A 54,999-nucleotide genomic window follows, 5' to 3' on the forward strand; every position below is an offset into this window, starting at 1 on the left:
GAGTGGCAAGGGGAAGTCTCCGGCCTGGTGGTGACCCGCTACGAGCACGGCGCCCATTGCCAGAAGATCGAGGTGGTGGAAGCCGCCCACCCGGTGCCGGACGATGCCGGCGAACGGGTGGCCCGTCGCGTGCTGGAGCTGGTCAGCAACCTGCAAGAGTCCGACCGGGTGATCTTCCTGCTGTCCGGTGGCGGCTCCTCGCTGCTGGCCCTGCCGGCCGAGGGCATCACCCTGGCCGACAAGCAGGCGATCAACAAGGCGCTGCTCAAGTCCGGCGCGACCATTGGCGAGATGAACTGCGTGCGCAAGCACCTCTCGGCGGTCAAGGGCGGGCGCCTGGCCAAGGCCTGCTGGCCGGCCAGCGTGTACACCTATGCGATCTCCGACGTGCCGGGCGATGAAGCCACGGTGATCGCCTCCGGGCCGACCGTGGCCGACCCGACCACCTCGGTGCAGGCCCTGGCGATTCTCGCCCGCTACAGCATCGAGATCCCGGCCAACGTGCGCGCCTGGTTGCAGGACCCGCGTTCGGAGACGGTCAAGCCGGGCGACCCCTGCCTGAGCCGCAGCCACTTCCAGCTGATCGCCACGCCGCAGCAGGCGCTGGATGCCGCCGCCGCCAAGGCCGAGGCCGCCGGTCTGCCGACCCTGATTCTCGGCGACCTGGAGGGCGAGTCGCGCGAGGTGGCCAAGGTGCATGCCGGCATCGCCAAGCAGGTGCTGCAGCACGGCCAGCCGCTCAAGGCGCCGTGCGTGATCCTCTCCGGCGGCGAAACCACGGTCACCGTGCGCGGCAATGGCCGCGGCGGACGCAACGCCGAGTTCCTCCTCAGCCTGACCGACAGCCTCAAGGGCCTGCCCGGGGTCTACGCCCTGGCCGGTGACACCGACGGCATCGACGGCTCGGAAGACAACGCCGGCGCCATCATGACCCCGGACAGCCATGCCCGCGCCGCGGCGCTGGGCCTGAGCAGCAGCTTTGAGCTGGACAACAACAACGGCTATGGCTACTTCGCCGCCCTCGAGCAACTGATCGTCACCGGGCCGACCCGGACCAACGTCAACGATTTCCGCGCCATTTTGATCCTAAAGGACCCTGCCCAATGAACGCCGACAAGAAAGTAAAAATCCTCGCCACCCTCGGCCCGGCGATCAACGGCATCGAGGACATCCGCCAGCTGGTCGAGTCCGGGGTCAACCTGTTCCGCCTCAACTTCAGCCACGGCGAGCACGCCGACCACGCCCAGCGCTACCACTGGGTGCGCGAAGTGGAGCAGCGCCTGAACACGCCGATCGGCATCCTCATGGACCTGCAGGGACCGAAGCTGCGCGTCGGCCGGTTCAAAGACGGCAAGGTCAACCTGGAGCGCGGCCAGGCCTTGCGCCTGGACCTGGACCCCACTCCGGGCGACGCCCGCCGGGTTTGCCTGCCGCACCCGGAAATCATCGAAGCGCTGCAGCCGGGGATGAACCTGCTGCTCGACGACGGCCGCCTGCGCCTGCAGGTAACCGCCAAGCACAGCGACGCCATCGACACCCAGGTGATCGCCGGCGGCGAGCTGTCCGACCGCAAGGGCGTCAACGTGCCGGAGGCGGTGCTGCAACTCAGCCCGCTGACCGAGAAAGACCGCCGCGACCTGACCTTCGGCCTGGAACTGGGCGTGGACTGGGTGGCGCTGTCGTTCGTCCAGCGTCCCGAGGACATCCTCGAGGCGCGCGAGCTGATCCAGGGCAAGGCCTTCATCATGGCCAAGATCGAGAAACCCTCGGCGGTGCAGCAGATCGAAGCCATCGCCCAACTGTGCGACGCGATCATGGTCGCCCGTGGCGACCTCGGCGTGGAAGTGCCGGCGGAAAACGTGCCGCGCATCCAGAAGGACATCATCCGCACCTGCCGCCAGCTCGGTAAGCCGGTGGTGGTGGCCACGCAGATGCTCGAATCCATGCGCTTCTCCCCGGCGCCGACCCGCGCCGAAGTCACCGACGTGGCCAACGCCGTGGCCGAAGGCGCCGATGCAGTGATGCTGTCGGCCGAGACCGCCTCCGGCGACTACCCGCTGGAAGCGGTGCAGATGATGAGCAAGATCATCCGCCAGGTGGAAAGCGGCCCGGACTTCCAGGCCCAACTCGACGTCAGCCGCCCGCAGGCCGAAGCCACCGCCTCGGATGCGATCAGCTGCGCGATCCGCCGCATCAGCTCGATCCTGCCGGTGGCCGCGCTGGTCAACTACACCGAGTCCGGCGCCAGCAGCCTGCGCGCCTCGCGCGAGCGGCCGAAGACGCCGATCCTCAGCCTGACCCCGAACCTGCACACCGCACGGCGCCTGAGCGTCGCCTGGGGCATCTACTCGGTGGTCAACCCGCGCCTGCATGAGGTCGAGGAGGTCACCAGCACCGCCCTGAACATCGCCAAGGCCCAAGGCATGGCCCAGCCCGGCGACACCGTGGTGATCACCGCCGGCGTACCCTTCGGCCAACCGGGCAGTACCAACAGCCTGCGTATCGAAACGCTTTCTTAGGGCAGCGTTAAGTCCGACAGGCTCCTAGGTCCAGCCCTCCAGGCGCATGCTCGCGCGCACCAGGCGTTGTTCCTCCTGCTCGATCTCCTTGAGATTGTCGCGGATGCTGTGGATGTGCTCGCGGGCGGCGCGCTGCGCCTGTTCCGGCAGGCGCTCGATCACCGCGTGGTACAGCCGTGCGTGCTGGCGGTCGATCTGGCGTTTCTGCACGGGCCGGTGATAGAGGTTGTTGACCGAGGCGAACACCGTGCTGAGCATCAGGTCGGTCAGCGACTGCAGGGTGTGCAGCAGCACCGGGTTGTGTGAGGCCTCGCAGATCGCCAGGTGGAAGGCATGGTCGAGGCGCGCATGCTCGCGCGGTTCGACGGCATCCGCCTGGGCGTGGGCGGCGAGCATTTCCTCGTAGCGTCGGGTGAGCAGGACGAAATCCGCGTCGGTGCCGCGCAAGGCGGCCAGGCGTGCCGATTCGGCCTCCAGCAGGGCGCGCACTTCGAGCAGATCGAAGAGGGTGCGCGGCTGCGAGTTGAACAGGTGCATCAGCGGGCTGGCATCGCGCGGCCCGCTCAGCGTGGCGACCCGCGAGTCGCGGCCCTGGGCGGTCTCGATGATGCCGCGGCCGCGCAGCACCTTGAGTCCCTCGCGCAAGGCCGAGCGGGATATCCCCAGCTTCTCGCACAGGCGCCGTTCCGAAGGCAGCGCCTGGCCGACCTTGAGCACGCCATCGACGATCAATCGCTCGATCCGTTCGGCGACCACATCACTGACCTGACGACGAGTTTCAGGCGTTTCTTCGAGCATGTTTAAACCTCGAACAACTGGTAGGACCAGTTCAAATTGGTTAATCGAAGCGCTTTCACTATAGGCATCCGTCCCAGTAAATGTAAGGCATTAGATGGCAGGAGGCGGACTGTGCACTTGAAAAAACTGGTCGTACCAGTGTGCTTAGCGATGGACGCCGAACTCGCCGCGGCCTAAACATACTGGCCACAATAAGCAGCTCGGGTTCGCCGCCTGGCCTGCACAGAACAGCAACGTCATTCGAGTGAGCCTGCCATGAGCATTCTGTACGACGAGCGTGTCGATGGCCCGCTGCCCACAGTCGATAAGCTGGCCCTGCTGGCTGAGCTGCGCGCGCAGCTGCCAGACCTGGACGTGTTGCACGATCAGGAAGATCTCAAACCCTACGAATGCGACGGCCTCTCGGCCTACCGCGCCACCCCGATGCTGGTGGTGCTGCCCGAGCGCGTCGAACAGGTACAAGCCCTGCTCAAGCTGTGCCACCAGCGCGGCGTGCCGGTAGTGGCGCGCGGCGCCGGCACCGGTCTGTCCGGCGGCGCGTTGCCGCTGGAGCAGGGCATCCTGCTGGTGTTGGCGCGCTTCAACAAGATTCTCGAGGTCAACCCGGCCGGACGCTTCGCCCGAGTCCAGCCCGGCGTGCGCAACCTGGCGATCTCCCAGGCGGCGGCGCCGCATGAGTTGTATTACGCACCGGACCCGTCCTCGCAGATCGCCTGCTCGATTGGCGGCAACGTCGCCGAGAACGCCGGCGGCGTGCACTGCCTGAAGTACGGCCTGACCGTGCATAACCTGCTCAAGGTGGAGGTCCTCACGGTCGAGGGCGAGCGCATGACCCTGGGCAGCGATGCCCTGGATGCGCCCGGCTTCGACCTGTTGGCCTTGTTCACCGGCTCGGAAGGCATGCTCGGCATCATCACCGAGGTCACGGTCAAGCTGCTGCCCAAGCCGCAGGTGGCGCGGGTGCTGCTGGCCAGTTTCGATTCGGTGGAGAAGGCCGGTCGTGCGGTCGGCGACATCATCGCCGCCGGCATTATTCCCGGTGGCCTGGAGATGATGGACAACCTGGCCATCAGGGCGGTGGAAGACTTTATCCAGGCCGGTTACCCGGTCGAGGCCGAAGCCATCCTGCTGTGCGAACTGGATGGCGTCGAAGCCGATGTGCAGGACGACTGCGAACGGGTACGCGCGGTGCTGCAGCAGGCCGGCGCCACCGAGGTACGCCTGGCGCGCGACGAGGCCGAGCGGGTCAAGTTCTGGGCCGGGCGCAAGAACGCCTTCCCGGCGGTCGGGCGCATCTCGCCGGACTACTACTGCATGGACGGCACCATTCCGCGGCGCGAGCTGCCCGGTGTGCTCAGGGGCATCAGCGAGCTGTCCGCCGAGTGCGGCCTGCGCGTGGCCAACGTGTTTCACGCCGGTGACGGCAATATGCACCCGCTGATCCTCTTCGATGCCAACCAGCCCGGCGAACTGGAGCGCGCCGAAGCCCTAGGCGGCAAGATCCTCGAACTCTGCGTCAAGGTCGGCGGCAGCATCACCGGCGAACACGGCGTGGGCCGCGAGAAGATCAACCAGATGTGCGCCCAGTTCAACAGCGACGAGCTGACTCTGTTCCACGCGGTGAAAGCGGCCTTCGACCCCAGTGGCCTGCTCAACCCCGGCAAGAACATCCCGACCCTGCACCGCTGCGCCGAATTTGGCGCCATGCACGTGCACCACGGCCAGCTGCCTTTTCCCGAACTGGAGCGTTTCTAATGGTCATGCGTCACGATGCAGACGCCAGTGCGGCGCTGCTGGAACAGGTCAATCACGCGCTGAACAGCTCGACTGCGCTGCGCATTCAGGGCGGCAACAGCAAGGCCTTTCTCGGCCGTAACGTGGCTGGCGAGGTGCTCGACACCCGTGCCCATCGCGGCATCGTCAGCTACGACCCGACCGAGCTGGTGATCACCGTTCGCGCCGGCACGCCGCTGGTCGAGCTGGAGGCGGCGCTGGATGAGGCCGGGCAGATGCTCACCTGCGAAGCGCCGCATTTTGCTGAAGGCGCCACGGTCGGCGGCATGCTCGCGGCCGGGCTGTCCGGGCCGCGCCGGCCCTGGTCCGGGGCGGTGCGTGACCTGGTCCTGGGCACGCGGCTGATCACCGGTTTCGGCAAGCAGCTGCGTTTCGGCGGCGAGGTGATGAAGAACGTCGCCGGCTACGACCTGTCGCGCCTGCTGGCGGGCAGCTTCGGTTGCCTCGGGGTGATCACCGAAGTGTCGCTCAAGGTGCTGCCCAAACCGCGCCAGACCATCAGCCTGCGCCTGCAGATGGACGCCGCCTGCGCCCTGCAGAAACTCGCCGAGTGGGGCCAGCAGCCGATCCCGATCAGCGCCGCCAGCCATGACGGTCAGGCCTTGCACCTGCGTTTGGAGGGCGGTGAGGGCTCGGTGGCCGCGGCCCGCGAACGCCTCGGCGGCGAACTGCTGGATAGCGCCTACTGGGGCGAGCTGAACGAGCAGCGTCTGCCTTTCTTCGCCGCTGCGGCGCCGCTGTGGCGCCTGTCCGTGCCGAGCCACAGCGGCGTGCTGGCCCTGCCCGGCGAGCAGCTGATCGACTGGGGCGGCGCGCAGCGCTGGCTGAAGTCCGACGCCGATGCCGCGCTGATCCGCCAGGTCGCCACGGCAGTCGGTGGCCACGCCACCTGCTTCAGCGCCGGGCACTGTGACAACCCGTTGCAGCCGCTGGCCGCGCCCTTGCTGCGCTACCACCGCCAACTGAAAGCCCAGCTCGACCCCCAGGGGATTTTTAACCCCGGTCGCATGTACTCCGAGGTGTAAGCCGTGCAGACGAATCTGAGTGAGCAAGCCAAGCGTCTGCCGCGCGGCGAAGAGGCCGAAAGCATTCTGCGCAGCTGCGTGCACTGCGGCTTCTGCAACGCCACCTGCCCGACCTACCAACTGCTTGGCGACGAGCTGGACGGCCCCCGTGGGCGTATCTACCTGATCAAGCAGGTGCTCGAAGGCAACCAGGTCACCGCCAAGACCCAGCTGCACCTGGATCGCTGCCTGACCTGCCGCAACTGCGAAACCACCTGCCCGTCCGGTGTGGACTACCACAACCTGCTGGACATCGGCCGCGCCGTGGTCGAGGCGGCGGTGCCGCGCCCACTGGGTCAGCGCGTGCTGCGCCAAGGCCTGCGCGCCGTGGTGCCGAACGCGGCCCTGTTCAAGGGCCTGACCCAGGTCGGTCAGGCCCTGCGCCCGCTGCTGCCAGCGGCGCTCAAGGCCAAGTTGCCGCGCGCCGCAGGTGCGGCCAAGCCGCGTCCCGCCCCGCGCCATGCACGCCGCGTGCTGCTGCTCGAAGGCTGCGTGCAGCCGGGGCTGTCGCCCAACACCAATGCCGCCACCGCGCGGGTGCTCGATCGCCTTGGCATCAGTGTCACGCCGATCCGCGAGGCCGGCTGCTGCGGTGCGGTGGACTACCACCTCGATGCCCAGGCAGCGGGTCTGCAGCGTGCCCGACGCAACATCGACGCCTGGTGGCCGGCCATCGAGCAGGGCGCCGAGGCCATCGTGCAGACCGCCAGCGGCTGCGGCGCCTTCGTCAAGGACTACGGTCACCTGCTCGAGCAGGACCCGGCCTACGCCGAGAAAGCCAAGCGGGTCAGCGCCTTGGCCAAGGACCTGGTGGAAGTGTTGCGCGAAGAGCCCTTGGAGGGTCTCGGCGTGCGCAGTGAGCTGCGCCTGGCCTTCCATTGCCCCTGCACCCTGCAGCACGCGCAGAAACTCGGGGGCGCGGTGGAGGAGGTGCTCGCCCGCCTCGGTTTCGGCCTCACCGCCGTGGCGGACAGCCACCTGTGCTGCGGGTCGGCCGGCACCTATTCGCTGACCCAGCCGGAACTGTCGAAACAGCTGCGCGACAACAAGCTGAACGCTCTGGAAAGCGGCAAGCCGCAGGTGATAGTCACCGCCAACATCGGCTGTCAGACCCACCTCGACGGCGCCGGGCGTACCCCGGTGCGGCATTGGATCGAGCTGGTCGAAGAGGCCATGAACTGACACCACCCCTGTAGGAGCCAGCTTGCTGGCGATCCGCTTCGCAGCGATCGCCAGCAAACTGGCTCCTACGCAACGCCGGCTACGAGCCGGCCATACGCATTCATTGAGAGGAATCACAGATGCAAAGCAAAGCCGTACTGGGTCAAGCCGAAGTCGCCCGCATTCTTGCCGCTGCGCGCGCCGAAGCGCAGCAGCACAGCTGGGCCGTGGCCATTGCCGTGGTCGACGACGGCGGCCACCCGCTGGCCCTGGAACGCCTCGACGGTTGTGCGGCGGTCGCTGCCTACATCGCCACCGAGAAAGCGCGCAGCGCGGCGCTCGGTCGCCGTGAAACCAAGGGCTACGAGGACATGGTCAACGGCGGCCGCAGCGCCTTTCTCTCCGCCCCGCTGATCACGTCCCTGGAAGGCGGCGTACCGGTGATGGTCGACGGCCAGGTGGTCGGCGCGGTGGGTGTCTCCGGGGTCAAGGCCGAGCAGGACGCCCAAGTGGCCAAGGCCGGCATCGCCACCCTGGGCTGAATTGACTACTGACAGGGCTCCCGTGGGAGCCCCTGCCGGCGCTTTGCGCCGCACCTGCACAGTTTGATGGAGAGTGGAAAATGTCCGATCGCGTGAACTGCCAGCGCCTGCAAGTGGCCGCCAAGCTGCAACGTTTCGTCGACGAGGAGGTGCTGCCGGGCAGCGGCATCGAGCGCGAGGCCTTCTGGAGTGGATTCGACGCCCTGGTGCATGACCTGGCGCCGCACAATCGCGCCCTGCTGGCCGAGCGTGAGCGTCTGCAGGTCGAACTGGATGCCTGGCACCGCGCCCATCCGGGCCCGGTGACCGACATGCCGGCCTACCGCGCCTTCCTCGAGTCCATCGGTTACCTGTTGCCGCAGCCGGACAGCGTGCAGGCCAGCACCGCCAGCGTCGACAGCGAAATTACCAGCCAGGCCGGCCCGCAACTGGTGGTGCCGGTGATGAACGCGCGTTACGCGCTGAACGCCGCCAACGCCCGCTGGGGCTCGTTGTACGACGCCCTGTACGGCACCGACGCCATCTCCGAGGACGGTGGCGCCGAAAAGGGCCCGGGCTACAACCAGACCCGTGGCGCCAGGGTCATCGCCTTCGCTCGCGCCTTCCTCGACCAGGCTGCGCCGCTGGCCACTGGCTCCCACGCCGACGCGGTCAGCTACCGGGTGGTCGACGGCCAGCTCCAGGTGACCCTGGAAGACGGCAGTCAGAGCGGCCTGGCTCAGACCGAGAAGTTCGTCGGCTATCAGGGCGAGGCCACTGCGCCCAAGGCCGTGCTGCTGAAGAACCACGGCCTGCACCTGGAAATCCAGATCGACCCGCACAGCCAGGTCGGCGCCACCGACGCCGCCGGGGTCAAGGACCTGCTGATCGAAGCCGCGCTGTCGACCATTCTCGATTGCGAGGACTCGGTGGCCGCGGTCGACGCCGACGACAAACTGCTGATCTATCGCAACTGGCTCGGCCTGATGAAGGGCGACCTGACTGAAGAACTGGAGAAGGGCGGCCAGCGCCTCGTCCGCCGCCTCAATCCGGACCGCCAGTACGTGGCTGCCGCCGGTGGCGAGCTGAAGCTGCACGGCCGCTCGCTGCTGTTCGTGCGCAACGTCGGCCACCTGATGAGCAACCCGGCGATCCTCGACGGCGAAGGTAATGAGATCCCCGAGGGCATCCTCGACGGCGTGATGACCAGCCTGATCGCCCTGCACGACCTCAAGCGGCGCGGCAACTCGCGCAGCGGCAGTGTCTACATCGTCAAACCGAAGATGCATGGCCCGGCCGAAGTGGCCTTCGCCGACCAGCTGTTCGGCCGTATCGAAGACCTGCTGCAACTGCCACGGCATACCCTGAAGATCGGCATCATGGACGAGGAGCGGCGCACCAGCGTCAACCTCAAGGCCTGCATCGCCGCCGCCAGTGCGCGGGTGGCCTTCATCAACACCGGCTTCCTCGACCGCACCGGCGACGAGATGCACAGCGCCATGCAAGCCGGCGCCATGCTGCGCAAGGGCGACATGAAGAGCAGTGCCTGGATCCAGGCCTACGAGCGCAACAACGTGCTGGTCGGCCTCAACTGCGGCCTGCGTGGTCGCGTGCAGATCGGCAAGGGCATGTGGGCCATGCCGGACCTGATGGCGGCCATGCTCGAGCAGAAGATCGCGCACCCGCTGGCCGGCGCCAACACCGCCTGGGTGCCGTCGCCGACCGCCGCCGTGCTGCATGCGCTGCACTACCACCAGGTCGACGTGGCGGCGCTGCAGCGCGAGCTGGAACGCAGCGACCTCGACGCCCAGCGCGACAGCCTGTTGCACGACCTGTTGAGCGTGCCGGTGGCCGCCGAGCGCAACTGGAGCGCTGCGGACATCCAGCAGGAACTGGACAACAACTGCCAGGGCATCCTCGGTTACGTGGTGCGCTGGGTCGAGCAGGGCGTCGGCTGCTCCAAGGTGCCGGACATTCACAACGTCGGCCTGATGGAAGACCGCGCGACCCTGCGTATCTCCAGTCAGCACATCGCCAACTGGCTGTACCACGGCGTGGTCGCCGAGGCGCAGGTGCGCGAGACCCTCGAGCGCATGGCCAAGGTGGTCGACGCACAGAACGCCGGCGATCTGCAGTACCGGCCGATGGCGGCGAACTACGCGCAGTCGGCGGCCTTTCAGGCGGCCAGCGATCTGGTGTTCAAGGGCCGCGAGCAGCCCAGCGGTTATACCGAGCCGCTGTTGCACGCCTGGCGCCTGCGCTTCAAACAGCAGGCCTGAGCGACAGCAACATGATCGTGGGAGGGGCTTTAGCCGCGACTGGCGGCTAGCGGTCGCGGCTAAAGCCCCTCCCACACAAGCAGCAGCCCAGCCGATACGGGTGTCGGCTGGGGGAGGAGTACAAGCGGTCCCGACAGCCTCTGGCTGGCGGGGCTTTCGAGCATGGACACCGGCCGGACGATCCTCGGCCGGTGTCCTGGGGCCGGCAAGGTCCAGATGCGTGGCACCGGGTACCCCCGGAACACTGTGGTTCACAATAACAAATAGGAACCAACTCATGAGTCAAACACTGCTGTCGATCCTGGCCTTCGTGCCGCTGGTGCTGGCGGGTGTGCTGCTGATCGGCTTTCGCTGGCCGGCCAAGTACGCCATGCCTGTGGTCTTCGTCCTCACCGCAATCATTGGCCTGACGGCCTGGGACATGACCCTCAATCGGGTTATCGCCTCCAGCTTGCAAGGGCTGATTCTCACCGCGGCGATCCTCTGGATCATCTTCGGCGCCATCCTGCTGCTCAATACCCTCAAGCACTCCGGCGGCATCAGCGCGATTCGCCGGGGCTTCTCCGCCATCAGTCCGGATCGCCGGGTACAGGCACTGATCGTCGCCTGGTTGTTCGGTTGCTTTATCGAAGGTGCTTCCGGTTTCGGTACCCCGGCTGCAGTCGCCGCGCCGTTGCTGGTGGCCCTGGGCTTCCCGGCATTGGCCGCGGTGGTGCTGGGCATGATGGTGCAATCCACGCCGGTGTCGTTCGGCGCGGTCGGTACGCCGATGCTGGTGGGGGTCACAGGTGGCCTGGATCAATCCGGGATGAGCGCACAGCTGCTGGCGCTCAATAGCAACTGGGACATCTTCTTTCAACTGATCTACTCGCGGGTGGCCATCACCCATGGCCTGATTGGCATCCTCATGCCGCTGATCATGCTGATGATCATGACCCGCTTCTTCGGCAAGAATCAGTCCTGGAAAGAAGGCTTGATGGTGGCGCCGTTTGCCATCTTCACCGGTCTCGCCTTCGTCCTGCCGTACATGGCGGCGGGGGTGTTCCTCGGCCCTGAATTCCCTTCGATGATCGGTGCCATGGTCGGTCTGGCCATAGTGATTCCAGCCGCTAAAGCAGGCTTTCTGCTGCCGAAGGAAACCTGGGATTTCGCCGACGCGAAAGACTGGCCAGCCGAATGGATGGGCAAGATCGAGTTGAAAATCGAGGACATCGCCGGCAAGACACCGATTTCCGTACGCATGGCTTGGGCTCCGTACCTGCTGCTGGCGGTATTTTTGGTGGCATCGCGGATATTCCCCGAGCTGAAAGCCGCGTTGATGGCGGTCAGCTTTGGCTGGACCGACATCCTCGGTGAAACCGGTGTTTCCGGCACCTTGCAACCGCTGTATCTGCCGGGTGGCATCCTGTGCATGGTGGTGCTGGTGACCTGCTTCCTGCACCGCATGCGCCTGGCCGAACTGGGTGCGGCAGTCAGCGAGTCGAGCCGTACCTTGCTCGGTGCCGGCTTCGTGCTGATCTTCACCATTCCGATGGTGCGTATCCTGATCAACTCCGGGGTCAATGCATCCGACCTGATCTCGATGCCGGTGGCCATGGCCACGTTGGTAGCGGACAGCGTGGGCGGCATTTATCCGTTGTTCTCGCCGGCTGTCGGTGCCCTGGGGGCCTTTATCGCCGGTTCCAACACCGTGTCGAACCTGATGCTCTCGCAGTTCCAGTTCAACACCGCCGGCTTGCTCGGCGTCTCCGGGGCGATGATGGTGGCCGCGCAGTCGGTCGGCGCCGCCGCCGGCAACATGATCGCCATCCACAACGTGGTCGCGGCTTCGGCCACCGTGGGCCTGCTCGGGCGTGAAGGCATCACCCTGCGCAAGACCATGTTGCCGACCCTCTACTACCTCCTGGCGGCCGGTGGCCTGACCATGATCGCCATGTACGGCATGGCGATTACCGACCCGCTGCAGGTCGTGCTGTAAGCGACCCGTCGGGCGGCATTCGTCGCCCGGCGGCTTGGCGCCTGCGTGCATTTGCGGTAGCGTGCCTCGCGCACTACCGTGAAAGTTACAGAGGTCGTTATGAAGAAGTGGCAATGTGTGGTCTGTGGGCTGATCTACGACGAAAGCCAAGGTTGGCCCGATGAAGGCATCGTTGCCGGCACCCCGTGGCAAGACGTCCCGGAAGATTGGTTGTGCCCGGACTGCGGCGTGAGCAAGATGGATTTCGAGATGATCGAAATCGCCTGATCCCAGAATTGACTACGGCGGCCCAGCGGGCCGCCGTTTTTATTGGGCGGGCTAAAACGCGTAGATCTGCTGGGGGGTGTCTGTTTCGGTTTGCCGCCGGGCAGCTGAGTGGACTGGGGTTGGCAACAGTTGCCGTATCGCGGAGGCAGTATGGGCAAGTGGCAATGCGTGGTCTGCGGCTTTATCTACGACGAAGCGGCTGGTCTGCCGGAAGAGGGGATTGCCCCCGGAACCCGCTGGGAAGACATTCCCGCCGACTGGATCTGCCCGGATTGCGGCGCGGGCAAGATGGATTTCGAGATGATCGAACTCGCCTGAGTCAGCAACGCCGCGTATTGGCCGGCAGCGTCCCGAGTGAGCCATGATTTCGCGGCGGCCTAGTGGCCTGTACGGTTAGTTGGCTAACTCAAGTTTGGATGGTTGAGGTTCCTAGACCAGGCGCTGCGACGAATCATAGCGGGCTATGGCGACGAGCGGCAACGCAGTATCGGGGCCTCAAGCGCCGAAATTGACTAATTGAACTAGCCACACAGGCCACTGGGGGCCGTCGCGGCGTTTTCACGAGTGAGGAATGGACAATGAGTGCACCTGTGGTGATCGTCGGCACCGGCCTGGCCGGCTATAACCTGGCGCGGGAGTTTCGCAAGCTGGACAGTCAGACGCCGTTGCTGCTGATCACCGCCGATGACGGTCGCTCTTATTCCAAACCTATGCTGTCCACCGGCTTCGGCAAGCACAAGGACGCCGATGGCCTGAGCATGGCCGAGCCGGGCGCCATGGCCGAGCAGCTGAACGCCGAGGTGCGCACCCATACGCGGATTACCGGTATCGATGCCGGGCACCAGCGCCTGTGGATCGGTGAGGAAGCCGTGCCGTACCGTGACCTGGTGCTGGCCTGGGGCGCCGAGGTGATCCGCGTTCCGGTCGAGGGCGACGCGCAGGATGCGCTGTTCCCGATCAATGATCTGGAAGACTACGCGCGCTTTCGCCTCGCGGCGGCCGGCAAACGCCGCGTGTTGCTGCTCGGTGCCGGCTTGATCGGCTGTGAGTTCGCCAATGACCTGAGTCTCGGCGGCTATCAGGTCGAGTTGGTCGCGCCCTGTGAACAGGTGATGCCCGGGCTGCTGCATCCGGCCGCGGCCGCGGCGGTGCAGGCGGGGCTGGAAAGCCTCGGCGCGCGCTTTCACCTCGGTCCGGTATTGATCAGCCTCAATCATGCGGCAGAGGGCTTACTCGCGCGCCTGTCCGACGGTACGCAGATCGCCTGTGACCTGGTGGTATCGGCGGTCGGCCTGCGTCCACGCATCGACCTGGCCGCTGCGGCCGGCCTGGGAGTCAATCGCGGGGTGATGGTCGATCGCCAGCTGCGCACCTCCCACGCCAATATCTATGCCTTGGGCGACTGCGCCGAGGTCGATGGCCTCAACCTGCTCTACGTGATGCCGCTGATGACCTGTGCCCGTGCCCTGGCGCAGACCCTGGCCGGTCAACCAACCGCAGTCCGCTATGGCGCCATGCCGGTCACGGTGAAAACCCCGGTGTGCCCGCTGGTGGTCTCGCCGCCACCGCGTGGCCTGCAGGGCGAATGGACGGTGGAGGGTAGCGGCAGCGACATCAAGGCCTTGTGTCGCGACGCGTCTGGCGCCTTGCTTGGTTATGCCCTGACCGGCGCGGCCGTGCAGGAAAAATTGGCGCTGAATAAGCTGCTGCCGGCGCTTCTGGCGTGAATGTCAGGGGTTCTGTCGGGTATGTCGTAAAAACCCCGGATTAAACTGTCGGACAAGACTGGCGCAGGTCCAAATGGCGTGCCATTCTCCCTCAGTCTGCCGCAGCACAGAGCTGTTGCGGCGCTTTGAGCGCTGTTCTGACGAACAGCACGGACACAACAACAACAAACCGTCAAAGAGGCATTTTATGCGTAAACCGGAACTCGCCGCCGCCATTGCCGATAAGGCAGATCTGACCAAGGATCAGGCCAATCGTGTACTCAACGCCGTGCTCGAAGAAATCACCGGCGCGCTGAACCGCAAGGACAGTGTGACCCTGGTTGGGTTTGGCACCTTCCTGCAGCGTCATCGTGGTGCGCGCACTGGCAAAAACCCACAAACCGGCCAGCCGGTGCAGATCAAGGCCAGCAATACCGTTGCCTTCAAACCGGGCAAGTCCCTGAAAGACGCGGTCAACTGAGCTTCCCCAGCCCGGAGCTAAGCGGCTCCGGGTGCCTTTCTCCTGCCCTCCACCCCGTCTACACCAGGCTTTAGGTCGGCTGTAGTCCTCGCCAAACCGCTACACTGCGCGCCGTTTCTTTTCCCCGTCGAGGCCGTGCGCATGAAATTCCGTTTTCTCCTGTGGATGCTGGGTCGCCTGATGAGCAAGGCCAGCCGCGACAATCCGGCTTTCCAGCAGCAACTGGTCGACCGCGACATGGTGTTCCAGTTGCACACCCTGGATGGCAAGATCGCTCGTCACTTCATCGTCAAAGACCAGCGCATCAGCAGCAAGCGCGGCCCCGCGCTCAAACCGGCTTTCGCCCTGGGTTTCAAGGACGGTGCCTATGGCTTCGCCACCATGAGCGCGAAGAACAAGCAACTGGCCTTTATGCAGGGCATTCAGAACAAGGACATCCAGATCCAGGGCAACCCGGCGCTGGTGCTGTGGTTCCAGGGGCTGACCAAATACCTGGTGGCGAAGAAAAAACCGACCGAGAAAAAAGCCGCCTGACGCTCAACCTCGCGCGCCACTGCTGGTCGGCGCGTGCTCCATTGGTTAGGCTGGCCGGAGTCACTGCGGAAGCCTGCCAATGCGTTTTATCATCCTTTGTCTGTTGTCCGTCGCCAGCCTGGCGCACGCGGCGCCACCGAAAGCCGAAGCCTTCGCCCCGTTGTTCGAACTGGCCGGGATTCGCCTGCTCTGCGAGCAGAGTGCGCCGCTGCTGCAGCGTGGGCTGAGCGAGGCGCGGCAGGTCGAGCTGGGTCGGCTGTTTGCCGCCGATGCCCTGTGCCGGGACTTGGCCAAGCGCCTGGTCGGCAGGTTCGACCAGGCTCAGCTGCAGCAGGCGCAACGCTTGCTCGACAGTCCCCTGGCGCGGCGCTTCACCGCCGCCGAGCGCGCCGTCGGCGAAGACGGCGCCGAGGCGCTGACCAGCTACCGTGCACAGCTGGCAGCGCGACCGCCGCTGCAAGCACGCCTGGCGTTGGTACAACGCCTCGATGTCGCGGCGCACACTACCGCCCTGGCCGCGCTGCTGCGTTATGAGGTGGGCAAGACTCAGGCGCTGCTGGCGCTCAAGGCGCGTGGTGAAACCCTCGATGAGCGCGCCCTGAGCAAGCAAACTGCGGCCCAGGCGCAAGCGCTGCGTGCCTCCAGTGCCCAAGGGGTGGAGTCGTTCATGTTGTACGCCTATCGGCAGATGCCCAGCGAACAACTCGACGAGTATGCGGCTATGTATGAGCAGGCGGCGCTCCGGCTATTGCTGGAAAGCAGCGAGCAGGCACTGCCGGCGCTGTTCGCCGAGCGCCGGGCGCAACTGAAATGATTCGGCGTAGCCACTGAACGATCACCCAGCGCATAAGAAAGGAGCCTGAGTCGGCCCCTTAATTCTGTGCGTATGCGATCCGCCTGCGCCGTGCAAGACGGCCCTGCTCCGCTTATTGCGGCGAGTGGAATTGCGCGGCCAGCTCACGCAGCGCGACTTCGGCCGCGAGCACCTTGTCGACGGCCTCATCGGCCTTTTCGCGGCTCAGGCCCAGGCCGTCGAGCAGGCTCTGCGGGATTTCGCCTTGCGGGCCGGCGCCAATGCCGCGGTTGCGCAGCAAACTGACCGCCAGGCACACCAGGTTCGGGTAGACCGCATGCGGGCCGGCATAGTCGGGGTCATGTTGGAAGCGCAGGGCGCTGGCCAGCTCTTCCGGCATGTCCCAGTAACGCATCAGCCAGGCGCCAATCTGCTCGCGGCTAATGCCCAGCAGGTGCTGCTCGACATAGCTATGGGAGAGGTGCGGGTTGACCTCCAGGTGACGGCAGATCAGCGAGAAGTGTGGCGGGAAGACATGCGCCAGCAGCAGATAGCCGAAGTTGTGCAGCAGGCCGGCGAGGTAGGTCAGGCCGGCTTCCGGGCGCTGGGTGCGCGGCATGGCGCGGGTCAGTCCCTCGATCACCGCTGCGGTGTAGATGGCCTGCTGCCAATAGGGTGTAGCCTGCTGCGGATGGTCCTTGGGCAGGCTCAACGTCTTGCCCAGGGCCAGGCCGAGGGCCAGGTTGATCACCAGGTCGAAACCCAGCACGCGGACAATCGCGTCTTCCACCGAGCGGATCTTGCCGGGTGCGGCGTAGTAGGGCGAGGCCGCCCAGCTGACCACTTGAGCGGCCAGCGCCGGGTCGGTTTCCACCACGCCGGTGATGTCGTCCACCGTGGCGTCCGGGTCGACCCGCAGCTTGACGATCTTCTGCGCGGTTTCCGGCAGCGGCGGGATCTCGATGGTTTCTTCCAGGCGTTGCTGGATACGCCGCGCGGTGAAGGCCTGCACCGCTTGGCTGATCTCGGCGCGGTCATCGTCCGGGCGGTCGAGGTTCAGCTGGATAGTGCTCAGCGGCTCGCCGAAACGCGCCGCGCTGGCCTTGCTCAGCAGGCTCTTGAAGGCCTCGCTGGACATCTCCAGAAGTACGCCGGGCTGGCCGGACTCAATCAGCAGGCCCGGCACCTGAAGCAGGCGCTCATCGTACAGACAGGGTGAGCTGGTCAGCGGCGGCAGGCCGGGCAGCGTGCTCAGGCTGTGCTTGCCGAGCATGCGCTCCAGGCGCTCCGGTTTGACCGCGGTGAGTTTGCGCCCGGTCAGCTCGGCCAGGCGATTGAGGTCGAGTAGCTGGCTCTGCGGGTAGAGCACCAGCAAGGCGCCAACCGCATCTTCGAGCAACACCGCCTGCAGGCGCTGGGCGGCCGCTAGGCCTGAATGTTCGCTGCGCACCCGGTAGGCTAGGTCGAGCTTATCCAGCAGTTGCAGAATCACCGCCGGTGGTCGCAGCGTGGTGTCGGGGGCGAGGGCTACTTCGGTCATAACGAAATCCGGCTGAGGTGCAGTGAGCAGAAGTATAAACAGCAGTCCAGCCAAGCAACGGCTGAGGCGACGGCTGCACTGTGCGCTGGATCACACTTGGCCGTATTGCTGGCCATGGCGCAACCAGCGTTCCAGCAGCGGGCTGACATGTTGCGGCCAGTGGGCCAACAGGGCTTGGGCGGCGTCGCGCACCGCCGGCAACAGGTCGGCATCGCGCATCAGGTCGGCGACCTTGAATTGCAGCAGGCCAGTCTGGCGGATACCGAGCATTTCCCCTGGGCCGCGCAGCTCCAGGTCTTTTTCGGCGATGACGAAACCATCGCAGGTCTCGCGCATGATGCCCAGGCGTTGCCGACCCAGTTGCGACAGCGGCGGGTGATAGAGCAGCACGCAGTGGCTGGCGGCGCTGCCGCGACCGACCCGGCCACGCAGTTGGTGCAGCTGGGCCAGGCCCAGGCGCTCCGGATTTTCGATGATCATCAGGCTGGCATTTGGCACGTCGACACCGACCTCGATCACCGTGGTGGCGACCAGCAGTTGCAGTTGGCCCTGCTTGAACCGATCCATTACTGCGGCTTTTTCCGCGGGCTTCATGCGCCCGTGGATCAGCCCGACGTGCAGGCCACCGAGGGCGGCCGAGAGGTCTTCGAAGGTGGTCTCGGCGGCCTGGCAGGTCAGCTCTTCGGATTCTTCGATCAGGGTGCAGACCCAGTACGCCTGGCGGCCCTCATGGCAGGCCGAGCGCACCCGTTCGATCACCTCCAGGCGGCGGCTGTCGGCGACCAGGACGGTGTTCACCGGGGTACGGCCGGGCGGTAGTTCGTCGAGGATCGAGGTGTCCAGATCGGCGTAGGCGCTCATCGCCAGGGTGCGCGGGATGGGCGTCGCGGTCATGATCAGCTGGTGTGGACACAGGCGCCCGCCGACGCCTTTCTGGCGTAGCGCCAGGCGCTGCTGCACGCCGAAGCGATGTTGTTCGTCGATGATCACCAGGGCCAGGCGTTTGAACTCCACCTCGTCCTGGAACAGCGCGTGGGTGCCGACCACCATGGGCGTACCGTCGGCGATCTGCTGCAGGGCGGCGGCGCGCGCCTTGCCCTTGAGTTTGCCGGCCAGCCAGGCGACGTCGAGGCCGAGCGGCGCCAGCCATTTGCTGAAGTTGAGAAAGTGCTGTTCGGCGAGAATCTCGGTTGGCGCCATCAACGCGACCTGGTAACCGGCCTCCAACGCTTGCAGCGCGGCGAAGGCAGCGACAACGGTCTTGCCGGCGCCGACATCGCCCTGAATCAGGCGCAGCATGGGTTCGTCCTGGCTCAGGTCGTAGGCGATCTCGGCGCCCACGCGGGTCTGCGCGCCGGTCGGTGGGAAGCCCAGGTTACTGAGGAACTGCTGCGGCAGCTGCTTGGCGATGGGCAGGCGCGGCGCCTGTTGGGCGCGCAGGCTTTCACGCAGGCGTTGCAGTGACAGCTGGTGGGTCAGCAGCTCTTCGAAGGCCAGGCGGTGCTGGGCCCAGTGGCGACCCTCGGCCAGTTCTTCCAGGTCGGCATCCGCCGGTGGCCGGTGCAGGTAACGGATGGCCTGGTCCAGTGGGCTGAGTTGATAGTCGCGGGCCAGCTCGCGGGGTAGCCAGTCCGGCAGGCTGTGCGGGCCGAGTCGCGCCAGCGCCTGTTCGCTCAAGCTGCGCAGGCGCTGCTGGGTCAGGCCTTCGGTGGTCGGGTAGATCGGCGTCAGGGTCTGTTCCACGGCAATCGGTTCGCTGCCAGACAACGCACGGTATTCCGGGTGGTAGATCTCCAGGCCGGAGGAGCCGGGGCGCACCTCGCCGTAGCAACGCACCTGGGTGCCACGTTTCAGGCCCTCTTTTTGCGCCTGGCTGAAATGGTAGAAGCGCAGGCTGAGGGTGCCGCTGCCGTCTTGCAGGCGCACCAGCAGGCTGCGCCTACGGCCCATGACCACGTCAGCGCCGGCGACTATGCCCTCGACCACCGCATCCTGTCCGGGCCGCAGTGCACCAATCGGCACGATGCGGGTGCGGTCCTGGTAGCGCAACGGCAGGTGGAACAGCACGTCCTGCAAGTTTTCCAGACCGACCTTGGCGAGTTTCTCGGCCAGGGCGGCGCCGACGCCTTTGAGCGCCGTAACGGAAACCGCGGCCAGTTCGCTCATGCGCGGCTTAGGCCTTTTGCGCCTGGGGGCGGGCGACCGAGCACAGACGGATCGAGTCGCCCAGCATTTCAATGGCTTTCGGTCGCGGGAAGCTGGCACGCCAGGCGATGGCCACGGTGCGGAACGGCACCGGTGCGCTCAGCGGACGCACGTCGATGATGCCGGGCGCGTAATGGTGACTGTCCACGGCGGAGAGCGGCAGAATCGACACGCCGAGGCCGGAGGCGACCATGTGGCGGATGGTTTCCAATGAGCTGGACTCCACCGTGGTGTGCTTGGCGTGTTCTTCGCTGCCCTTGCGCAGGGTCGGGCAGGCTTCCAGGACCTGATCGCGGAAGCAGTGACCCTCGCCGAGCAGCAGCAGGCTCTTGTCGTTGAGCAGCTTGCTGTCGATGCTGTCCAGCGCCGCCCAGGGGTGGCCGGCCGGCATCAGGGCGTAGAAGGGTTCGTCATACAGCTGCATGGTCAGCACATCGGCTTCCTGGAACGGCAGGGCGATGATGATCGCGTCCAGCTCGCCGGTGCGCAGCTTGTCGCGCAGCACGTGGGTGAAGTTTTCCTCGATGTACAGCGGCATCTGCGGCGCCACCCGGTGCAGCTGCGGAATCAGGTGAGGGAACAGGTAGGGGCCGACGGTGTAGATGGCGCCGATCTTCAGCGGCGCGGTCAGCTGGTTCTTGCCGGCCTGGGCCAGTTCGCGGATGCCCTGGGCCTGTTCCAGCACTTTCTGCGCCTGGGTGACGATGCCCTCGCCGACCGGAGTCAGGCGCACCGCGCTCTTGCTGCGCTCGAAGATCAGCACACCGAGCTCGTCCTCGAGCTTCTTCACCCCCACCGACAGGGTCGGCTGGCTGACATGGCAGCGCTCGGCGGCGTGGCCGAAGTGTTGCTCCTGAGCGAGGGTGACGATGTAGCGCAGTTCGGTGAGGGTCATAGGGTTTATCCATTAAGTTACCGCTTAGCATAGCCTTTGCATTGCAATGAACCAACCGGGCTACACTGCGCCTCACGGATATTCTGGAGGCGATTGTGATGGATGCAGCGAGGCTGTTGATTGCCGGTTGCGGGGATGTCGGTAGCCGCCTGGGGCTGCGCCTGACCGATGCCGGCTGGACGGTGCATGGCCTGCGCCGCACGACAGCGGCGCTGCCAGCGCAGATTTTGCCGGTGGCTGGCGACCTGCAAGCCGATAGCTGTCCGGCCCAGTGGCCCACCGGCACGCTGGACTACCTGGTGTATTGCGCGGCGGCCAGTCAATACGACGAGCCGGGATATCGCGCCGCCTATGTCGAGGGTTTGCGTCGGGTGCTGAGTTGGTTGGCGCTACATGGGCAACGGCCGCGGCGTCTGCTGTTCGTCTCCAGTAGCGGGGTCTATGGCCAACAGCAGGGCGAGTGGATAGATGAGCTGTCGCCGGCCGCCGCAGAGGGCTTCTCCGGCCGGGTGATGCGCGAAGCCGAGCAGCTCGCGCTGCACAGCGATATCCCGGCGAGCGTGGTGCGCCTGAGCGGACTGTACGGGCCGGGCCGGCAGCGGCTGATCAATCAGGTGCAGCAAGGTTATCGGGTGGCGGCTGAGCCGCCGCTGTACGGCAATCGCATCCATGTCGAGGATGCCGCGGGTCTGTTGGCGTTCCTGCTGCAGGCCGATGCCCGTGGCGTGGCGTTGCAGGATTGCTATATCGGCGTCGATGACGAGCCGGCCGCGCTGCACGAAGTGGTGGCCTGGTTACGCCAGCAGTTGGGTGTCAGCCACTGGGCCGAGGAGTCGACGCTGGGCCGTGTCGGCAGCAAGCGTTGCAGCAATGCCCGCGCGCGGGCGCTGGGCTGGGCTCCGCAGTATCCGAGCTATCGCGAGGGTTATGCGGCGGTGCTGGCGAGCCTGACTGGGCAGTGAGCAGTGGGCTGGCGCCGCCGAGGCGCGCTGCGCTGAGCCGTAGTGTGGCGCAAGGATGCTGCGCTGGGCCCACAAAAGTGGCGGGGTGGCGAACCCCGCCGGGGTACTTAGTCGAGTACCAGAATAGCGTCCATTTCCACTGCGGCGCCGCGTGGCAGAGCGGCCACGCCGATGGCAGCACGAGCCGGGTAGGGTTGCTCGAAATAGCGCCCCATCACCTCGTTGACCTTGGCGAAGTGCGACAGATCGGTGAGGAAGATGTTCAGCTTGACGATGTCCTTGAACGAGCCACCGGCGGCCTCGGCCACGGCCTTGAGGTTTTCGAAGACCTGCACGGTCTGCGCCTCGAAGCCTTCGACCAGCTCCATGGTCTGCGGGTCCAGCGGGATCTGCCCGGACACATACACGGTGTTGCCGGCCTTGATCGCCTGGGAATAGGTGCCGATGGCGGCCGGGGCTTTGTCGCTATTGATAACGCTCTTGCTCATGAAATTCTCCTGGTGAGGGTAGGGGGCGTAGCCCGCCAAAGGATTTAGCGAGGGCGGTGGGCTCAAGCCCACTCTAATGGGAATGAGTTTTGGGCATGTGCTTAGGCGCGCACCCGGGTGATGCGAATGACCCCGGCGAGCGCGCGCAGCTTCTTGATCACGCGGGCCAGGTGCACGCGGTCGTGCACGCTGACTACCAGCTGCACGACGCTGATGCGACCATCGCGTTCGTCCATGCTGATCTTCTCGATATTGCCGTCGGCGGCGTTGACGCTGCCGGCCAGCAGGGCGATCAGGCCGCGCTGGTGTTCCAGTTCGATGCGCAGTTCGACATTGAATTCGCCGACCACATCCTTGGCCCAGGACAGCTGGATGCATTTTTCCGGGTTATGCCGGATTTCGCCGATATTGCGGCAGGTTTCCAGGTGCACCACCATGCCTTTGCCCGCCGACAGGTGACCGACGATGGGGTCGCCGGGGATCGGCGTGCAGCATTTCGCGTAGCTCAGCACCAGGCCTTCGGTGCCGCGGATCGCCAGCGGGCCCTCGGCGCTCGGCAGTTCCTCGCCGTCGCTGGCCAGTAGGCGGCGGGCCACCACGTAGGCCATGCGATTGCCCAGGCCGATGTCTTCCAGCAGGTCTTCGATGACTTCCAGGCGATACTCGGCGAGCACCGCTTGCACCCGTTCGTGGGTGAGTTTGTCCAGATGGCTGTTGAAACCGGCCAGCACCTTGTTCAGCAGGCGCTCGCCGAGGCTGATCGACTCGGAGCGGCGTTGCAGTTTCAGGGCGTGGCGAATGTGCGTGCGGGCCTTGCCGGTAACCACGAAATTCAGCCAGGCCGGATTCGGCCGGGCGCCGGGGGCGCTGACGATTTCCACCGTCGAACCGCTTTCCAGGGCTTGCGACAGCGGCGCCAGGCGGCGGTTGATGCGGCAGGCGATGCAGGTGTTGCCGACGTCGGTGTGCACCGCGTAGGCGAAGTCGACCGCGGTGGAGCCTTTCGGTAGCTCCATGATGCGGCCTTTGGGGGTGAACACGTAGACCTCGTCGGGGAACAGGTCGATCTTCACGCTCTCGATGAATTCCAGCGAGTTGCCGGCGCGCTGCTGCATTTCCAGCACGCCTTTGACCCATTGCCGGGCGCGGGCGTGGGTGCCCTTGGGCTGATCTTCTTCGTTGGACTTGTACAGCCAGTGTGCGGCAATGCCGTTGTTGGCCATCTCCTCCATCTCGCGGGTGCGGATCTGGATTTCGATGGGCACGCCGTGCATGCCGAACAGCGTGGTGTGCAGCGACTGGTAACCGTTGGCCTTGGGAATCGCGATGTAGTCCTTGAAGCGTCCGGGCAAGGGTTTATACAAGTTGTGCACGGCGCCGAGTACCCGGTAGCAGGTGTCGACCTTGTCGACCACGATGCGGAAGGCGTAGACGTCCATGATCTCGTTGAACGCCCGACGCTTGCCGCGCATCTTCTGGTAGATGCCGTAGAGGTGCTTCTCGCGGCCGAGCACATCGCCTTCCAGCCCTTCGCGGGCGAGGCAGTGGGTCAGCGATTCTTCGATCTTGTTGACGATTTCCTTGCGGTTGCCGCGGGCACGGCGTACGGCGATGCGGATGCGCTCGGAGCGCATCGGGTGCATGGCCTTGAACCCGAGGTCCTCGAACTCCACCCGCATGCTGTGCATGCCCAGACGATTGGCGATCGGCGCGTAGATCTCCAGGGTCTCCTTGGCGATGCGCCGGCGTTTCTCGCCGGACAGCACTTCCAGGGTGCGCATGTTGTGCAGGCGGTCGGCCAGTTTGACCAGGATCACGCGGATATCGCGGGCCATGGCCATGGCCATCTTCTGGAAGTTCTCGGCCTGTGCCTCGGCCTTGGTCTCGAAGTTCATCTGAGTCAGCTTGCTGACCCCGTCGACCAGCTCGGCCACGGTTTCGCCGAATTGCGCATGCAGCGCTTCCTTGGCGATACCGGTGTCTTCGATTACGTCATGCAGCATCGCGGCCATCAGGCTCTGATGGTCCATGTGCATGTCGGCAAGAATATTCGCCACCGCCAGGGGATGGGTGACGTAGGCTTCGCCGCTACGCCGGCGTTGGCCGTCGTGGGCTTGTTCGGCGTAGAAGTAGGCGCGCCGGACCAGATTGACCTGGTCGCTGCCGAGGTAGGTCGAAAGTCGATCGGCGAGGGCGTCTATGCTCGGCATGGATGTTCTCCGTACCGATTGTTATGACCCTGCGCCGTATGACGTCGACCCGGCATAAATTTACTGAGGCTCGTTGGCCTCTTCCTCGAATGCCGCAAACAGCGGTTCTTCTTCGACGATTTCGTCTTGCGCGATCACGTCGTAGTCGACCAGACCGGCGGCGATTTCACGCAGGGCGACCACGGTCGGCTTGTCATTTTCCCAGGCCAGCTTCGGCTCTTTGCCGCCGGTGGCGAGTTGGCGCGAACGCTTGGTGGCAAGCATGACCAGCTCGAAGCGGTTTTCAACGTTGTCCAGGCAGTCTTCGACGGTTACGCGAGCCATGGTGTTCCTCGTAGCAAAATGCAGATAAAGCTGGGCCCGAATGGGCGAGCGGACTAAAGAGTTTAAAAAAACCCCCGCATTAAGGGAAGCACTGATTTATCCGGGGGCAGCGGCTGCTCAGGCCAGCAGCTCGCTGAGCAGGCCAGTATGACGTTGCTGCTGCGAACTCTGCAGCAACTGGTTGGCGCGGAAGATGGCTTTCAGGTCGCTGAGCGCGTGGGCGAAGTCGTCGTTGATCAGCAGGTAGTCGTATTCGACGTAGTGGCTCATCTCGCTGACGGCTTCACGCATGCGTTGTTCGATGATTTCCCCGCTGTCCTGGCCGCGATTGGTCAGGCGATGGCGCAGGGCCTCCTGGGTCGGTGGCAGAATGAAGATCGATTTGGCCTGAGGCATCAGGCGACGTACCTGTTGCGCGCCCTGCCAGTCGATTTCCAGAATCAGGTCGAAACCTTCGCTCAGGGTTTGCTCGACCCACTTTTGCGAGGTGCCGTAGAGGTTGCCGAATACTTCGGCATGCTCGAGGAACTCGTTGTTGTCGAGCATGCCGTGGAACTGCTCGCGACTGGTGAAGTGGTAGTTCACCCCCTCCACTTCGCCCGGGCGCATAGCGCGGGTGGTGTGCGACACCGAGACGCGAATCAGCGCCTCGCTGTCGAGCAGCGCCTTGACCAGGCTGGTCTTGCCGGCGCCGGAGGGTGCGGAAATGATGTAGAGGGTGCCGGTGGTGAGGGTCATAGCAATTCTCGGGTCGGATCTGATTTACTCGCGTCGCTCGCTCGGCGGGTCAGCCTTCGGCTGTTACTCCGCTTCGCTCCAGGCCACGCGACATAGCCTAGCGCAGTCGTTTTATTCGATGTTCTGTACTTGTTCGCGCATCTGTTCGATCAGCACCTTGAGGTTGACCGCGGCCTGGGTGCTGCGTGGGTCGAAGGCCTTGGAGCCGAGGGTGTTGGCCTCGCGGTTGAGCTCCTGCATCAGGAAGTCCAGGCGTCGACCCGCGGCGCCAGCACTTTTCAGTACACGGCGTACTTCACTGGCATGGGTGGCCAGGCGGTCCAGTTCTTCGGCCACATCGCTTTTCTGCGCGAGCATCACCAGCTCTTGTTCCAGGCGTTGTGGATCGAGCTCGGCCTGCATCTCGCTGCAGCGGTCGAGGATCTTCTGCCGCTGCGTGGCGAGCATCTGCGGCACCAGTTCGCGCAGGGCGGCGACTTCAGCGGTGATGCTGTCCAGGCGTTCGTTGAGCAGTTTGGCCAGCTCGGCGCCTTCGCGGCCGCGGGCGCTCTTTAGTTGCTCCAGTGCCTGAGTGAACAGCGTCAGGGCGGCCTTATTGAGCGCCTGCGGGTCGGCGGCATCGGCCACCAGCACGCCAGGCCAGCCGAGCACCTCGAGCGGGTTGAGGGGCGCCGGTTGCTTGATCAGGCTGGCCACGCTCTCCGCGGCGGCAATCAGTTGCGCCGCGCGCTCGCGATCGACTTGCAGGGCCTTGCCGGCGCTGTCTTCGGCGAAGCGCAGGGTGCATTCGACTTTGCCCCGCGATAACCCTTGGCGCAGCAATTCGCGTGCGGAGCCTTCCAGGTCACGGAAGGCATCCGGCAGGCGCAGGTGCGCCTCCAGGTAACGGTGGTTGACCGAGCGCAGCTCCCAGCTCAGGGTGCCGTGGGCCGTTGCTTGTTCGGCGCGGGCGAAGGCCGTCATGCTGTGGATCATGGGGTAGACCTCTCGGTAAGTGGGGGCGAAAAACGCCGGATTGTAGCGCAGTGCGTCGGTCGCTCCCAATTCGACATGTTGTCGGCGCCTTACGCGCCCTATAATGCCGAACAGATTTCACTCCAGAGCAGGTATTCCTCGATGAAACGTCCCAGTGGCCGCGCCGCCGACCAGTTGCGCTCGATCCGCATCACCCGTAATTACACCAAGCATGCCGAAGGTTCGGTGCTGGTGGAGTTCGGTGATACCAAAGTGATCTGCACGGTCAGCGTCGAGTCTGGCGTACCGCGCTTTCTCAAGGGCCAGGGCCAGGGCTGGTTGACCGCCGAGTACGGCATGCTGCCGCGCGCCACCGGCTCGCGCAACCAACGCGAGGCGAGCCGCGGCAAGCAGGGCGGGCGCACCCTGGAAATCCAGCGGTTGATCGGCCGTTCGCTGCGCGCCGCGCTGGACATGTCCAAGCTGGGCGAGAACACCCTGTACGTCGACTGTGATGTGATTCAGGCCGACGGCGGCACCCGTACCGCATCGATCACCGGTGCCATGGTCGCGCTGGTCGATGCATTGCGACTGATCAAGAAGCGCGGCGGCCTTAAGGGTGGTGACCCGCTCAAGCAGATGATCGCCGCGGTATCGGTGGGCATGTACCAGGGCGAGCCGGTGCTCGACCTGGACTACCTGGAAGACTCCGCTGCCGAGACCGACCTCAACGTGGTGATGACCAGCAGTGGCGGTTTCATCGAAGTACAGGGCACCGCCGAGGGCGCGCCGTTCCAGCCGGAAGAGTTGAACGCCATGCTGGCCTTGGCGCACAAAGGCATGAGCGAGCTGTTCGAATTGCAGCAGGCGGCGCTGGCCGACTGATACGCGGTCAAGCATAAGGAGCGTGACGATGGGCGAGAACGAGCAAACGCCGGTGCCAATACCGAGTCAGGAAGCCCGGCAGTGGGCGATGTTCTGCCACTTCTCGGCCTTCCTCGGGTTCGTTTTCCCCTTCGGCAGTCTGATCGGCCCGCTGATCGTCTGGCAGCTGAAGAAGGATCTCGACCCCTTTGTCGACGGGCAGGGTAAAGAGGCGCTGAACTTTCAGATCAGTGTGGCCATTGCCTTCATGATCAGCGTGTTGCTGATGCTGGTGGTCGTGGGCTTCCTGTTGGCCAGCCTGATTGCCATAGGCGCCCTGGTCATGACGATCATTGCCGGGATCAAGGCCAACGAGGGGCAGGCCTATCGCTATCCATTCTGCTGGCGGCTGATCAAGTAGCTTGCTCCCCAGCCAACAAAAAGCCGGCATCGCGCCGGCTTTTTGTTGGCTGGGTATTGCTCACACGCTGAGCGTCCAGTCGTAGTCGACGGTCAGCGGTGAGTGCTGCGAGAACCGCGGCTGCCGCGGCAGCCGCGCGCTGCGCACGCTGCGGCGCATGCCGGGCGTGAGCAGCTGGTAGTCGAAGCGATAACCCAGATTGAGCAGCTCGGCCTGTTCGTTGTCCGGCCACCAGCTGAACTGGTCGCCCTCGCGGCTGACTTCGCGCAAGGCATCGACATAGCCCATGCTGCCGGTTACTTCATCCAGCCAGGAGCGTTCCGGTGCGAGGAAGCCGGGCGATTGCTGGCAGTCGCGCCAGTTCTTCACGTCGAGCTTCTGATGCGCTACGTAGAACGAGCCGCAGTAGATGTATTCGCGGCGCTTGCGGCGCTGCTTGTCGAGATAATGGGTGAAGTCGTCCATGAACTTGAATTTCTGGTTCAAATCCTCGTCGCCGTTCTGCCCGGATGGCAGCAACAGCGTGGCGATACTCACTTTGTCGAAATCAGCCTGCAGGTAACGCCCGTAGCGGTCGGCCATTTCAAAGCCGAGGCCGCTGATTACCGCCTTGGGTTGCAACCGCGAATAGAGTGCCACGCCACCTTGGCTTGGCACTTCAGCATCGCAGGCATAGAGGAAATAGCCATCCAGTTGGAGGGCTTGGTCGTCCAGTTCAAAGGCGGAGGCGCGGGTGTCCTGCAGGCAGATCACGTCGGCATTCTGTGCTTGCAGCCAGCTGAGCAAACCACGCTCGACTGCAGCATGAATACCATTCACGTTCACACTGATGATCCGCATAAATGGCCCCCAAAAACACGTGCGTGTATGATACCCGAGCTCGTCTCCATTAGGTGAGTTCCTAGCTAAATCCGTGCCGTCCGGGGCTTTTCATGCAAGCGTATCAGCGCGACTTCATTCGTTTTGCCATCGAGCGCGGAGTATTGCGTTTCGGTGAGTTCACTCTCAAGTCTGGGCGTACCAGCCCGTATTTCTTCAATGCCGGGCTATTCGACAGTGGGCTGGCGCTGGCCCGGTTGGGGCGTTTTTACGCCGCCGCGGTGGTCAATAGCGGATTGTCCTTCGATGTGTTGTTTGGCCCGGCCTATAAAGGCATTCCGCTGGCGGCAACCACCGCGGTGGCGCTGGCCGAGCATCACCAGCGTGACCTGCCCTGGTGCTTCAACCGCAAGGAAGCCAAGGCGCATGGCGAGGGTGGCACCCTGGTCGGTGCACCTCTGGCGGGTAGAGTACTGATCATCGACGACGTGATCACTGCCGGTACGGCTATCCGTGAGGTGATGCAGATCATCCAGGCACAGGGCGCGCAAGCCGCGGGCGTGCTGATTGCGCTGAACCGCCAGGAGCGTGGCCAGGGTGAGCTGTCGGCGATCCAGGAGGTCGAGCGCGACTTCGGCATGCCGGTAGTGAGCATCGTGTCACTCGAGCAGGTGCTTGAATACCTGGCAGACAATGCCGAACTCCAGCAATATTTGCCTGCGGTGCAAGCCTATCGCGCCGAGTACGGAATCTAACTCTTCGATACAAGGTATGACTCCGATGCCCAAACCGGCTCTGCTGCGGTGTTCGCTGTTGCTCGGTTTACTGTTGCCGCTCGTGGCGCAAGCCACCGAGTTGTATCGCTATGTCGATGATCATGGCGTCACCGTGCTCAGTCGCCAGGGCGTTCCACCGGAGTTCATCGGCAAGGGCTACGAGGTGCTGAATGATCAGGGTCGTGTGGTCAAGGTGATCGCGCCCGCGCCGACTGCCGAAGAACGGCAACGCCTGCTGGCGGAGAAGGCGCGCGCGCGCGCGGATGCGCAGTTGTTGCGCCTGTATTCCAATCCCGCCGATGTCGACCGAGCGCGTGCGCGCAAGCTGGCCGAGCTGGATGGCCTGATCAGCGTGGCACGGGGTAACTTGCAGTCGGCGCGCAGTCAGCAGGCCAATTTGCAGAGCCAGGCGGCCGAGCATGAACGGGCCGGGCGCAAGGTGCCGTCGACTCTGTTGACGCAAATCGATGTGCAGAAGGCCGAGCAGCGGCGCCTGCAAAACGACCTCAATCGCTATCAGGCCAGCCGCCAACAGGCCGAGGCCAGCTTCGCTGCCGATCATGCGCGGCTCAGCGAGTTGCGTGGTCAGCGCCGCTAAGCGCGGATTGCTGCTGTGCGTGGGTCGCCTAGCCACTTGCATTGCTCGGGCAATCACAGCGGCCCTGACCGATTGTGTGAGGCGCATGCGCATGACGGGCCGCGCTCACTCGCTCAGGAATACCTGAATATCCGGGCGTTCTCGCTGGTGTTACTCGCAGGGTAACGGATCAGGCGGCTCGATTATTCGGCGCGACCGATCCGTTCGCGGCTCAAGGTCCGCCTCAGGCGCGTTTGCGGTTGCAGATCAGGGTGCCGACGCCGCTGTCGGTAAAAATCTCCAACAGCACCGCATTGGGCACTCGGCCATCGATGATGTGCGCGCTGATCACTCCGCCCTGCACCGCCTCCAGGGCGCAGCGGATCTTCGGCAGCATGCCGCCGTAGATAGTGCCATCGGCGATCAGGCCGTCGACCTGTTCGGTGGTCAGGCCGGTGAGGACTTCGCCCTGCTTGTCCATCAGGCCGGCGATGTTGGTCAGCAGCATCAGCTTCTCGGCCTTCAGTGCTTCGGCGACCTTGCCGGCGACCAGGTCGGCGTTGATGTTGTAGGACTCGCCGTCCGGGCCGACGCCGATCGGCGCGATCACCGGGATGAAGTCGCCCTTGACCAGCATGTTCAGCAGGTCGGTATTGATCCCGGTGACTTCGCCGACATGGCCGATGTCGATGATCTCCGGCTGGGTCATCTCCGGGGTCTGGCGGCTCACCTTGAGTTTCTTCGCGCGGATCAATTCGGCGTCTTTGCCGGTCAGGCCGATGGCACTGCCGCCGTGGCGATTGATCAGGTTGACGATGTCCTTGTTGACCTGGCCGCCGAGGACCATCTCCACCACATCCATGGTCTGCGCGTCGGTCACGCGCATGCCGTCGACGAAGTGGCTCTCGATCGACAGGCGCTTGAGCAGGTCGCCGATCTGCGGGCCGCCGCCATGCACCACCACCGGGTTGATGCCGACGGCCTTCATCAGCACGATGTCGCGGGCGAAGCTGGTCTTCAGCTCGTCGCTTTCCATGGCGTTGCCGCCGTATTTGACCACCAGGGTCTTGCCGACGAAGCGACGGATATACGGCAGGGCTTCGGATAGAACCTTGGCCACTTGGGTGGCGGCATCACGTTCGAGGGTCATGCGGGACTCCAATACTAATTCGGCAGATCAAAACGGCAGATTAAGGTCGGCTGCAACGCCCTGCAGCTGGGTGCGGAATACCTGTTTGATCCGCTCCAGCTCGTCATCGCTCTCGGCTTCGAAGCGCAGCACCAGCACCGGCGTGGTGTTGGAGGCGCGAACCAGGCCCCAGCCCTTGGGGTAATCGACGCGCACGCCATCCAGGGTGGTGATGTTGGCCTCGCCCCAGGTGCCGTCGCGTTGCAGGGCATCGATGATGCTGAATTTGCTCTGTTCGGTGACCTGGATATTGATCTCCGGGGTGGAAATATCGCTAGGGAAGGCGGCGAACACCTGTTCGGCGTCGCGTTTTTCCTGGCTGAGAATCTCCAGCAGGCGGGCGGCGGCATAGATGCCGTCGTCGAAGCCGAACCAGCGTTCCTTGAAGAAGATGTGCCCGCTCATTTCGCCGGCCAGCAGGGCGCCGGTTTCCTTCATCTTCTTCTTGATCAGCGAGTGGCCGGTTTTCCACATCACCGGACGGCCACCGTAGCCACTGATCAGCGGGGTCAGGCGGCGGGTGCATTTGACGTCGAAGATGATGTCGGCACCCGGGTTGCGCGACACCACGTCCTTGGCGAACAGCATCAGCAGGCGATCTGGGTAGACCATGTTGCCGGTATTGGTCACCACGCCGACGCGATCGCCGTCGCCGTCGAAGGCCAGGCCGAGATCGGCCTTCTCGGCTTTCACCTTGGCGATCAGGTCGACCAGGTTCTCCGGCTTGCCCGGGTCCGGGTGATGGTTGGGGAAGTTGCCATCGACGTCGCAAAACAGCGGAATCACCGTGCAGCCCAGTGCCTCGATCAGCTGCGGGGCGATTACCCCGGCGGCGCCGTTACCGCAATCGACCACCACTTTCATTGGTTTGGCCAGGGCGATGTCGTCGCGGATCTGCTTGAAGTAGCGTTCCAGCACGTCGACCTGTTCGACACTGCCAACACCGCTGGCGAGGTCGTTGTTATCGATGCGGGTCTTCAGTGCCTGGATCTGTTCATTGGCCAGGGTGTCGCCGGCGATGACGATCTTGAAGCCGTTGTAGTCCGGTGGATTGTGGCTACCGGTGAGCATCACCGCAGACTTGCCGCTGAGGATGTTGGCGGCATAGTAGACCACCGGGGTCGGCACCATGCCGACGTCGCTGACCGTGCAGCCGCAGTCGAGCAGGCCTTGTATCAGCTGCTGCACCAGCTCGGGACCAGACAGCCGGCCGTCGCGGCCCACCGCAACGTTCGGTTCGCCCTGGGCCAAGCTTTCCGAGCCGATTGCGCGACCGACCCAGTAGGCGGTTTCCGCAGTCAGGCTGGTGCCGACCACGCCGCGGATGTCGTAAGCGCGGAAGATATCGGCAGGCAGTTTTGGCGCGAGGTGCGGGGTATTCATAACGGGGGTTTGCTCCAGTCCCAGGCGATCCTGGTCTTCGTCGAGAAAATCGATATCGAGGATATCGGCGTCTTGAAACAGTGGGTCGACCAAGTCGGTCGGTTGACTCGGCGCGGCGGCGGTCGCTTGGCTGGCGCCGCTGCCCGGGTGGTCCGTGGACGCGTTGGCCGCTGTGGCGTAGGCGCGGCGCGGCAGACGTACCAAGGCCTGAGCCAGGCTATCGAGCGCCGGCAGGCCCAGGCTGAAGACTTTGACGGACTTGCCCGTGGAGAGTTCATTGAGCAGTTGGCCGAGTTGTCGTACGTCATCGCGCAGGCGCCGTTGTAGGTCGCTATGCACCAAGTACAGGCCGAGCAGAACGCCGGCCAGGGCAAGCGACAGGACCAGGCCGAGCAGGGGCAGGGAGAAGGCTGATTCGGTCAAGGCGGGTCCGGGGGTAAAGCTCAGCGTCCAGTTGGGGTTGCCGCTGCTGAAACGCTGGGCCTCGCCCTGCGCCTGACCGCGTTGCGTCAGCAGCTGGGGGGCGGTGTTGCCAAACTGCTGCAGGAGTTGCACCTGCCCCACCTCGGCCGGCAGCGGGGGGATGCTGGCCAGCAGGCGCTCGAGCTCGACCGCCAGCAGCAGGGTGCCTTGCTGCGGCTGGTCATCGCTCAGGCGTACGGGGGCGGCGCTATAGACCAACCAGCGCTGGTCGACTTTGTAGGCTTCGACGGCGGGCGTCTGGCCATTTTCCACACGGCGCAGCATGTCCAGTGCGGCGAAATTCATCGGCGCGCGGCGGCTCATATCCTGCACCGCCTGGCCGGGTGCATTGAGGTGCGCGTCGACTACGCCATGCCAGTAGCTGAGGTTGCGCTCGGCGCTGCGAATCGCCTCGATTTCCTGGCCTTGCAGGGCTTCCAACAGCTGCGGGTTGTGTGCGGCGGCTTGGGTGTCGGCGGCCAGCTGTTTCAGTGCCTGTTGCAGGGCCGCTGCTTGTCCGCCCCCCCAGGCTTGGCTGAGCTGCGCTTGTTGCTGCTGGTGAATGCCGTCGAATACCGCAAACCAGAGCAGCCCCGCCGCGAGCGCCAGGCCAGCGCCGGCGGCCAGCAAGCCCGGCAGCCAGGTCTTGACGGCGGGTTTGTTCGGGCTTGGGGCGGCATTCGCCGCGCCGCTGCTCGGGGAGCCGGGCGCGGCATCCGTGGCGGTGCGCTTGAAGCCTCTCATCGAACCTCTCCTCGGCCTTTCATCCTGAAGTAGTGAACGTCGCTCAATGGCTGCCGGAGTGCCCGAAACCACCCGCGCCGCGCTGGCTTTCGTCGAACTGCTCGACCAGTTCGAAGTGCGCCTGGACCACCGGCACCAGGATCAACTGGGCGATGCGCTCGCCAATGGCCACGGTGAAGGCGCTCTGTCCGCGGTTCCAGCAGGAAACCATCAGCTCGCCCTGGTAATCCGAGTCGATCAGGCCGACCAGGTTGCCGAGCACGATGCCGTGCTTATGGCCGAGCCCCGAGCGCGGCAGGATCATCGCGGCCAGACCGGGGTCGCCGATATAGATCGACAGGCCGGTGGGGATCAGCACGGTTTGTCCAGGCTCGAGGGTCAGGTCGCTCTCGAGCATGGCGCGCAGGTCGAGTCCGGCGGAACCGGGGGTGGCGTAGTGCGGCAGGGGGAATTCGTGGCCCAGGCGCGGGTCGAGGATCTTGGCTTGTAAAGCGTGCATGTCAGGCTCTGTAGTCGATGAATGAGCGCATCAGGTGCGCGGCAGGCGCGCGGCGATAAAGTCTACCAAGCGGCGGGCGATCTTGCTTTTGCTGGTCTGGGCGAAGCTGTTGGGCTGCAATTCGCGGTCGATGATGGTGATGGCGTTGTCCTCGCTATTGAAGCCGATGCTGGGGTTGGCCACATCGTTGGCGACGATCAGGTCGAGGTTCTTATCCTTCAGCTTGCGTGAAGCGTACTCCAGCAGGTTCTCGGTCTCGGCGGCGAAGCCGACGCTGAACGGGCGGTCGCTGCGGCTGGCCAGGGTGGCGAGGATATCCGGGTTGCGCACCATTTGCAGGAGCAGGCCGTCGCCGCTGCTGGGGTCTTTCTTCAATTTGTGCTGGGCGACCACTTCCGGGCGGTAATCGGCGACGGCAGCGGCGGCGATCAGCACATCGCAGGGCATTGCCGCTTCGCAGGCGGCCAGCATGTCGCGGGCGCTGATCACGTCGATGCGGTTGACTCGATCGGGGGTCGGCAAGTGCACCGGGCCGCTGATCAGGGTGACCTGGGCGCCGGCTTCGGCGGCGGCTTCGGCGAGGGCAAAGCCCATTTTGCCGGAGCTGTGGTTGGTGATGTAGCGCACCGGGTCGATGTTTTCCTGGGTCGGTCCAGCGGTGATCAGCACATGCTTGCCGGTGAGCACCTTGCGTTCGAAGCAGTCGGCGGCGCGCTGCGCCAGTTCCTCTGCCTCGAGCATGCGACCCAGGCCGACGTCGCCACAGGCCTGGCTGCCGGCAGCGGGGCCGAACAGGCGCAGACCGCGCTCGGCCAGCAGCAGGGCGTTGCTCTGGGTGGCCGGGTCGCGCCACATCGCCTGGTTCATCGCCGGCGCCAAGGCCACCGGGGCATCGGTGGCCAGCACCAGGGTGGTCAGCAGGTCGTCGGCGACGCCCTGGGCCAGGCGTGCCATCAGGTCGGCGGTGGCCGGTGCTATCAGTACCAGATCGGCCCAGCGGGCCAGCTCGATATGGCCCATCGCGGCTTCGGCGGCGGGGTCGAGCAGATCCAGGTGCACCGGTTGGCCGGACAGCGCTTGCAGGGTCAGCGGCGTGATGAATTCGCAGCCTCCACGGGTCATCACGACCCGCACGTCGGCGCCTTGATCCTTGAGTCGGCGGACCAGTTCGGCGCTCTTGTAGGCGGCAATGCCGCCACCTACGCCGAGGATGATGCGTTTCCGATACAGCCGCTGCATAGGCCTGCCTTTAGTCAAGGTGGATGTGCGCCGCGGCGATGACGCCTCCCCAGGCCAATCGCCGCGCGAAAAGATGGGCTACGATAGCACAGCGCCCGCACTGGAACAGCGGGGCCCAGCAGGCCGGATGACCGAGTGCAGTAGTTTGCATGCGGCCTGCATCGCTCGACACGGAGGTTTTATGAGCATTCGCGATTGGCCCGCGGCGGAACGCCCGCGGGAGAAACTTCTGGTCCAGGGGGCCGGCACCCTGACCGATGCCGAACTGTTGGCGATCTTCCTGCGCACCGGGGTCGCCGGGCAGAGTGCGGTGGATCTGGCGCGCCATCTGCTGACCGACTTTGGTGGTTTGCGGGCCTTGTTGCAGGCCGATTTGCCGTCCTTCTGCGAACGCCTGGGCCTGGGTCCGGCTAAGTTTGCTCAGCTGCAAGCGGTGCTGGAGATGGGCCGTAGGCACTTGGCCGAACAGTTGCGCCGCGACTCGGCGCTGGAAAGCCCGCAGGCGGTACGCGATTACCTGAAAGCCCTGTTGCGCCACGAGCCGCATGAGGTGTTCGGCTGTTTGTTTCTCGATGCCAAGCATCGGGTGTTGGCCTTCGAGGCGCTGTTCCACGGCTCCATCGACAGCGCCAGCGTCTATCCTCGGCAGGTGGTCAAGCGGGCGCTGGCGCACAACGCGGCGGCGTTGATTCTGACCCATAACCATCCATCGGGCGTGGCCGAGCCGAGTCAGGCGGATCAGGTGCTGACGCGGCGCTTGAAGGAGGCCCTGGAGCTGGTCGATGTGCGGGTGCTCGATCACTTTATCGTCGGCGATGGCGAGCCGCTGTCGATGGCCGAGTATGGCTGGCTGTAACGGGCAGGGCTGGTTGTCGCTGCGGGAACGGACTGGTCCGCTCCCGCAGCGACCGCATCATGGGGTGAGGCGCACCTTGGCGAAATCCTGGCGGCCGAACGGACTGACTCGGTAGCCCGAGACTTCTTTGCGTGTCAGCGCATAGGCGGTGGGGTGGGCCAAAGGCAACCACAACGCCTGTTCCTGGATGATGCGTTGCGCCTGCTGATACAGCTGACTGCGTTGCTGCCGATCGCTGGTGGTCTTGCCCGCGGCGATCAGCTTGTCCAGTTGGAGGTCGCAGTAACGCGCGAAGTTCAGTCCAGACTCAAGCGAGGCGCAGGAGAACTGCGGGGTGAGGAAGTTGTCCGGATCACCGTTGTCGCCGGCCCAGCCCATGAACAGCAGGTCATGCTCGCCGGCCTTGGCGCGGCGGATCAACTCGCCCCACTCGACCACGCGGATCTCGGCCTGGATGCCGACCTTGGCCAGGTCCGCCTGCAGCAACTGGGCGCCGAGGCTCGGGTTGGGGTTCAGCAGGCTGCCCGATGGGCGTGTCCAGATCGTCGTATGGAAGCCATCGGCCAGGCCGGCCTCGGCCAGCAGCGCACGTGCCTTGGCGGGGTCGTAGGCGTAGCCCGGCAGGTCTTTGGCGTAGCTCCAGGTGTTCGCTGGGTAGGGGCCGTTGGCGGGCTCGGCGCTGTCCTCGAACACCGCTTTCAGGTAATTGCTTTTGTCGAAGGCCAGGTTGATCGCCTGGCGCACTGCGGGCTTATCCAGTGGCGGGTGCTGAGTATTGAGGGCGACGAAGGCGGTCATGAACGCCTCGGTTTTGACGCTGTTGAGCGCCGGGTCCTGCGCCGCGCTGTGCACGTCCTGGGGTTTCGGCGACAGGGCGATCTGGCATTCGCCACGGCGCAGCTTCTGCAGGCGCACGTTGGCGTCCGGGGTGATGGCGAAGACCAGGTCATCGACAGCCGGTTTGCCGTCAAAATACTCGGGGTTGGCGGCGTAGCGCACCACGGCGTCCTTCTGGAAGCGCTTGAACACGAAGGGACCGGTGCCGATCGGCTGGCGGTTGAGCCTGTCCGGCGTGCCGGCCTTGAGCAGTTGCTCGGCGTACTCGGCGGAATAGATCGAGGCGAAGCCCATGCTCAGGGTGGCCAGGAAGGTCGCGTCGGGACGATTGAGGGTGAAGCGCACGCGCTGCGCGTCGAGTTTGTCGATGCGCTTGATCAGGCCTGGCAGTTGCATCGATTGGGCGTGCGGATAGCCGCTTGGCGCGACCTTATACCAAGGGTGCGCAGGGTCGAGCATGCGTTGGAAGCTGAACAGCACATCGTCGGCGCTCAGTGCGCGACTGGGGGTGAAATAGTCGGTGCTGTGGAACTTGGCATCCTGACGCAGCTGAAAGCTGTAACTCAGGCCGTCTTCGCTCACCTGCCAGCTCTGCGCCAGGCTGGGTAGCAGCTTGCCGCTGCTCGCGTCGAACTCCACCAGACGGTTCATCAGTACATCGGCGGAGGCGTTGGTGGTGGTCAGGGAGTTGTACTGCACCACATCGAAGCCATCCGGGCTGGCCTCGGTACAGACACTGAGGGTGGCCGCCTGCGCGAGCAAGGGGGCACAGAGCAGTGAGAGGGCGATAAGGCGCATGGCAAGCTCCTGAGCAGCGCGGCACGCGTCCGCGAAAGACTTACCCTAGACCATAAGATGGCGGCAGAACAATGAGCTTTGGCGACGAGCGGTCGTTTGTCGCTACATAGCCATGTAGGGCGGTCTCCGCGCAGCAACGGCCGAGTGCTGGCAGTGGGCGAAAGTGCACTCGTCCTTGTTGCTCGGCAGGCTTTCTGGTATAAAGCAGCGCTCTTTTCTAGGGGCCCGGTTCTTGCGCTTTCAGGTGTGACCGGTAAGACCCTCGAGAAACGCGGCGCAGAGCGCCATTGAGATTAAGTTTAAGCGGCCAACCCATGCCGGGTTGGGCATGTGGTTTTAGAGGGCTGAGGCATGTCGAGAGTCTGTCAAGTTACCGGTAAGGGTCCGGTAACCGGGAACAACGTTTCCCACGCACACAACAAAACCCGTCGTCGTTTCCTGCCGAACCTGCAGCATCACCGCTTCTGGGTTGAGTCTGAGAATCGCTTCGTACGTCTGCGCGTATCTGCCAAAGGCATGCGTTGCATCGACAAGCGTGGCATTGACGTAGTGCTGTCCGAGCTGCGTGCGCGCGGCGAAAAGGTTTAAGGAGTAAGTCATGCGCGAACTGATCCGTTTGATCTCGAGTGCCGGTACTGGTCATTTCTACACTACCGACAAGAACAAGCGCACCACTCCGGACAAAATCGAAATTAAAAAATTCGATCCGGTTGTGCGTAAGCACGTGATCTACAAGGAAGGCAAGATCAAGTAATTGATCGGGCTCCTTGCCGAAAAAGCCCGCCTCGATGGCGGGCTTTTTCTTGCCTGGAGTTTTTGCGCGCGCATCCCCGGGATGCACGCTCTGCTGCCGGAATGGCCCTGGCTGCCCTGGGCTCAGGGCGTATCGCTGATGAACTGCACCACGACGTCGGCGAGTTTTTCGCCCTGGTCCTCCTGCAGGAAGTGGCCGCCATTGACGATGGTGGTGTGGGCCTGGCCGCGGGTGCCCGGAATCAACTTCTGCATCAGTTTGTCGCCGCCGGCGGTGATCGGGTCTGTGTCACTGAAGGCGGTGAGAAACGGCTTCTGCCATTGCCCGAGCAGGGTCCAGGCCACGCGGTTCTTTGCTGCCGCGGGGTCATCCGGGGTGATGGGCACCAGCAGCGGGAACTGGCGGGCGCCTGCCTTGTATTTCTCTTCGGGGAAGGGCGCGTTGTAGGCGTCTATCACCGCCTGGGATAGCGGCGTGGTGGTCGCGCCCTTGATAATGCCGCCGGCGGGAAACTCGGGCACCTCCTGGGAGAATTTCTGCCAGCTCCTGAAGGCCGCGCCAGGATCGTGATCGCCGGTCGGCAACATGGTATTGGCGGCGACTACCCGGGCGAAGCGCGCGGGGTTTTCCGCCACCAGGCGCAGGCCGATCAAACCGCCCCAGTCCTGGCAGACCAGGGTGATGTCGTCGAGCTTGAGTTGCTCGAGCAGGGACTGCATCCAGTCGACGTGGCGTTGGTAGGTGTAGTCGTCACGGCGGCTGGGTTTATCGGAGCGGCCGAAGCCCACCAGGTCGGGGGCAATCACCCGGTGCCCGGCGGCAACCAGGATCGGCACCATCTTGCGGTAGAGATAGCTCCAGGACGGTTCGCCGTGCATCAACAGCACAGGGGCTGCCTCGGCCGGGCCCTCATCCAGGTAGTGCACCCGCAGCTGGCCACCCTCGGTGTCATCCACCATCAGGTAGTGCGGCGCAAAATCGTAATCTGGAAGGTTGGCAAAGCAAGCATCTGGCGTGCGCAAAAACTCCATGAATCTATCCTCGCAGATGTTGGAGTCACCATTCTGGTCTACCCCTGAGTCGCTGGGCAGTTAGTTAAGCACGCCGAATGCAGCGTCATCACATGCGCGGTTGCATCGGCTGTGCGCTGCCGACGCCTTACGCCGGGCCACTTTTCGCGTCGGCATAAAAAAGCCCGCTCAGCGCGGGCTAAAGGGTGACGCATGAAAGAGTGGGCAATCAGCGCGCGGCTTGCTCGAAGATCACGTAGACCTTGCGGCAGGCTTCCAGCACCTCCCAGGTGCCGCAGAAGCCGGCCGGGATGACGAAGCGGTCGCCGGCGCGTACGGTCTTGGCGTTGCCGTCCTGGTCGCGCAGCACGGAGACACCCTGGAGGATCTCGCAGTACTCGTGTTCGCTGTAGTTCACCGTCCACTGGCCGATCGCGCCCTCCCAGATGCCGGCGTTGAACTGGCCGCAGGGGCTGCCGTAGTGGTTGCGCACGCTTTGCTCGGGGTCACCCTTGAGTACTTTCTCCGGCGCCGGGCGGTAGTGCTCGGCGGTGGAGCTGGCTTGGGCGAAGTCGACGATCTGTTGGATATTCATCTGAGGCTCCGGGCGGGGTCGGTTAGCGGGCGGTGCGGATCGAGTCGGCGAGTTTCTCCACCAGGCTGTCGATCTGCGCTTTTTCGACGATCAGCGGCGGCGACAGGGCGATGGTGTCGCCGGTCACCCGAATCAGCAGGTCATCCGCGAAGCACTGCTCGAACACCTGGAAACCGCGCTTGCCGGCGCCCTGCTCGCTCGGTGCCAGTTGCACGGCGCCGACCAGGCCGATGGCGCGAATATCGAGCACGTTTGGCAGGTCGCGCAGGCTGGCGAGGGCGTCCTGCCAGTAGTCTTCCAACTCGATGCTTCTGTCGAACAGCCGCTCCTGCTGGTAGATGTCGAGGGTGGCCAGGGCGGCGGCGCAGGCCACCGGGTGACCGGAATAGGTATAGCCGTGGAACAGCTCGATGCCTTCCGGGCCCTGCATCATGGCGTTGTAAATCTGCTCGTCGACGAACACTGCGCCCATCGGGATAGCGCCGTTGGTCAAGCCCTTGGCCGTGGTGATGAGGTCCGGGGTGACGCCCCAGCGCTGGGCGGCGAAGGCCTTGCCGACGCGACCGAAGCCGGTGATCACTTCGTCGAAGATCAGCAGGATGCCGTGCTTGCGGGTGATCTCGCGCAGGCGTTGCAGGTAGCCCAGCGGCGGCAGTACCACCCCGGCCGAGCCGGACATCGGCTCGACTATCAGCGCGGCGATGTTCTCGGCGCCGTGCAGGGCGACCAGGCGCTCCAGCTCGTCGGCTTTCTCTATGCCGAATTCCGGCAGGCCCTTGCTGAAGGCGTTGCGCTGGATGTCCAGGGTGTGCGGCAGGTGGTCGACACCGGGCAGCAGCGGGAAGGCCTTGCGGTTGTTGAGCATGCCGCCGACCGAGATACCGCCGAAGCCGACGCCGTGGTAGCCGAGCTCACGGCCGATCAGGCGGGTGCGGGTGCCTTGGCCGATGGCGCGCTGGTAGGCCAGGGCGATTTTCAGTGCGGTGTCGACCGACTCCGAACCGGAGTTGGTGAAGAACAGCTTGTTCAGCCCGGCCGGGGCGATCTCGGCCAGCCGAGTGGCCAGCTCGAAGGGCAGCGGGTGGCCCATCTGGAAGGTCGGGGCGAAGTCCAGCTTGGCAATCTGCCGGCTCACCGCTTCGGTGATTTCCCGACGGCCGTGACCGGCGTTGCAGCACCAAAGCCCGGCGGTACCGTCCAATACTTTACGGCCGTCGTCGGCGGTGAAATACATGCCTGCGGCGCTCTCCAGCAGGCGCGGCTTGGCCTTGAACTGGCGGTTGGCGGTGAACGGCATCCAGAAATCGTCGAGGGTGTTTGTTTTTCTGTTCGGTTGTGCGCTGTTTTCGAGGGTCATTCTGGTTGTCCGGGCACGTGAAAAGGGGGGTCGCAGAGATTTCGCGCAGTCTATGTTTAATAAAACGAACATTTCAAGGGGGTTTTATCGGGCTTTGTCAAAAATATTGAAAATGTAGCGCCCTCTGGTTTAGTGTTGCCCGCAGAGCGGGGTTCGCGTGGGCCTTGCAGAATTATTGACAGTGCGCGCGCCGAGTTCGCGGCACTTTTTGACTGATAGAGGATGCTCGAATGACTAGCCTGACTCGTGCCGACTGGGAACAGCGCGCCAAAACCCTGAAAATCGAAGGCCGTGCCTTTATCCACGGCGAATACTGCGCGGCAGTGTCCGGCGCGACCTTCGAGTGCCTCAGCCCGGTCGATGGCCGCCTGCTGGGGCAGGTCGCCAGCTGCGATCTGGCCGATGCCGAGCTGGCGGTAAAAGACGCGCGCGCGACCTTCGAGTCCGGCGAGTGGTCGCGCCGGGCGCCGGCCGAGCGCAAGCGCATCATGATCCGTTTCGCCGACCTGCTGGATGCCCACGCCGAAGAGCTGGCCCTGCTGGAAACCCTGGACATGGGCAAACCGATCAGCGACGCCCTGAGCATCGACGTGCCGGGCGCGTCGCGGGCCATCCGCTGGAGCGGTGAGGCGGTCGACAAGATCTACGACGAAGTGGCCGCCACCCCGCACGATGAGCTGGGTCTGGTGACCCGCGAGCCGGTCGGTGTGGTCGCCGCCATCGTGCCGTGGAACTTCCCGATGATCATGACCTGCTGGAAGCTCGGCCCGGCCCTGGCCAGCGGCAACTCGGTGATCGTCAAACCGTCGGAAAAATCACCGTTGAGCGCGCTGCGCATGGCCCAGCTGGCCATCGACGCCGGCATTCCGGCGGGGGTGCTCAACGTGCTGCCGGGTTACGGCCACACCGTCGGCAAGGCGCTGGCCCTGCATATGGACGTCGATACCCTGGTGTTCACCGGCTCGACCAAGATCGCCAAGCAGCTGATGATCTACGCCGGCGAGTCGAACATGAAGCGGGTCTGGCTGGAGGCCGGTGGCAAGAGCGCCAACATCGTCTGCGCCGATGCGCCAGACCTCAAGGCCGCCGCCGAGGCCGCCGCCGCGGCGATCTGCTTCAACCAGGGCGAGATGTGCACCGCCGGTTCGCGCCTGCTGGTCGAGCGCTCGATCAAGGACCAGTTCATGCCGATGCTGCTGGAAGCCATGCAGGGCTGGAAAGCCGGGCATGCGCTGGACCCGCAGACCAAGGTCGGCGCGCTGGTCGACGCCGGTCACCTCAATGCGGTGCTGGGTTATATCGACGCCGGCCACGCCGACCAGGCCACCCTGCTGTGTGGCGGCAAGCGCACCCTGGAAGAGACCGGCGGCCAGTACGTCGAACCGACCATTTTCGATGATGCGGATAACGCCATGCGCATCGCCCAGGAAGAGATCTTCGGCCCGGTGCTGACGGTGATTGCGTTCGACAGCACCGAGCAAGCCATCCAGATCGCCAACGACAGCATTTACGGCTTGGGCGCTGCCATCTGGACCAGCAACCTGTCCAAGGCGCACTTGGCGGCCAAGGCGCTGCGTTCTGGCAGCGTGTGGGTCAACCAGTACGATGGCGGCGACATGACCGCGCCGTTCGGCGGCTTCAAGCAGTCGGGCAACGGCCGGGACAAGTCGCTGCATGCCTTCGACAAGTACACCGAACTGAAGTCCACCTGGATCAAACTGTAAGCGACAGGCAGGGTGGGCCGCGGCCCACCGCGTCAACTTAGGTCCGTCCCTTAATTGGGGCCGGCTCATCGAGCCAAACCTGCGGCCGGGTTTCCTGAGGAAGCCCGGCCGTTTTGTTTCGTCTTGCAGCCACGACAAAAAGGAGTCTGGCAATGCGTTGGGGCAGCTATTTCGCCGTCTGTTCGGCGGTCATCAGCATCGGCTTGGCGTTGGGTGTGACCATGCCGCTGGTGTCATTGCGCTTGGAGAGCTGGGGTTATGGCTCTTTCGCCATCGGGGTGATGGCGGCGACGCCGGCTGTCGGCGTATTACTCGGCGCTTCGCTGGCTGGACGGCTGGCCGGACGCTTGGGCACCACCGTGCTGATGCAGTTGTGTCTGCTGGTCGGTGCGCTGTCCGTGGCGCTACTGGCGCTGGTGCAGGACTACGCGGTCTGGCTGGTCCTGCGCCTGGTGATCGGTGTGGCCTTGACAGTGGTGTTCATCCTGGGCGAGAGCTGGATCAATCAGTTGTCGGTGGAGAAGTGGCGCGGTCGTCTGGTGGCGCTGTACGGCACCGGCTACGCGCTGAGTCAGTTGTCCGGGCCGTTGCTGCTCAATGCGTTGGGCACGGACGGCGACCGCGCCTTCTGGACCGGCACCGGCCTACTGATCGGCGGTTCGGTGCTGCTGCTCGGGCGTAGCGGGGCACCCAGGGTCGATGAGCACAGTGCCTCCGCTCGCGGCTTGGCGGCGTTCTGCCGCAGCATGCCGGCGATCGCCTGGGCGGTGGTGCTGTTCGCCGCGTTCGAGGCGATGATGCTGACCCTGCTGCCGATCTACGGCCTGCGTCAGGGCTTTACCCAGGAAGTGGCGCTGTTCATGGTCAGCGTGGTGGTGGTCGGCGATGCGGCGCTGCAGTTGCCGATTGGCTGGCTGGCCGACCTGATGTCGCGGCGCACGCTGTTTCGCGGCTGCGGCCTGGTGTTGCTGCTGTCGAGTCTGAGTATTCCGCTGCTGTTGCATACCCCGCTGATCTGGCCGGTGTGGGTGCTGTTCGGCGCCAGTGCCGGCGGTCTCTTCACCTTGTCGCTGATCCTGATTGGCGAGCGCTTTCGCGATGACCAACTAGTGCGCGCCAATGCGCATGTCGCGCAGCTGTGGGGGATTGGCTGTTTGCTCGGGCCGCTGGCAACCGGCGCGGCCAGCCAGTGGATCAGCGGCCATGCCCTGCCGCTGTTGATGGCGGCGGGCGCGGCGGGCTTCGTCTGGCTGGCGTTTGTCGATAGCGGACTGGAGGGCAAGGCCCGGGTGAGCGCGCCGAGCAACTGAGAGCGGCTGCTCAGCGAGGTGCGTGAGCCGGCAGGGTGGCGGGCGCTCGCAGATCGCGTTCAGGGGTGGCTGTCGAGTAGCTCTGCCACGGTCGCGCCGACAATCCGTACCGCCTCCTCGAGGCGCGCGTCAGGCTTGGCCGCGTAGTTCAGGCGCAGGCAGTTGCGGTACTTGCCGGCGGCGGAAAAGATGCTGCCCGGGGCGATCTGGATCTTGTGCGGCAACAAGGCGCGGTTCAGCCGTTGGCTGTCGAATGCGCTGTCCAGTTCGAGCCACAGCATGAAGCCGCCGTGCGGTTGGCTGATCCGCGTGCCGACGGGGAAGTAGCGGCGGACCCAGTCGGTCATCAGGTCACGGTTGCGCGTGTACTGGCTGCGCATGCGGCGCAGATGCGGCTCGTAATGACCGCTCTCGATGAATTCCGCCAGCGCCAGTTGCGGCAGCTGCGCGGTCATGCCGGTGCCGATGTACTTGAGGTGCAGCACTTGTTGCAGGTAGCGCCCCGGGGCAATCCAGCCGACCCGCAGGCCCGGAGCCAGGGTCTTGGAGAAGGAGCTGCAGAGCAGTACGCGACCATCCTCGTCATAGGATTTGATGGTGCGCGGTCGTGGGTAGCTGTAGGCCAGCTCGCCGTACACGTCGTCCTCGATGATGGCCACGTCGTAGCGCTGGGCCAGGGTCAGCAAGGCCCGCTTGTTGGCCTCCGGCATGATGTAACCCAGCGGGTTGTTGCACGTCGGGGTGAGCTGGATGGCCTTGATCGGCCATTGCTCCAGGGCCAGCTCCAGCGCCTCCAGGCTGATTCCGGTCAGCGGATCGGTAGGCAGCTCCAGGGCTTTCATGCCGAAGCCCTTGAGCGCCTGCATCACCCCGTGAAAGCTCGGCGAGTCGACCGCGACTATGTCGCCCGGCTGGCAGGTGGCGCAGATCGCCGCCGACAACGCTTCGTGGCAGCCAGTGGTGATGACGATGTCCTGATAAGGAATCTGACAACCGGAATCCAGCAGCAGGCGCGACACCTGTTCGCGCAAGCCCGGGTCACCATGGATACAGCCGTAGCTCAGCTCGGCCACCGACTGCCGGCGGCCCAGACGCGACAGCGAGCGCAGCAGCGGTTTCAGGGTCGGGCTGCTGATATCCGGCATGCCACGCCCGAGCTGCAGCACGTCACTGCCGGGCGGGATGCTGATCAGCTCCAGCACGTTATCCCACTGCGAGACATCCACCGGCCGTTGCACGCTACGGTTGATCTTCGGCAAGGCCGATTTCTGCCGGTTGGGCGGCACGAAATAGCCGGACTTCGGCCGCGGCGTGGCCATGCCCTGATCTTCCAGGTGCCGGTAGGCCTGCTGCACTGTGCTCAGGCTCACCCCGTGTTCGAGGCTCAGGGTGCGCACCGAGGGCAGGCGGTCACCTGGGCGGTACAGGCCCTGCTCGATTCGGGCGCCAAGCTGCTCGGCCAAGTCGACATAGAGTGTCATGACAGACGCCTCGTGGTTGAGTGAGCGACCCATACAGATGCTGGGGAAAACTTCGATTCAGCCGCTGTGGGCGGCAATCTGTATGGAGTAAATAACTATTTTCTGAATCTGTCATGCTTTTTCTGGATTGACCATCATCATCTCCCATAGCGCTTTTAGCCAGGAGACGGAGATGAGCGGGTTCAATGAGGTAGCGCTGGCTTTACGTCAGCAGGAACTGTTGGATGAGGTGCGGTTGCGGGTGGTGGCGAGCAGCACGGTCGAGGGGCGGGAGTTCGGTCAATCACGCTGGGCGCTGTTCTGGCGGCGGCTGAGCAGCCGTCGCGCCTTGCTGTCACTGACTGCCGAGCAGTTGGCCGATATTGGCCTGAGTCGGGAGCAGGCCTTGCGTGAGGCCTGGCGGCCTTTCTGGACGCTCTGAATCTGCCAGGGCGGCAGATTCAGAGTCGGTTCCTCGCCGGTTATCGGCCGGCCTCAGAGCAGTTCTTTCAGACGATGCCAGAGCATGCCCAGCGCCAGCAGCGGCGAGCGCAGGTGTTTGCCGCCGGGGAAGGTCATGTGCGGCACCCGGGCGAACAGGTCGAAGCCCCGGCTGGCCTGGCCGGCAATGGCCTCGCCGAGCAGTTTGCCGGCCAGGTGGGTGGCGTTCACCCCATGCCCGGAGTAGGCCTGGGCGTAATAGACGTTGGCCTGATCCTTGAGTCGACCGATCTGCGGCAGGCGGTTGGCGCCGATGCCGATCATGCCGCCCCATTGGTAGTCGATCTTCACGTCGTTCAGATGGGGGAACACGGTCAGCATTTTCGGCCGCATATAGCCGGTGATATCCGCCGGATCGCGGCCTGAGTAGTGGCAGGCACCGCCGAACAGCAGGCGGCGGTCGGCGGACAGGCGGTAGTAGTCGAGGGCCACGCGCTGGTCGCAGAGCGCCATGTTCTGCGGAATCAGGCTGCGCGCCTGTGCTTCGCTGAGCGGCTCGGTGGCGATCACATAGCTGCCGGCGGGCAGCACCTTGCCGCCGAGGGCCGGGTTGAGCTGATTCAGGTAGGCGTTGCAGCCGAGCACCAGATGGCTGGCGCGGACCACGCCCTGAGCGGTATGCACCTTGACCTCGGGGCCGTAGTCGATGCGGCTGACCGCCGAGTTCTCGAACAGCTGCACGCCCAGTGCCTGAGCGGCGGCGGCTTCGCCGAGGGCCAGGTTGAGCGGGTGCAGGTGGCCCGAACCCATGTCGATCAGGCCGCCGACATAGCGGTCGGAGCCGACTACCTGATGCATCTGTTCGGCTTGCAGCAGGCGCAGTTCGTGACGGTAGCCGAGGGCCTTGAGCTCGGCCAGGTCATCGGCGAAGCCGGCGAGGTGACTGGGTTTGTTGGCCAGGTCGCAGTAGCCCCAGGTCAGGTCGCAGTCGATCTGGAAGTGCTCGACCCGGCGGCGGACGATTTCCACGGCTTCCAGGCCCATCAGTTTGAGTTCGCGCACGCCCTCGGCGCCTATCACCGACTCGAACTGCTCGACCCCATGGCCGACCCCGCGAATCAACTGACCGCCGTTGCGCCCGCTGGCGCCCCAGGCGATCTTGCGCGCCTCCACCAGGATCACCGAGAGGCCTTTCTCGGCCAGCTCGATCGCCGTGTTCAGCCCGGTGAAACCGCCGCCGACGATGCACACATCGGCCCGCAACTCGCCGCTCAGGGGCGGGAAGTCCAGCTGGCGATTGACGCTGGCGGCGTAATAGGAGGCGGCGTGCTGGGTGGTGTGAGCGGGCTGGCGAACGCGGGCGTTCATGTGCGAAATCCTGATTATTGTGTTTGTAAAATTTTACGAAGCATAAGCGTGGTCTCTGTCTGTCGCCAAGGGCTGCGCGAAAAATACTGGGTTTTCGTCGACTTGACCGGCGCTCTGCCGCGATCGGCGCGCGAGGCGAGGTAAGATGCGCGGGATTTTTCCAGGACGCCGCCGATGAGCTGTACCAGCCACAAGATCGATCACCTGCGTTTGCAGATTCCGCGCTTCGACTGCGTACCCGGCTGCCACGACTGCTGCGGGCCGGTCACCGCCTCGTCCGAGGAAATGGCGCGTCTGCCGGTGAAAAGCGCTGCCGCGCATGAGGCGGCACTGGCTGAGCTGAACTGCGTGCACCTCGGTCCCCAGGGCTGCCAGGTGTACGACCAGCGGCCGCTGATTTGCCGCCTGTTCGGCACCACCAAGAGCCTGCCGTGCCCCCATGGCCGTGGGCCGGAGCAGCTGACCGAGGCGCGCGTCGAGCAGCAGGTGCATCGGCTGATCGCCAGCACCCGCCAGGTATTGGTCTAAGCCTGCGGCGCTACTCCGGCACCGGCAGGCTCAGCGATTCCTTGACTTCCTCCATGACGATATAGCTCTTCGACTCGCGCACATGCGGCAGCTTGAGCAGGATGTCGCCGAGCAGCTTGCGGTAGCTGGCCATCTCGTTGATCCGCGCCTTGACCAGGTAATCGAAGTCGCCGGAAACCAGGTGGCATTCCAGAACATGGGGCAGCTTGAGCACGGCGCGGCGGAACTCCTCGAAGGTGTCGCCGGACTTGTAGTCCAGGCTGATCTCGACGAACACCAGCAGGCTGGCCTTGAGATTCTGCGGGTTGAGGCGGGCGTGGTAGCCCATGATGATGCCTTCGCGCTCGAGCCGACGCACCCGCTCGGTGCAGGGCGTGGTCGACAGGCCGACGCGTTCGCCCAGTTCGGTGAAGGAGATGCGTCCGTCTTCCTGGAGGATGCGCAGGATATTGCGGTCGATCTTGTCCAGCTCACGCCGGCTTTGATGCTGGGTACGCATAGGGGGTGCCCCTCCAAGAAAACGGTTTTCGCCAAGAGCTCTCGCCAAATATAGCTTTATATATAGTGAAAAGCACTGGCTAATGCTCCATATACTGCGCGCATCAACTCTCAAATAGAACAAACGCCAGCGCATAGTCGCGGCGAGGAGCGAGCGATGCGGGTTCTGGTGCTTGGCGGCGGTGTAATCGGTACAGTCAGTGCTTACTACCTGGCGCGCCAGGGCTTTGAAGTGGTGGTGGTCGACCGCCAGCCAGCCGTGGCCCAGGAAACCAGCTTCGGCAACGCCGGTCAGGTCTCTCCCGGCTACGCCTCGCCTTGGGCCGCCCCTGGGGTTCCGCTGAAAGCCATCAAGTGGCTGCTGCAAAAGCACGCGCCGCTGGCGATCAAGGCTACCGCCGATATCGACCAGTACCTGTGGATGGCGCAGATGCTGCGCAACTGCACCGCCAGCCGCTACGCGGTGAACAAGGAGCGCATGGTGCGTCTGTCCGAATACAGCCGCGATTGCCTCGACGAGCTGCGCAAAGAGACCGGCATCAGCTATGAAGGTCGCACCCTGGGCACCACCCAACTGTTCCGCACCCAGGCCCAGGTGGACAACGCCGCCAAGGACATCGCCGTGCTGCAGCAATCCGGCGTGCCGTTCGAGCTGCTCGACCGCGACGGCATCGCCCGCGCCGAGCCGGCCCTGGCCGGGGTCAAGCACAAGCTGGCCGGCGCCCTGCGCTTGCCCAACGACCAGACCGGCGACTGCCAGATGTTCACCCGCAAGCTGGCCGAAATGGCGCAGCAGATGGGCGTCGAGTTCCGCTTTGGCCAGCAGATCGAGCGCCTGGATGCCGTCGGCGACCGGATCAACGGCGTGTGGATCGACGGTAAGCTGGAAACCGCCGACCGCTACGTACTCGCCCTCGGCAGCTACAGCCCGCAGCTGCTCAAGCCGCTGGGCGTGCGTGCGCCGGTGTACCCGCTCAAGGGCTACTCGCTGACCGTGCCGATCACCAACCCGGATATGGCGCCGACTTCGACCATTCTCGACGAAACCTACAAGGTCGCCATCACCCGTTTCGACCAACGCATCCGCGTCGGCGGCATGGCCGAAATCGCCGGTTTCGATTTGAGCCTCAACCCGCGCCGGCGCGAGACCCTGGAAATGATCGTCGGCGATCTCTATCCGCAAGGTGGCGACCTCAGCCAGGTGGATTTCTGGACCGGCCTGCGCCCGGCGACCCCGGACGGTACGCCGATCGTCGGTGCCACCGGCTTGCGCAATCTGTTCCTGAACACCGGCCACGGTACATTGGGCTGGACCATGGCCTGTGGCTCCGGCCGCTTCCTCGCCGATCTGATGGCCAACAAGCGCCCGCAGATCAGCGCCGAAGGCCTGGGTATTTCCCGTTATAGTCGCGCCAAGGAGACCGCCAAGCATGTCAGTCCAGCGCCTGCGCACTGAAGCGCGTTACAGCGAAATCAACATCCACCGGGGTGTCGTCCATCTGGCCGGGCAACTGGCGGATGATTTCACTGGCGATATCGTCCAGCAGACCCGCGAGACGCTGGCCAATACCGAGCTGATGCTCGCCGAGGCCGGCACCGACAAGAGCCGGATCCTCTCGGTGACCATCTACCTCAAGGACATGGCGCGCGATTATGCCGGCCTCAACCAGGTGTGGGACGCCTGGGTGAGCACAGGCACGGCGCCGGCGCGCATCTGTGTCGAGGCGAAGATGTACAAGCCCGAAGTGCTGGTGGAAATGATGGTGGTGGCGGCACAACCCTGATTTTTTTCGGCCTGGCAGTGCCAGGCTTTTTTATATCACTCGCTAGAAGTCCGAATTATGCGCCCAGCCCGTGCCCTGATCGATATGCAAGCCCTGCGTCAGAATTACCGCCTGGCCCGTGAGGTGACCGGCGCCAAGGCGCTGGCGGTGGTCAAGGCCGATGCCTACGGCCACGGTGCGGTGCGCTGTGCCCAGGCCTTGGCGGACGAGGCGGACGGCTTTGCCGTGGCCTGCATCGAGGAGGCGCTGCAACTGCGCGAAGCCGGTATTCGCGCGCCGATCCTGCTGCTGGAGGGCTTCTTCGAGGCCGAAGAGCTGGCGCTGATCGAGCAGCATGACTTCTGGTGCGTGGTGCATTCGATGTGGCAGGTGGACGCCATCGAGCGGGCCGCGCTGAGCAAGCCGCTGTGCGTCTGGCTCAAGCTGGATTCCGGCATGCATCGCGTCGGCCTGCACCCGGCCGAGTATCACGGGGCCCATCGTCGCCTGCTGGCCAGCGGCAAGGTGGCGAAAATCGTCTTGATGAGTCATTTCGCTCGCGCCGACGAGTTGGACTGCCCACGCAGCGCCGAGCAGGTCGCGCTGTTCGAGCAGGTTCGCCAAGGGCTGAGCGGCGAGGTCAGCCTGCGCAATTCGCCGGCGATTCTCGGTTGGCCGCAGCTGTTCCCGCAACAGCAGGCCAGCGATTGGGTGCGCCCCGGCATCATGCTGTATGGCGCCACGCCGTTCGATCAGGCCCAGGCCGTGGCGACCCAGTTGCAGCCGGTGATGACCCTGGAGTCGAAGATCATCGCTGTGCGTGAGTTGCCGGCCGGTGAGCCGGTGGGCTACGCCGCGCGCTTCATCACCGAGCGGCCGACCCGCGTCGGCGTGGTCGCCATGGGTTATGCCGACGGTTACCCACGGCATGCGCCGACCGGCACGCCGGTGGCGATCGACGGCCAGTTGAGTCGGCTGATCGGCCGGGTGTCGATGGACATGCTCACCGTCGATCTCAGCGATCTAGCGCACGCGGGCCTGGGCAGCCGGGTCGAGTTATGGGGCAAGCAGGTGCTGGCCAGCGCTGTGGCCGCCCGTGCCGAGACCATTCCGTACCAGCTGTTCTGCAACCTGCGCCGGGTGCAGAGCGTCTATCTCGGGAGTTGAGTCAGCGCCTGGAGGGGGTTGTGAACGCAGGTGTTGTAAATACTGAACACTGTTGCGATGATGCGGACTCTTTTCCGTATCTTCCCGAGGGGGACTCCAGCATTGGACGTCGGTATTCGACTGCAATCCATTCGCAAGCTCAAAGGTCTGTCGCAGCGTGAACTCGCCAAGCGTGCAGGGGTGACCAACAGCACCATATCGATGATCGAGAAAAACAGCGTCAGCCCCTCGATCAGTTCGTTGAAAAAGGTGTTGGCGGGTATTCCCATGTCCCTGGTGGAGTTCTTCTCGCAGGAGTCAGAGCAGGACAATCACACCCAGGTGGTGTTCCGGGCATCCGAACTCACCGATATCCACAGTGGCGCGATCAGTATGAAGCTGGTGGGCAAGACCCATCCGAATCGCGCCCTCACCGTGCTCGACGAAACCTACCCGATCGGTTCCGATACCGGTGACGACATGTACACCCATGAGGGTGAAGAAAGCGGTGTGCTAGTGGAAGGGCGCCTTGAGCTGACCGTCGGCGAGGAGGTGTTCATTCTCGAGCCGGGCGACAGTTATTACTTCGAGAGCAGCAAGCCGCACCGCTTCCGCAATCCGTTCGACCAGCCGGCGCGGCTGATCAGCGCCACCACACCGGCGAATTTTTAAGCGCTGAGTAAGCCGTTCGGCGAATAACCCTGCGACATTCTGGGTTGTTTCGGCCCGACGGGCTTCTCGTTATACTGTCGCCCGCTCGCGAAACCGTGGCCGCGGGCGTGACTAGCCACGATGAGGGTGTACGCGTGAATCTAATTAAGAAGATGCTGGTAGCACCGGCTGCCGTGTTGGCTCTGTGGGCAGCGACTGCTCAGGCCACGACCAACGAGGCGATTGCCGAGCGCTTGAAGCCGGTTGGCGAAGTCTGTGTGATGGGCGAGGAGTGCAAGGGCGTCGGCGCGGTTGCCGCGGTCAGTGGTGGCGGTGCGCGCACTGGCGACGACATCATTGCCAAGCACTGCGGCGCTTGCCACAGCTCGGGCGTTCTGGGTGCGCCGAAGATCGGCGACACTGCAGCTTGGAAGGCCCGCGCGGAAAAAGAAGGCGGCCTCGACGGGTTGTTGGCCAAGGCCATTTCCGGCATCAATTCCATGCCGCCGAAAGGCACCTGCGCGGACTGCACGGATGACGAGCTGCATGCCGCGATCGAAAAGATGTCGGGTCTGTAAGCTGACCGCGCAGTGATAGAGCCGCCTTCGGGCGGCTTTTTGCTATGTGGGGCCGGCAGTGCAGCAAAACCGCGTGCCGCGCAGTCCAACCTGACATCGCAGGGATGTCGTCAGGAGTAGCCAGATGCCACAGCTGTGTTCCATCGAGCAAGCCATCGATCGTGTACTCGACGAGATCGAGGGGCCGATCCATCTGGGCCTGCCATTGGGCCTGGGCAAGCCGAACCGCTGGGTCAATGCCCTGTATGCGCGGCTCAAGCAGCTGCCGCAGCGGCAACTGACCATCTACACCGCCTTGTGCCTGGGCCGCCCGCGCGCCTCTCAGGACTTGCAGCGACGCTTTCTCGACCCCTTCGTCGAGCGCGTCTACGGCGATTATCTTGAGCTGGATTTCCTCGCCGACCTGCATCACGACAGCCTGCCGGCGAACGTGCGGGTCGAGCAGTTCTTCTTCCAGCCCGGCAGCCTGCTGGACAGCTTGTCGGCGCAGCAGGACTACACCAGCAGCAACTACAGCCAGGTTGCTCGCGACCTCAACGATAAAGGCCTGAACCTGCTGGCCCAGTTGGTGGCGTGCGATCCGCAGCGCCCGCAGCATTTCAGCCTGAGCTGCAACCCGGACATCACCCTCGATCTGCTGCCGCTGCTGGCGAAGCGCCGCGCGGCGGGCGAGCGCATTGTCTGCCTGGCGCAAGTGCACGAGGCGCTGCCTTACATGGTTGGCACGGCGGAAGTCGCGCGCGAGCGCTTCGATGTGCTGGTGCGGGACGTGGAGCGCAGCACGCTGTTTTCCACGCCGAACATGCCGGTCGCGCTGCAGGACCACTGCATTGGTCTGCACGCCAGTAGCCTGGTGCGCGACGGCGGTACCCTGCAGATCGGCATCGGTGCGATGGGTGATGCGCTGAGTGCGGCGCTGCTGGCCCGACACGACGACAATGCCGCCTACCGAGCCGGCCTGGCGGACCTGCAGGGTGAAACCTGGGCCGCGCTTATCGCCAAGCTGGGCGGCCTGGGGCCCTTTGCCAAGGGCCTGTACGGCTGCAGCGAAATGTTCGTCAACGGCTTGCTGGCGCTGGCCGAGGCCGGGATAGTACGGCGCCAGGTGTACCCCGACCTGCGCGTGCAGCAACTGGCCGCCGTCGATGCGTTGGACGCGCAAGGCCGGCTGCGCAGCGTGCAGGCATTGCTCGACGCCGGCCTGGCGGCCCGCGTGGACGCCGCAGCCCTGGCCTGGCTGCAGGGCAGCGGTCTGCTCGACGCGTCGTTGCAGATGCACGACGACCAGCTGCAGTTGCCCGATGGCCGCCAGCTGTCTGCCGACCTGACCGACCCGCACACTCAGACCGGTTTGCAGGCGTACTTGGGCCCGGCGCGCGGCGGCGTGATCCTGCATGGCGGCTTCTTCCTCGGTCCGGCGGACTTCTACCAGCGGCTGCGTGAGCTGGACCCGGAGCGGCTCGGGCGCTTCGCCATGACCGGGATTGGCTTCGTCAACCAGTTGTATGGCGATGAGTCGCTCAAGCGCCTGCAGCGCCGCGACGCGCGCTTCATCAATACGGCGTTCAACATGACCCTGCTCGGCGCCGCGGTGTCCGATCAGCTGGAGGATGGACGGGTGCTCAGCGGGGTCGGCGGGCAGTACGACTTCGTCGCCCAGGCCCATGCGCTGGACGGCGCGCGCTCGATCCTGCTGGTGCGCAGTTGGCGCGAGTCGGCCGGCCATCTCAGTTCGAACATCGTCTGGAGCTATGGCCATGTCACCATTCCTCGGCACCTGCGCGACATCGTGGTGAGCGAATACGGCATCGCCGACCTGCGTGGCAAGACCGATGCTCAGGTGATCGAGGCGCTGCTGGCGATCAGCGATTCACGCTTCCAGCCCGAGTTGATCGAACAGGCGCAGCAGGCGGGCAAGCTGGCCAAGGATTTTTGCCTCGATCCGCGCTTCGCCGACAATCGCCCGGAGCGCTTGCAGGCCATGCAGGCGCGTCATCCCGACCTGTTCATCGAGTACCCGCTGGGCAGCGACTTCAGCCGCGAGGAGCGCGACCTGCTACGCGCGCTGAACTGGCTGAAGGGCAAGTTCAAGCTCAGCGAGGCGCTGGAGCTGGGCAAGGCCGCCCTGGAGGCGCCACCGC

53 protein-coding genes (1 of these 53 only partly in view) are annotated in these 54,999 nt (G+C 64.6%); 32 read left to right on the top strand and 21 right to left on the bottom strand.

Annotation, left to right across the window (positions count from 1 at the left end; translation table 11 throughout):
- Together FBY03_RS15320 and pyk are read left to right on the top strand one after the other, a co-directional pair.
- Window positions 1–1,107: glycerate kinase (locus FBY03_RS15320; protein ID WP_147173237.1), on the top strand; the 1,107-nt coding region annotated here is incomplete at its 5' end.
- On the top strand, window positions 1,104–2,519 hold the full coding sequence (pyk, locus tag FBY03_RS15325; protein ID WP_147173238.1) for a pyruvate kinase: 1,416 nt from the start codon (window positions 1,104–1,106) through the stop codon (window positions 2,517–2,519). The genes FBY03_RS15320 and pyk, both read left to right, overlap by 4 nt.
- A gap of 24 nt (window positions 2,520–2,543) precedes the next feature.
- Here the strand turns inward: pyk and glcC are convergent, their stop codons facing one another.
- Window positions 2,544–3,317: a transcriptional regulator GlcC gene (glcC, locus tag FBY03_RS15330; RefSeq protein WP_147173239.1), complete on the bottom strand. Its 774-nt coding sequence runs from the start codon at window positions 3,315–3,317 to the stop codon at window positions 2,544–2,546.
- Between the two features lie 255 nt (window positions 3,318–3,572).
- Here glcC and glcD point away from each other — a divergent pair, with 255 nt between their 5' ends.
- The 12 genes from glcD to FBY03_RS15390 all read left to right on the top strand — a co-directional run bounded on the left by glcD (window position 3,573) and on the right by FBY03_RS15390 (window position 15,916).
- Window positions 3,573–5,072 carry a glycolate oxidase subunit GlcD gene (gene glcD, locus FBY03_RS15335; RefSeq protein WP_147173240.1) on the top strand — a complete coding sequence of 500 codons (1,500 nt, stop codon included), beginning with the start codon at window positions 3,573–3,575 and terminating at the stop codon, window positions 5,070–5,072.
- A gap of 5 nt (window positions 5,073–5,077) precedes the next feature.
- Entirely contained in the window at window positions 5,078–6,136 is a 1,059-nt protein-coding gene (gene glcE / locus FBY03_RS15340) for a glycolate oxidase subunit GlcE (RefSeq protein ID WP_147173332.1), read from the top strand.
- A gap of 3 nt (window positions 6,137–6,139) precedes the next feature.
- Window positions 6,140–7,357, top strand: coding sequence for a glycolate oxidase subunit GlcF (gene glcF, locus FBY03_RS15345; RefSeq protein WP_147173241.1), 1,218 nt, complete (start codon window positions 6,140–6,142; stop codon window positions 7,355–7,357).
- A gap of 119 nt (window positions 7,358–7,476) precedes the next feature.
- On the top strand, window positions 7,477–7,878 hold the full coding sequence (locus FBY03_RS15350) for a heme-binding protein (protein WP_147173242.1): 402 nt from the start codon (window positions 7,477–7,479) through the stop codon (window positions 7,876–7,878).
- 80 nt (window positions 7,879–7,958) lie between these two features.
- Window positions 7,959–10,136: a malate synthase G gene (locus FBY03_RS15355; RefSeq protein WP_147173243.1), complete on the top strand. Its 2,178-nt coding sequence runs from the start codon at window positions 7,959–7,961 to the stop codon at window positions 10,134–10,136.
- Between the two features lie 277 nt (window positions 10,137–10,413).
- Window positions 10,414–12,114 (top strand): L-lactate permease, encoded by a 1,701-nt coding sequence (locus FBY03_RS15360; RefSeq protein ID WP_147173244.1) that lies wholly within the window; start codon window positions 10,414–10,416, stop codon window positions 12,112–12,114.
- A gap of 99 nt (window positions 12,115–12,213) precedes the next feature.
- The gene (locus FBY03_RS15365) at window positions 12,214–12,381 is read left to right on the top strand and encodes a rubredoxin (RefSeq protein WP_025163875.1); all 168 of its coding nucleotides are present in this window, start codon (window positions 12,214–12,216) and stop codon (window positions 12,379–12,381) included.
- Between the two features lie 150 nt (window positions 12,382–12,531).
- On the top strand, window positions 12,532–12,699 hold the full coding sequence (locus tag FBY03_RS15370; protein WP_025163876.1) for a rubredoxin: 168 nt from the start codon (window positions 12,532–12,534) through the stop codon (window positions 12,697–12,699).
- A gap of 260 nt (window positions 12,700–12,959) precedes the next feature.
- On the top strand, window positions 12,960–14,108 hold the full coding sequence (locus FBY03_RS15375; RefSeq protein ID WP_147173245.1) for an NAD(P)/FAD-dependent oxidoreductase: 1,149 nt from the start codon (window positions 12,960–12,962) through the stop codon (window positions 14,106–14,108).
- Between the two features lie 187 nt (window positions 14,109–14,295).
- Window positions 14,296–14,568, top strand: a complete 273-nt coding sequence (locus tag FBY03_RS15380; RefSeq protein ID WP_025163878.1) for an HU family DNA-binding protein — start codon at window positions 14,296–14,298, stop codon at window positions 14,566–14,568.
- Window positions 14,569–14,709: 141 nt separating this feature from the next.
- The gene (locus tag FBY03_RS15385; protein WP_147173246.1) at window positions 14,710–15,102 is read left to right on the top strand and encodes a helicase; all 393 of its coding nucleotides are present in this window, start codon (window positions 14,710–14,712) and stop codon (window positions 15,100–15,102) included.
- Between the two features lie 79 nt (window positions 15,103–15,181).
- Window positions 15,182–15,916: a hypothetical protein gene (locus FBY03_RS15390; RefSeq protein ID WP_147173247.1), complete on the top strand. Its 735-nt coding sequence runs from the start codon at window positions 15,182–15,184 to the stop codon at window positions 15,914–15,916.
- Between the two features lie 112 nt (window positions 15,917–16,028).
- Here the strand turns inward: FBY03_RS15390 and FBY03_RS15395 are convergent, their stop codons facing one another.
- The 3 genes from FBY03_RS15395 to FBY03_RS15405 all read right to left on the bottom strand — a co-directional run bounded on the left by FBY03_RS15395 (window position 16,029) and on the right by FBY03_RS15405 (window position 20,535).
- Window positions 16,029–17,435, bottom strand: a complete 1,407-nt coding sequence (locus FBY03_RS15395; protein WP_147173248.1) for an aminoacyl-tRNA deacylase and HDOD domain-containing protein — start codon at window positions 17,433–17,435, stop codon at window positions 16,029–16,031.
- Window positions 17,436–17,525: 90 nt separating this feature from the next.
- Window positions 17,526–19,601 (bottom strand): ATP-dependent DNA helicase RecG, encoded by a 2,076-nt coding sequence (gene recG / locus FBY03_RS15400; protein ID WP_147173249.1) that lies wholly within the window; start codon window positions 19,599–19,601, stop codon window positions 17,526–17,528.
- Between the two features lie 7 nt (window positions 19,602–19,608).
- Window positions 19,609–20,535 (bottom strand): hydrogen peroxide-inducible genes activator, encoded by a 927-nt coding sequence (locus FBY03_RS15405; protein ID WP_147173250.1) that lies wholly within the window; start codon window positions 20,533–20,535, stop codon window positions 19,609–19,611.
- 98 nt (window positions 20,536–20,633) lie between these two features.
- On the opposite strand from FBY03_RS15405, the gene FBY03_RS15410 reads away from it, so the two are divergent.
- On the top strand, window positions 20,634–21,497 hold the full coding sequence (locus FBY03_RS15410) for an SDR family oxidoreductase (RefSeq protein ID WP_147173251.1): 864 nt from the start codon (window positions 20,634–20,636) through the stop codon (window positions 21,495–21,497).
- A 107-nt stretch (window positions 21,498–21,604) separates the two neighbouring features.
- Here FBY03_RS15410 and FBY03_RS15415 read toward each other — a convergent pair whose 3' ends face one another.
- From FBY03_RS15415 to FBY03_RS15435, 5 genes are all read right to left on the bottom strand, one after another.
- The gene (locus FBY03_RS15415) at window positions 21,605–21,985 is read right to left on the bottom strand and encodes a RidA family protein (protein WP_147173252.1); all 381 of its coding nucleotides are present in this window, start codon (window positions 21,983–21,985) and stop codon (window positions 21,605–21,607) included.
- Window positions 21,986–22,086: 101 nt separating this feature from the next.
- On the bottom strand, window positions 22,087–24,195 hold the full coding sequence (spoT, locus tag FBY03_RS15420; RefSeq protein ID WP_147173253.1) for a bifunctional GTP diphosphokinase/guanosine-3',5'-bis pyrophosphate 3'-pyrophosphohydrolase: 2,109 nt from the start codon (window positions 24,193–24,195) through the stop codon (window positions 22,087–22,089).
- Window positions 24,196–24,255: 60 nt separating this feature from the next.
- Window positions 24,256–24,519 carry a DNA-directed RNA polymerase subunit omega gene (gene rpoZ, locus FBY03_RS15425; protein ID WP_147173254.1) on the bottom strand — a complete coding sequence of 88 codons (264 nt, stop codon included), beginning with the start codon at window positions 24,517–24,519 and terminating at the stop codon, window positions 24,256–24,258.
- 117 nt (window positions 24,520–24,636) lie between these two features.
- Complete coding sequence (gene gmk, locus FBY03_RS15430) at window positions 24,637–25,257, bottom strand: guanylate kinase (RefSeq protein ID WP_147173255.1); 621 nt, start codon at window positions 25,255–25,257, stop codon at window positions 24,637–24,639.
- A 111-nt stretch (window positions 25,258–25,368) separates the two neighbouring features.
- Complete coding sequence (locus tag FBY03_RS15435) at window positions 25,369–26,232, bottom strand: YicC/YloC family endoribonuclease (RefSeq protein WP_147173256.1); 864 nt, start codon at window positions 26,230–26,232, stop codon at window positions 25,369–25,371.
- 141 nt (window positions 26,233–26,373) lie between these two features.
- On the opposite strand from FBY03_RS15435, the gene rph reads away from it, so the two are divergent.
- Together rph and FBY03_RS15445 are read left to right on the top strand one after the other, a co-directional pair.
- Entirely contained in the window at window positions 26,374–27,096 is a 723-nt protein-coding gene (gene rph, locus FBY03_RS15440; protein WP_147173257.1) for a ribonuclease PH, read from the top strand.
- Between the two features lie 28 nt (window positions 27,097–27,124).
- Window positions 27,125–27,496, top strand: a complete 372-nt coding sequence (locus tag FBY03_RS15445) for a DUF4870 domain-containing protein (protein ID WP_147173258.1) — start codon at window positions 27,125–27,127, stop codon at window positions 27,494–27,496.
- 60 nt (window positions 27,497–27,556) lie between these two features.
- Here FBY03_RS15445 and FBY03_RS15450 read toward each other — a convergent pair whose 3' ends face one another.
- Window positions 27,557–28,336, bottom strand: a complete 780-nt coding sequence (locus FBY03_RS15450; protein ID WP_147173259.1) for an exodeoxyribonuclease III — start codon at window positions 28,334–28,336, stop codon at window positions 27,557–27,559.
- Window positions 28,337–28,428: 92 nt separating this feature from the next.
- Between FBY03_RS15450 and pyrE the strand changes: the two genes are divergently transcribed.
- Together pyrE and FBY03_RS15460 are read left to right on the top strand one after the other, a co-directional pair.
- Window positions 28,429–29,070 (top strand): orotate phosphoribosyltransferase, encoded by a 642-nt coding sequence (pyrE, locus tag FBY03_RS15455; RefSeq protein WP_147173260.1) that lies wholly within the window; start codon window positions 28,429–28,431, stop codon window positions 29,068–29,070.
- A 25-nt stretch (window positions 29,071–29,095) separates the two neighbouring features.
- A complete protein-coding gene (locus tag FBY03_RS15460) occupies window positions 29,096–29,689 on the top strand; it encodes a DUF4124 domain-containing protein (RefSeq protein WP_147173261.1) in 594 nt (197 codons plus the stop codon).
- A 223-nt stretch (window positions 29,690–29,912) separates the two neighbouring features.
- On the opposite strand, the gene argB is transcribed toward FBY03_RS15460, so the two are convergent.
- The 4 genes from argB to coaBC all read right to left on the bottom strand — a co-directional run bounded on the left by argB (window position 29,913) and on the right by coaBC (window position 35,184).
- Window positions 29,913–30,818 (bottom strand): acetylglutamate kinase, encoded by a 906-nt coding sequence (gene argB / locus FBY03_RS15465; RefSeq protein ID WP_147173262.1) that lies wholly within the window; start codon window positions 30,816–30,818, stop codon window positions 29,913–29,915.
- A gap of 27 nt (window positions 30,819–30,845) precedes the next feature.
- Window positions 30,846–32,240, bottom strand: a complete 1,395-nt coding sequence (algC, locus tag FBY03_RS23115) for a phosphomannomutase/phosphoglucomutase (RefSeq protein ID WP_218570788.1) — start codon at window positions 32,238–32,240, stop codon at window positions 30,846–30,848.
- Between the two features lie 1,249 nt (window positions 32,241–33,489).
- Window positions 33,490–33,945 (bottom strand): dUTP diphosphatase, encoded by a 456-nt coding sequence (gene dut / locus FBY03_RS15475; protein WP_147173264.1) that lies wholly within the window; start codon window positions 33,943–33,945, stop codon window positions 33,490–33,492.
- Window positions 33,946–33,975: 30 nt separating this feature from the next.
- Window positions 33,976–35,184, bottom strand: a complete 1,209-nt coding sequence (gene coaBC / locus FBY03_RS15480; RefSeq protein WP_147173265.1) for a bifunctional phosphopantothenoylcysteine decarboxylase/phosphopantothenate--cysteine ligase CoaBC — start codon at window positions 35,182–35,184, stop codon at window positions 33,976–33,978.
- A 181-nt stretch (window positions 35,185–35,365) separates the two neighbouring features.
- Here coaBC and radC point away from each other — a divergent pair, with 181 nt between their 5' ends.
- Entirely contained in the window at window positions 35,366–36,040 is a 675-nt protein-coding gene (gene radC, locus FBY03_RS15485; protein WP_147173266.1) for a DNA repair protein RadC, read from the top strand.
- A gap of 57 nt (window positions 36,041–36,097) precedes the next feature.
- Here radC and FBY03_RS15490 read toward each other — a convergent pair whose 3' ends face one another.
- Window positions 36,098–37,675 (bottom strand): ABC transporter substrate-binding protein, encoded by a 1,578-nt coding sequence (locus FBY03_RS15490; RefSeq protein ID WP_147173267.1) that lies wholly within the window; start codon window positions 37,673–37,675, stop codon window positions 36,098–36,100.
- A gap of 351 nt (window positions 37,676–38,026) precedes the next feature.
- On the opposite strand from FBY03_RS15490, the gene rpmB reads away from it, so the two are divergent.
- Window positions 38,027–38,263 carry a 50S ribosomal protein L28 gene (gene rpmB, locus FBY03_RS15495; protein WP_010489195.1) on the top strand — a complete coding sequence of 79 codons (237 nt, stop codon included), beginning with the start codon at window positions 38,027–38,029 and terminating at the stop codon, window positions 38,261–38,263.
- A 10-nt stretch (window positions 38,264–38,273) separates the two neighbouring features.
- Window positions 38,274–38,429, top strand: coding sequence for a 50S ribosomal protein L33 (rpmG, locus tag FBY03_RS15500; RefSeq protein WP_007894709.1), 156 nt, complete (start codon window positions 38,274–38,276; stop codon window positions 38,427–38,429).
- 122 nt (window positions 38,430–38,551) lie between these two features.
- Here the strand turns inward: rpmG and FBY03_RS15505 are convergent, their stop codons facing one another.
- From FBY03_RS15505 to FBY03_RS15515, 3 genes are all read right to left on the bottom strand, one after another.
- Window positions 38,552–39,460, bottom strand: coding sequence for a haloalkane dehalogenase (locus FBY03_RS15505; RefSeq protein ID WP_147173268.1), 909 nt, complete (start codon window positions 39,458–39,460; stop codon window positions 38,552–38,554).
- Window positions 39,461–39,668: 208 nt separating this feature from the next.
- Window positions 39,669–40,034, bottom strand: coding sequence for a cupin domain-containing protein (locus tag FBY03_RS15510; protein WP_147173269.1), 366 nt, complete (start codon window positions 40,032–40,034; stop codon window positions 39,669–39,671).
- Window positions 40,035–40,056: 22 nt separating this feature from the next.
- On the bottom strand, window positions 40,057–41,391 hold the full coding sequence (locus FBY03_RS15515) for an aspartate aminotransferase family protein (RefSeq protein WP_147173270.1): 1,335 nt from the start codon (window positions 41,389–41,391) through the stop codon (window positions 40,057–40,059).
- Window positions 41,392–41,621: 230 nt separating this feature from the next.
- Here FBY03_RS15515 and FBY03_RS15520 point away from each other — a divergent pair, with 230 nt between their 5' ends.
- Together FBY03_RS15520 and FBY03_RS15525 are read left to right on the top strand one after the other, a co-directional pair.
- Entirely contained in the window at window positions 41,622–43,115 is a 1,494-nt protein-coding gene (locus FBY03_RS15520) for an aldehyde dehydrogenase (protein WP_147173271.1), read from the top strand.
- 152 nt (window positions 43,116–43,267) lie between these two features.
- A complete protein-coding gene (locus FBY03_RS15525) occupies window positions 43,268–44,425 on the top strand; it encodes an MFS transporter (RefSeq protein ID WP_147173272.1) in 1,158 nt (385 codons plus the stop codon).
- Window positions 44,426–44,484: 59 nt separating this feature from the next.
- Here FBY03_RS15525 and FBY03_RS15530 read toward each other — a convergent pair whose 3' ends face one another.
- Window positions 44,485–45,906, bottom strand: coding sequence for a PLP-dependent aminotransferase family protein (locus FBY03_RS15530; RefSeq protein WP_147173273.1), 1,422 nt, complete (start codon window positions 45,904–45,906; stop codon window positions 44,485–44,487).
- A 172-nt stretch (window positions 45,907–46,078) separates the two neighbouring features.
- Between FBY03_RS15530 and FBY03_RS15535 the strand changes: the two genes are divergently transcribed.
- Window positions 46,079–46,327: a DUF1127 domain-containing protein gene (locus FBY03_RS15535; protein ID WP_147173274.1), complete on the top strand. Its 249-nt coding sequence runs from the start codon at window positions 46,079–46,081 to the stop codon at window positions 46,325–46,327.
- A 53-nt stretch (window positions 46,328–46,380) separates the two neighbouring features.
- On the opposite strand, the gene FBY03_RS15540 is transcribed toward FBY03_RS15535, so the two are convergent.
- Window positions 46,381–47,694: an FAD-binding oxidoreductase gene (locus tag FBY03_RS15540; RefSeq protein ID WP_147173275.1), complete on the bottom strand. Its 1,314-nt coding sequence runs from the start codon at window positions 47,692–47,694 to the stop codon at window positions 46,381–46,383.
- A gap of 174 nt (window positions 47,695–47,868) precedes the next feature.
- Here FBY03_RS15540 and FBY03_RS15545 point away from each other — a divergent pair, with 174 nt between their 5' ends.
- The gene (locus FBY03_RS15545; RefSeq protein WP_147173276.1) at window positions 47,869–48,222 is read left to right on the top strand and encodes a YkgJ family cysteine cluster protein; all 354 of its coding nucleotides are present in this window, start codon (window positions 47,869–47,871) and stop codon (window positions 48,220–48,222) included.
- Between the two features lie 10 nt (window positions 48,223–48,232).
- Here FBY03_RS15545 and dadR read toward each other — a convergent pair whose 3' ends face one another.
- Window positions 48,233–48,721, bottom strand: coding sequence for a transcriptional regulator DadR (gene dadR / locus FBY03_RS15550; RefSeq protein ID WP_025163949.1), 489 nt, complete (start codon window positions 48,719–48,721; stop codon window positions 48,233–48,235).
- Between the two features lie 156 nt (window positions 48,722–48,877).
- On the opposite strand from dadR, the gene dadA reads away from it, so the two are divergent.
- The 6 genes from dadA to FBY03_RS15580 all read left to right on the top strand — a co-directional run.
- Complete coding sequence (dadA, locus tag FBY03_RS15555; protein ID WP_147173277.1) at window positions 48,878–50,176, top strand: D-amino acid dehydrogenase; 1,299 nt, start codon at window positions 48,878–48,880, stop codon at window positions 50,174–50,176.
- Window positions 50,151–50,504, top strand: coding sequence for a RidA family protein (locus FBY03_RS15560; protein WP_147173278.1), 354 nt, complete (start codon window positions 50,151–50,153; stop codon window positions 50,502–50,504). The genes dadA and FBY03_RS15560 overlap by 26 nt, the downstream gene beginning before the upstream one ends.
- A gap of 57 nt (window positions 50,505–50,561) precedes the next feature.
- Window positions 50,562–51,650 carry an alanine racemase gene (gene alr, locus FBY03_RS15565; protein ID WP_147173279.1) on the top strand — a complete coding sequence of 363 codons (1,089 nt, stop codon included), beginning with the start codon at window positions 50,562–50,564 and terminating at the stop codon, window positions 51,648–51,650.
- Between the two features lie 102 nt (window positions 51,651–51,752).
- Window positions 51,753–52,301 carry a cupin domain-containing protein gene (locus tag FBY03_RS15570; protein ID WP_147173280.1) on the top strand — a complete coding sequence of 183 codons (549 nt, stop codon included), beginning with the start codon at window positions 51,753–51,755 and terminating at the stop codon, window positions 52,299–52,301.
- 134 nt (window positions 52,302–52,435) lie between these two features.
- A complete protein-coding gene (locus FBY03_RS15575) occupies window positions 52,436–52,858 on the top strand; it encodes a cytochrome c5 family protein (RefSeq protein ID WP_147173281.1) in 423 nt (140 codons plus the stop codon).
- Window positions 52,859–52,982: 124 nt separating this feature from the next.
- A protein-coding gene (locus FBY03_RS15580; RefSeq protein ID WP_147173282.1) for an acetyl-CoA hydrolase/transferase C-terminal domain-containing protein crosses the window boundary here: on the top strand, window positions 52,983–54,999 show its 5' portion. Its footprint extends 119 nt past the window's final position; 2,017 of the gene's 2,136 nt are visible here — the first part of the coding sequence; its start codon is at window positions 52,983–52,985; its stop codon lies off the right edge, out of view.

This window comes from Pseudomonas sp. SJZ079 (assembly GCF_007993865.1).
GTDB lineage: Bacteria > Pseudomonadota > Gammaproteobacteria > Pseudomonadales > Pseudomonadaceae > Aquipseudomonas.

What these genes read in the sequence shown, in the direction of transcription:
- FBY03_RS15360 (WP_147173244.1), top strand. Translation starts at nt 10,414, where the DNA reads ATGAGTCAAACACTGCTGTCGATCCTGGCCTTCGTGCCGCTGGTGCTG.
- FBY03_RS15350 (WP_147173242.1), top strand. Translation starts at nt 7,477, where the DNA reads ATGCAAAGCAAAGCCGTACTGGGTCAAGCCGAAGTCGCCCGCATTCTT.
- FBY03_RS15435 (WP_147173256.1), bottom strand. Translation starts at nt 26,232, where the DNA reads ATGATCCACAGCATGACGGCCTTCGCCCGCGCCGAACAAGCAACGGCC.
- FBY03_RS15545 (WP_147173276.1), top strand. Translation starts at nt 47,869, where the DNA reads ATGAGCTGTACCAGCCACAAGATCGATCACCTGCGTTTGCAGATTCCG.
- pyk (WP_147173238.1), top strand. Translation starts at nt 1,104, where the DNA reads ATGAACGCCGACAAGAAAGTAAAAATCCTCGCCACCCTCGGCCCGGCG.
- algC (WP_218570788.1), bottom strand. Translation starts at nt 32,240, where the DNA reads ATGAATACCCCGCACCTCGCGCCAAAACTGCCTGCCGATATCTTCCGC.
- FBY03_RS15510 (WP_147173269.1), bottom strand. Translation starts at nt 40,034, where the DNA reads ATGAATATCCAACAGATCGTCGACTTCGCCCAAGCCAGCTCCACCGCC.
- FBY03_RS15515 (WP_147173270.1), bottom strand. Translation starts at nt 41,391, where the DNA reads ATGACCCTCGAAAACAGCGCACAACCGAACAGAAAAACAAACACCCTC.
- FBY03_RS15395 (WP_147173248.1), bottom strand. Translation starts at nt 17,435, where the DNA reads ATGACCGAAGTAGCCCTCGCCCCCGACACCACGCTGCGACCACCGGCG.
- FBY03_RS15505 (WP_147173268.1), bottom strand. Translation starts at nt 39,460, where the DNA reads ATGGAGTTTTTGCGCACGCCAGATGCTTGCTTTGCCAACCTTCCAGAT.
- FBY03_RS15415 (WP_147173252.1), bottom strand. Translation starts at nt 21,985, where the DNA reads ATGAGCAAGAGCGTTATCAATAGCGACAAAGCCCCGGCCGCCATCGGC.
- FBY03_RS15460 (WP_147173261.1), top strand. Translation starts at nt 29,096, where the DNA reads ATGCCCAAACCGGCTCTGCTGCGGTGTTCGCTGTTGCTCGGTTTACTG.
- FBY03_RS15385 (WP_147173246.1), top strand. Translation starts at nt 14,710, where the DNA reads ATGAAATTCCGTTTTCTCCTGTGGATGCTGGGTCGCCTGATGAGCAAG.
- rpoZ (WP_147173254.1), bottom strand. Translation starts at nt 24,519, where the DNA reads ATGGCTCGCGTAACCGTCGAAGACTGCCTGGACAACGTTGAAAACCGC.
- FBY03_RS15520 (WP_147173271.1), top strand. Translation starts at nt 41,622, where the DNA reads ATGACTAGCCTGACTCGTGCCGACTGGGAACAGCGCGCCAAAACCCTG.
- FBY03_RS15405 (WP_147173250.1), bottom strand. Translation starts at nt 20,535, where the DNA reads ATGACCCTCACCGAACTGCGCTACATCGTCACCCTCGCTCAGGAGCAA.
- dadA (WP_147173277.1), top strand. Translation starts at nt 48,878, where the DNA reads ATGCGGGTTCTGGTGCTTGGCGGCGGTGTAATCGGTACAGTCAGTGCT.
- alr (WP_147173279.1), top strand. Translation starts at nt 50,562, where the DNA reads ATGCGCCCAGCCCGTGCCCTGATCGATATGCAAGCCCTGCGTCAGAAT.
- dut (WP_147173264.1), bottom strand. Translation starts at nt 33,945, where the DNA reads ATGCACGCTTTACAAGCCAAGATCCTCGACCCGCGCCTGGGCCACGAA.
- glcC (WP_147173239.1), bottom strand. Translation starts at nt 3,317, where the DNA reads ATGCTCGAAGAAACGCCTGAAACTCGTCGTCAGGTCAGTGATGTGGTC.
- FBY03_RS15525 (WP_147173272.1), top strand. Translation starts at nt 43,268, where the DNA reads ATGCGTTGGGGCAGCTATTTCGCCGTCTGTTCGGCGGTCATCAGCATC.
- FBY03_RS15540 (WP_147173275.1), bottom strand. Translation starts at nt 47,694, where the DNA reads ATGAACGCCCGCGTTCGCCAGCCCGCTCACACCACCCAGCACGCCGCC.
- FBY03_RS15560 (WP_147173278.1), top strand. Translation starts at nt 50,151, where the DNA reads ATGTCAGTCCAGCGCCTGCGCACTGAAGCGCGTTACAGCGAAATCAAC.
- coaBC (WP_147173265.1), bottom strand. Translation starts at nt 35,184, where the DNA reads ATGCAGCGGCTGTATCGGAAACGCATCATCCTCGGCGTAGGTGGCGGC.
- radC (WP_147173266.1), top strand. Translation starts at nt 35,366, where the DNA reads ATGAGCATTCGCGATTGGCCCGCGGCGGAACGCCCGCGGGAGAAACTT.
- FBY03_RS15365 (WP_025163875.1), top strand. Translation starts at nt 12,214, where the DNA reads ATGAAGAAGTGGCAATGTGTGGTCTGTGGGCTGATCTACGACGAAAGC.
- argB (WP_147173262.1), bottom strand. Translation starts at nt 30,818, where the DNA reads ATGACCCTCGAACGTGATGCCGCCACCCAAGTGGCCAAGGTTCTATCC.
- FBY03_RS15410 (WP_147173251.1), top strand. Translation starts at nt 20,634, where the DNA reads ATGGATGCAGCGAGGCTGTTGATTGCCGGTTGCGGGGATGTCGGTAGC.
- dadR (WP_025163949.1), bottom strand. Translation starts at nt 48,721, where the DNA reads ATGCGTACCCAGCATCAAAGCCGGCGTGAGCTGGACAAGATCGACCGC.
- rph (WP_147173257.1), top strand. Translation starts at nt 26,374, where the DNA reads ATGAAACGTCCCAGTGGCCGCGCCGCCGACCAGTTGCGCTCGATCCGC.
- glcE (WP_147173332.1), top strand. Translation starts at nt 5,078, where the DNA reads ATGCGTCACGATGCAGACGCCAGTGCGGCGCTGCTGGAACAGGTCAAT.
- FBY03_RS15355 (WP_147173243.1), top strand. Translation starts at nt 7,959, where the DNA reads ATGTCCGATCGCGTGAACTGCCAGCGCCTGCAAGTGGCCGCCAAGCTG.
- pyrE (WP_147173260.1), top strand. Translation starts at nt 28,429, where the DNA reads ATGCAAGCGTATCAGCGCGACTTCATTCGTTTTGCCATCGAGCGCGGA.
- FBY03_RS15380 (WP_025163878.1), top strand. Translation starts at nt 14,296, where the DNA reads ATGCGTAAACCGGAACTCGCCGCCGCCATTGCCGATAAGGCAGATCTG.
- spoT (WP_147173253.1), bottom strand. Translation starts at nt 24,195, where the DNA reads ATGCCGAGCATAGACGCCCTCGCCGATCGACTTTCGACCTACCTCGGC.
- recG (WP_147173249.1), bottom strand. Translation starts at nt 19,601, where the DNA reads ATGAGCGAACTGGCCGCGGTTTCCGTTACGGCGCTCAAAGGCGTCGGC.
- glcD (WP_147173240.1), top strand. Translation starts at nt 3,573, where the DNA reads ATGAGCATTCTGTACGACGAGCGTGTCGATGGCCCGCTGCCCACAGTC.
- FBY03_RS15375 (WP_147173245.1), top strand. Translation starts at nt 12,960, where the DNA reads ATGAGTGCACCTGTGGTGATCGTCGGCACCGGCCTGGCCGGCTATAAC.
- rpmB (WP_010489195.1), top strand. Translation starts at nt 38,027, where the DNA reads ATGTCGAGAGTCTGTCAAGTTACCGGTAAGGGTCCGGTAACCGGGAAC.
- FBY03_RS15370 (WP_025163876.1), top strand. Translation starts at nt 12,532, where the DNA reads ATGGGCAAGTGGCAATGCGTGGTCTGCGGCTTTATCTACGACGAAGCG.
- gmk (WP_147173255.1), bottom strand. Translation starts at nt 25,257, where the DNA reads ATGACCCTCACCACCGGCACCCTCTACATCATTTCCGCACCCTCCGGC.
- FBY03_RS15490 (WP_147173267.1), bottom strand. Translation starts at nt 37,675, where the DNA reads ATGCGCCTTATCGCCCTCTCACTGCTCTGTGCCCCCTTGCTCGCGCAG.
- FBY03_RS15530 (WP_147173273.1), bottom strand. Translation starts at nt 45,906, where the DNA reads ATGACACTCTATGTCGACTTGGCCGAGCAGCTTGGCGCCCGAATCGAG.
- rpmG (WP_007894709.1), top strand. Translation starts at nt 38,274, where the DNA reads ATGCGCGAACTGATCCGTTTGATCTCGAGTGCCGGTACTGGTCATTTC.
- FBY03_RS15390 (WP_147173247.1), top strand. Translation starts at nt 15,182, where the DNA reads ATGCGTTTTATCATCCTTTGTCTGTTGTCCGTCGCCAGCCTGGCGCAC.
- FBY03_RS15450 (WP_147173259.1), bottom strand. Translation starts at nt 28,336, where the DNA reads ATGCGGATCATCAGTGTGAACGTGAATGGTATTCATGCTGCAGTCGAG.
- FBY03_RS15445 (WP_147173258.1), top strand. Translation starts at nt 27,125, where the DNA reads ATGGGCGAGAACGAGCAAACGCCGGTGCCAATACCGAGTCAGGAAGCC.
- FBY03_RS15535 (WP_147173274.1), top strand. Translation starts at nt 46,079, where the DNA reads ATGAGCGGGTTCAATGAGGTAGCGCTGGCTTTACGTCAGCAGGAACTG.